Here is a 57,671-nt window from a genome sequence, read left to right as displayed (position 1 = left end):
AGGTTACCACTATCAGGGAAGTAAATTAAAATTGAGGTCTATGTATTAAAAATTACATATGAATCGGTTCGCCCAAAACAGCTTCCGCACAATCCATAATTGCTTCTGTTAAGGTTGGATGTGGGTGAACGGTTAAAGCAATATCTTCAGCATTCATACCCGCTTCGATGGCCATCGTTAATTCTGCTAATAAGTCAGACGCACCTGGTCCAGCAATTTGCGCACCAACGATTACATTGTCTTCCTTCGTTGAAACAATTCTCACAAATCCTTCATAAGAATCCATTGCTACAGCCCGACCATTTCCACCAAATGGGAATTTAGTAACTTTAACATCTAAGCCAGCTTCTTTAGCTGAATCCTTAGTATATCCAGCTTCTGCTAATTCAGGATCTGTATAGCATACCGATGGCATTGCTTTATAGTCAACTTCATCTTTACGACCAGAGATAGCTGCAGCAGCAACCTTTCCTTCAAAGGAAGCCTTATGAGCTAACATCGCACCAGGAACAATATCCCCAATAGCAAAGATATGCGGATTGGATGTCCGGCCTTGTTTATCAACTTTTACTTTACCATGTTCATCTAATTCAATACCTGCAAGGTCAAGATTTGCTTGATCAGTATTAGGGCGACGACCTACTGTAACCATGCAGTAGTCAGCTTCAACTGTTTTTTCTTCGCCCTTATGCTCATAAGTAACAATGACACGGTCGCCTTTAACCTCAGCACCTTTAGCCATAGCCTTAGTGATGATTTCAGCACCCTTTTTCTTGAAGTCTTTCTCAACTAAACGTGCCATATCCTTTTCAAAGGATGGAATAAATTGTTTAGAACCTTCAAGAATCGTTACTTTAGTTCCAAAGCTAGCATAAACAGCTCCTAATTCAGACCCGATAATTCCTCCACCAATAATTACTAAATCTTTAGGAATTTGAGGAAGATTCAATCCACCGGTAGAATCGATAATGCGTTCTCCGAATGGGAATCCCTTAATTTCAATAGGACGTGAACCAGTCGCTAAAATTGCATTATTGAAAGTATAGGTTTGAGCTTCTTCGCCATTAACAACACGAATTGTATCTTTATCAGAGAAGAAAGCCTCACCACGGATGATTTCAACCTTATTCTTTTTCAATAACATTTCAACACCAGAAGTCATTTTTTGTACAACTGAATTTTGCTTCCAGTCCTGAGTCTTTTCCCAGTCAACTTCAACATCTTTCGTTGTAATCCCAAAGGTTTCTGGATGTTTTGCTAATTGATAAGTGTGAGCTGCTTGAATCAATGCTTTTGAAGGAATACATCCTACATTTAAGCACACACCTCCAAAATATTCTTTCTCAACAATTGCTACCTTTTGACCTAATTGTGCTGCACGAATTGCTGCAACATATCCACCAGGACCAGCTCCAATAACAACTGTATCTAATTCTACCGCGAAATCTCCGACTACCATTTAATCACTATCCTTCCATTAATAATAATTCTGGGTCAGCTAAGAAACGTTTCACTTCATTCAGTGCCCGTTGCGCTGTTGCACCGTCTACAATTCGATGGTCAAAACTTAAAGATAACTTACATACCCGACCTACCGCTAATTCACCTTCTTCATTAACGATTGGTTGTTGAACAATCGCTCCAAACCCAAGAATGGCCACTTCTGGATGATTAATGATTGGGCTGAACCATTTGCCACCCGCTGAACCAATATTTGAAATCGTAATACTTCCTTCTGTCATTTCTGACATGACTAAACTTCCTTCATGGGCTTTAGCAGAAAGATCAACGATCTCTTGAGCAATTTGGAACATATTCTTAGTATTGGCATCTTTAATATTTGGTACATATAATCCACGTTCTGTATCCGTTGCAATACCTATATTATAGTAGTTTTTGTAAACTATTTCATTAGTTTCATCATCAATTGATGCATTTATTATTGGATATTTTTTGCAAGCTGCTATTAAAGCCTTAACAACATATGGAAGGAAGGTTAATTTTATGTTGGATTCTGCAGCTATAGCCTTATATTTCTTACGATGTTCCCAAAGTTTTGACACTTCAACTTCGTCAAACAAGGTTACATGGGGTGCTGTATGTTTAGATTGAACCATTGCTTGGGCAATTGCCACACGGTTACCTGATAGAGCCACACGCTCTTGACGATCTGCTTGAGTGGATTGATAAGCACTCGTCGATTTGCTTGTCGAAGAAGCTGACGATCCCCGACTTGTATCCATCGACATTGTTTGACGGAATTCATTATTGCTGACTTCCTCAACTGTGGAATTGGCTGGACTAGCTGATGGATTGAAATTCTCAACATCTTCGGCTGTAATTCGACCATTTTTACCACTACCATTAATCAAGCGAATATCAATTCCTTTGTCACGCGCTAATTTACGTACAGAAGGCATGGCCAAGACACGTCTTTGACTTAATTCTTCCTCAGATAGACTAACTTGTGATGTAGATCCGGTAGTTTGTCCCGCTGGACGAGGGTCTTCAGGTACATGGTTAACCGGTGCATCCGCATCGTCGAAACTAGCAACTAACTCATGTGCTTGAGCTTGAGCAGGTCCGTTATGTTCAGGTGAGTCAATCTCAACGATTACTTGACCCAATTTGGCAACTTGACCAGCTGGTACATGTATTTTTTTAACGGTTCCTGATACTGGCGATGGTAATTCTTCAACTGATTTATCATTTTGAACTTCAACTAAGGTGTCATCTTCTTTGATTTGATCACCTTCTTTAACATCCCAAGCAACAATTTCACCTTCCATAATCCCTTCACCTAAGGCAGGTAATTTAAATTGGAAGTAGGCAGTGGATGCCGATGCTTGGCTTGTTTCTTGATCCGTTGACGCCGTACTTTCATCTTCATTATCATCTGACTCATGCCCTGGAGCATCAATTTCTACAATAACTTGTCCCAGCTTGGCTACTTGACCAGCAGGCACTAAAATTTTAGTTACTTTACCAGAAACAGGTGAAGGTAATTCTTCAACTGATTTATCATTTTGAACCTCTACAAGAGTATCGTCTTCATTAATTGTATCGCCTTCTTTTACGTCCCAGGCAACAATTTCACCTTCCATAATGCCCTCTCCGAGAGCAGGTAACTTAAATTGGAATGCCATTCTCTTTGTCTCCTTTATTCATCTTGACCTATGTGACTAAAATTCATTGAGTTCTTTTACTTTCGCTACGATATCCTTTGCATCAGGAATCCAGTCTTTTTCAGCTAAACCAAATGGAAAAACTGTATCTGGTGCTGCCACAAAACCAATCGGTGCTTTCAATGATAAGATTGCTCGTTCAGAAATTTCAGCAATGACTTTATTGCCAATACCTGCTTGACGTTGAGCCTCTTGAATCATCACCACTTTACCTGTTTTTTCAACAGATGCAATAATAGTTTCGATATCTAGAGGTTGGATCGTACGTAGATCAAGAACTTCTGCTGACACACCCTCACTAGCAAGTTGTTTAGCTGCTTTTTGTGCCTCTTGAACCATTGCACCATAAGCAATTAAAGTAACGTCTGTTCCTTCTTCGACAATTTTAGCTTTACCAATTTCAACGGTATAGGCTTCTTCAGGGACTTCTTCTCTGAACGAACGATAAAGCTTCATGTGCTCCAAGAAATAAACAGGATCATTATCCCGAATAGCAGAGATCAAAAGCCCCTTTGCATCATAAGGATTAGAGGGAATTACAACTTTAAGACCTGGGTTTTGTGCTAAAATTCCCTCTAAAGAATCCGCATGTAATTCTGGAGTGTGCACTCCACCACCAAAAGGCGCTCTAAAGGTGATAGGTAAATGACGTGTTCCGCCCATACGATAGCGCGTCCGAGCAGCTTGCCCGGCCACTGAGTCCATTGCTTCAAACACAAATCCATTAAATTGAATTTCTGGGATAGGACGGAAACCCTCTAAGGCTAACCCAATGGCCAAACCAGCAATTCCTGACTCAGCTAAAGGAGTATCAATGACACGCTCTTCACCAAACTCTTCTTGAAGCCCTTCCGTTGCACGGAAGACCCCACCATTCTTACCAACATCTTCACCAAAAACGAGTGTCCGGTCATCATTTCTTAATTCATGGGCTAAGGCATCAGTGATTGCCTTAATCATTGTCATTTGAGCCATATTATTGATTCTCCTTTGCTTGGAATTCTTCAATCTGTTCTTTCGTCACAAAATCAGGTGTCTCATACATATTCTTGAGATAATCTGAAATCTTTTGTTTTGGAGCTTGATCCGCTTTTTTGATAGCAGTCTTAACTTCTTCCTTGGTCTTTTCAATCACTTCATTTTCTCGTTCTTCTGACCAAAGTCCTTTACCCGTCAAATATTTACGTAAACGAATCAAAGGATCTTTAGCCTGCCATTCTTCTTGAACTCCTTCAGGTTGATAACGTTTAGGATCATCTCCGGATAAGGTATGAGGGCCAAAACGATAACACAATGTTTCGATCAATACTGGACCATTACCAGCAATCGCATATTCACGGGCAGCCTTTGTTAATGCATACACAGCTAGAATATCCATTCCATCCACTTGAACACCTGGAATTCCTGCTGCTACCGCTTTTTGAGCAAGGGTTGGTGCAGCTGTTTGTTTTGAACGCGGTGTTGAAATCGCCCAACCATTATTTTGAATGACAAAAACAGCAGGTGCCTTGAAGGCTCCCGTAAAGTTAACCCCTTCATAGAAATCGCCTTGAGAAGACCCTCCATCACCTGTCCAAGTCATCGCAATCGCCTTACGTTTGTTTTTCTTAATTCCTAAAGCAACCCCAGCGGTTTGAACATATTGAGCGCCGATGATAATTTGAGGGGGCAAAGCCTTTAAATCTTCTGGATAGTTATTTCCTTCAACGTGCCCTTTTGACCATAAAAAGGCTTTTTCAAGTGGTAACCCATGTAAAATTAATTGAGGTACATCCCGATAACCTGGCAAAATAAAATCTTCTTTTTCTGTAGCTAAGATAGTACCAATTTGTGATGCTTCCTGACCAGCCGTTGGTGCATAAAACCCTAATCTGCCTTGGCGATTTAAAGCGGTAGAACGATTAAAAAGCTCACGAGCCCAAACCATTTTTTCCATAAAATCAACCATCTCTTCATCACTAATCGTTGCTGCGACTTCTGGATTGACAATCTCGCCTTCTTCGTTCATTACTTGAAATGTCGAAAAATCAAAGTTATCTGACTTAAGTAAATCTTCGATTTTGACATTTGCTTTTTTTGCTTGTGCCATTTGTCCACAATCCTCTCAAAATTTATTAAACAGCCCGAAAAAACTGTTCCCTATTATACCTCTTAACAATACCACCAATAATTGTCTATAGCAAGTATCAAGCTATGAAAAACAGTCAATTTAACCGATTGGAATATAGTGACTTATCGATATTCTGTTTTAATAACTGTACTAATTTAAATAAACCTGTTACCATTTCAATTCATGATTTATATAAAATTAAGTCAGTCTTCATTACCCGTCTTTAATTTTTGAATCTAAGAGCCAAGATAAAAAGTCTGCTTGACTTTTATCTAACTAGGGTTTACAATGTAGGAGTTATGTTTCATGTGCCAGTAGCTCAGCTGGATAGAGCAACGGTCTTCTAAACCGTAGGTCGTAGGTTCGAATCCTACCTGGCATATTTAAAACCTCAGTGGTGAAAAAGACCTAAAAAGAGGCTGTGACATAAGTCCACCAAAAAACCGGCTGAATCGTTGTAATATCAACGATTCAGCCGGTTTTTATGTTATAATTAAGTTAATCAATAAAAAAACAGAGGACCTCACCCCTCTGTTTCCATTTCAATCCTAGAAAGGACCAAAAAATGCATACTCATTATAACCTAAATCAACTTTATTTGGAAGTCTCTTATCAATACCGCCCTCAAGAAGATCACATCAGCTACTATATTCATCAATTTGTGGACTCTCTAGAGATTCATTATCCCTATCTCTTTGGTCGTCCTCGTAAATATGACTTCTCGATGTTACTCAAGTTATTATTATATGCTTATTCTCGCGGTGTCTTCACCAGTCGCTCGATGGAACAATTGGCTCGCGAAAATCTGCCCGCTATCTGGTTGTGTCAAAATGAAGTACCTTCTTACCGTACAATTTGTCGATTTAGACAGTCCGATGAATTAGCTGACATTCTTAAACAAAGTTATGATGAATTTGTGCGGTATTTAAGACAACAACGACTTATCGATGATCATCTCTTTATTGATGGGACAAAAATCTTAGCGGATGCCAATAAGTACAGCTTTGTCTGGAAAAAGAACACGATCCGCTTTGAAGCAATGAATCGACAAAAGATGACCGAACTCGTCAATGAAATGCGTCAGTATTATCAAATGGGGTTGATTCCAGAAGAGACCCCACTAACGCTTGAAGGGCTTGAAGAAACCATTACCCAGCTTGAAGTTCGCTTAGAAGACTTAGAGGAAACCATCGAAGAGTCTCCTCGGTTGTCACCGAATCCTCACAAAAAGGAGCGGCGAAAAGTCAAGAGTCAATTGAGGCGCATGAAACATTGTCATTCCAAGCATCAACACTATCAAACGCAACGAGCCATCTTAGGTGAACGTCATTCGTATTCAAAAACGGACCCCGATGCGACCTTTATGCGAATGAAAGAAGATCCCATGAAGAATGGTCAGTTGAAACCGGGCTATAATTTACAGATTGCCACCTCTCATCAGTTTGTTTTAGCTTATGAACTTTTTTCAAACCCGACAGATACGCGGACATTAAGGCCTTTCTTTGAGAGTCATCAATCACTGTTTCGCTCCTTTTCAGTGGTGAGTATGGATGCAGGATATGGCTCTGAAAGTAACTATACTTATCTTGAAGAAAGCTTTCCCGAAATCACCGCATTAATTCCTTATGGCACGTATCTTAAAGAACAGAGTCGAAAATGGCGAAGTGACGACTCAAAAGTCATGAATTGGGACTATGATGAAAAAGAAGACTGTTACGTCGATCCTCAAGGGGTACGATTTAATTTCGTCGCTTATCGCACCCGAACGGATAAGTATGGTTTTGAAAGAAATTTTAAAGAGTATCAAGCAGAACGGATCGATGAGAATCAACAAGAAATTGAAGCAGCCCTTACTCAGAAAGGATATGTCCGAAAAATTACGGTTAATCCTTCGTATGACTACTTCAAAGCCAAGCAAAGGGGGCTCTTAAAAGATCCGAAATATCGTCCAATTTATAGCCAGCGGAAGATCGATGTTGAACCAACATTTGGTCATCTGAAGGCTTGTTTGGGATTCACTCGATTTCATGTTCGAGGGAAACAGGCCGTGAATAATGAGATGGGATTAGCTCTAATGGCAGCTAACCTAAGAAAATTGCGATTAAGAAAGACAGAAAAAGAAAGAACCCAGAAATTTTACTCCTATTGGATAAAATTTCTGGGTATTTTTGAGACTTGTGTCACAGCCTCTTTTTAGATATACGATAAACTTTTCCAGACTAATCATCCAGATATCATAATTTAACAAACCTAAAAGTACATATATTAAACTCTCTATTTTTAAGCTATAAAAACTGGCAGGCTCATTGAAATTTCAACGAACCTGCCGGTTTTATTAATCCTATACTTATCGCATATTATTTACTAGCGCGTCCTTTATATGAACCATCCGCTGTTCCAATTTCTAATTTTTCTCCTGCTTCAATAAAATCTGGTACGTTAACAACCAGTCCTGTTTCCATTGTAGCTGGTTTTCCAGATCCAGTTACCGTTGCACCCTTAATCGAAGGCTGTGTCTCTTCTACGGTCAATACAACGGTTGATGGTAATTCAACTCCAATAACTTCACTACCGAAGAATTGAATTTTACAATTCATATTATTCAATAAATAAAGCAACTCGTTGGTAATCGAATCAACTGGAATCTCATATTGTTCATAGGTTTCTAAGTCCATAAAAACTGCGGTTGCATCCATTTGATAGAGATATTGTACTTCCTTTGTTTCAAGGTAAGCTTGCTCAAATTTTTCATCAGGTCTAAAAGTTGTATCGTAAGTAGACCCAGTACGCACATTACGTAACTTCATCCGCATAACCGTATTACCCTTACCAGGTTTGTGGTGGCTTGCTTCAAGGACACGGATTAAATCGTCATTTTGCAAGAAAGTCATTCCTGCTCTTAAATCAGTTGCCGAAATCATCTTATCTACTCCTTCTTTTTTGGCATTACCCAATTAGTATAGCATATTTTTTTTATTTTGACTTATTTTTAATGAAGTTGGTCTAATACCTTTTCAAAATGCACCGCATAGTCAATCGGGTCTTCATCTTCCAAGGTTGCTTGAATGGCTGCTGCAACAAAGTCAACTGCCTTCTTTAAAGCTTGGTCCGGTCGTTTGGAAAGTAACAAGTCACCCACGAATACCGAAGCAAAAACATCTCCAGTGCCTGCGAAATGTTGACGATAAAAGGTCGACTTCTCTAGAAAAAATTGCCCATCCTCAAGCAGAAGACCAGCACCAATCTTATTCTTTTTATGATAGCCCGTAAGCAAGCTATTCTTGGTTCCCAATCCCTGAAGTTCTTTTAATAATACTTGAGTCTCATGTCGATTATATTCTAAATCCATATAAGACTTGCCTAATAAAAAACAGGCTTCCGAATAATTCGGCAACAAATAATCTGACCGCCTGACCAATCGCTTCAAAGCATTCACATAAGAAAAGTCCAAGCCACTATAAAACTGTCCATGATCTGCAAAAGCAGGATCCAAAATAACCTTGGCTCCTGGCTTAAGTAAAGAATCGATCGCTTGCTCAACAATAGCAACATGTTCCACCATTCCCAAATAACCAATATACAAGGCATCAAATCGAATGGCCAATTGCTGCCAATGGGCCATTGTTTTTTTCATATGCTCTCTTAAATCAGTCATGACATAACCTGGAAATTGAGACCCCGTATGGGTAGACAAGATAGCAGTCGGTAGTAAAGTTGCGGTTAATTTAAACTGGCTTAGTATAGGAAGAGCTACCGTTGACGAACATTTGCCAAAACACGAAATATCTTGAATAACGAGAATATTTTTCATAGCTTCATTAAATTAATACTAACCCGTCGACTTGTTTCCAAGGATGGTCGGCATCAATATGATCATAGAACATGATCCCATTTAGATGATCAATTTCATGTTGAGCTACTATTGCTGGATAATCTCTTAATTTGACAGATTTGGCTTGACCATCAAGATCTTGATAATCGATGGTACATGTCTTAGGGCGGGGAACAAATCCAGGGACCTCCCTATCCACTGACAAACAACCTTCCCCAGTTTTTAAAGCTGCTTGCACGATGGAATGACGCCTAATTTTTGGATTGATAAAGATTTCACTGAACTCTTCTCCAATCACTTCCCCTTCATCATTATATCGATACAATAACATAGCAAAAATCTGTTTTGATATATTAATTTGAGGTGCAGCTATCCCTACTCCAGCTCTTAATCCATACTTTTCGGCTAACTCTTCATCTTGACTATTTCTTAGGAACTCCATCATAGCTAGGGCTGTTTCCTTTAATTTGGAATCCATTGGAAATTCAACCCGTTCCGCTTTCATTCTCAATGTTGGGTGTCCCTCTAAAATAATATCTTTCATGGTTAACATAGATCATCCTCCTTAATTTTGTTGTGAATTTAAATGACGTCGATAGCCTCTTACTTGATAAACTTGCTTCTCATCATCAAAGTCGATCGCTTCTACCAATGTATTTTGTTGGTAAAGTGCCAATAAATCAGCTTCTCCTGGAAAAACTTGAACCGAATATGACTCAGCGTGTTGAATGCATTGATCCCAAATTGCTTCCTTCAAACGTTCAATATCGTCAGGATTTTTAGCAGAGAGCGTTATATGAGGGCTCAAAATCGGTTGAAAACTAGATTTAGCTTGATCTGACTTATTGTATACCGTTAGCATCGGTAAATGATCCAAATCCAACTGTTTCATCAAGTTCATAACAGATTCTTCATGCATGTGCCGGGCCGGACTCGAAGCATCCACCACATGAAGTAACAGATCCATATAACGAATTTCCTCCAAAGTTGATTTAAAGGCTTCAATCAATTCTGTCGGTAGAGCCTCAATAAAACCCACTGTATCCGTTATAGTAAATACAGGATATCCTTTGATCGTTAATTTACGTGTTAAAGGATCCAAGGTCGCAAAAAGCTGATCCTGTATATATGTCTCCTGGTGAGTTAACGCTTGTAACAGTGTTGACTTACCTGCATTGGTATACCCAATTAAACCAATATTAAAATCACGTCCTGATTGACGACGTGACCGGGTCCGCTCCCGGTGCTGAGTCACCTCTTTGAGGGATTCTTTAATTTGATTAATGCGCGCGCGAATATGACGCCGATCCGACTCCAACTTACTTTCGCCGGGACCACGAGTCCCAATACCTCCTGCTAGTCGAGATAAGTGCTTATTGGACCCGGTCATCCTAGGTAGTAGATACTCATATTGAGCTAAGGAAACCTGTAACTTCCCTTCACGACTTTTTGCTCGCATAGCAAAAATTGCTAAAATCAGTTGAATCCGATCGATCACCCTCACCGACAATGCTTCTTCTAGATTACGATTCATACTCGGACTAAGCGCATTGAAGAAAATCACTAGATCAATCTCTTCCAGTTCAAGGCAAGCCTTAATCTCTTCCAATTTACCAGTACCAACCGCTGTACGATGATCCAGGTGATCCAATTTTTGCCGAATCACTTGAACAACCTGTCCCTTAGCAGTCTGGGTGAGAGATTGCATTTCTTGCATCAACTCATCAAACTTTTCAGCAGTGTAATCACCTGTTTCTACCCCCACGATTAAAACCCGTTCAGGTCCAGTTTCTATTTCAATCATTCGCTCACCCTAACCTTCCTCAATAAATTGAGCAACTTGTCGAATCGCATTGTCAATGTAATCTGGCTGACTCACATCCAACCAATGCACATTCTTCATTCGGTTCCGATACCAAGTCAACTGTCTTTTAGCATAGCGCCTAGAATTTTGTTGAATTTGTTCAATGACCGTTTGCAAGGACTCCTTTCCTTCAAAGTAAGGGCGCCACTCCTTGTAGCCAATCCCCTTCATAGCAGGTAAGTTCGGGTCCATATTTCTTTGATAAAGGGATCGCACCTCATCCTCCAGGCCCTGATCAATCATCTGTAGGACTCGTTGGTTGATACGATCATAAAGTTGTTGGCGGGGTCGATTCAATACAAAGAGGTATTCTCGGAAGCGCGATTGCTTTTCTTGATGGCTCATTTGATCAGAAAAACGCTGACCCGTTGTTTCAATTACTTCTAATGCACGTAAAATTCGTCTCGGATTCTGCAAGCTAATCTTATCAGCTGCGAATGGATCCAACTGGTTCAAGCGTTGCCACAAAGCTTCGATCCCGCTTTCCTCTAACTCTGCTTTTAATTTTTGTTGAACAAGGGAATCGGTAGAGTTTTTACCACCAAACTCTAAATCATACAACAATCCTTCTAAATAAAGCCCTGTTCCTCCAACAAGGATGGGCAAATGTCCTGATCGATGAATTTTTCGGATAGCCTCCTGGCCAGCTTCCTTAAAACGAGCAGCATCGTAGGTCTGATCAGGGTCTTGAATATCAATCAAATAATGGGGTACGCCTTGCATTTCATGAGGAAGAATCTTTCCGGTTCCAATATCTAAGTTTCGATAGACTTGCATCGAGTCGGCTGAAACCACCTCACCATTAAAAGTCTTTGCTAATTCGATTGATAGATCTGTTTTCCCCACCCCGGTTGGACCGGCTAAAACCACTAAATTAATCGCTCGATCGATCATGATCCCTCCTATTCATTTTGATATGATTGAAGCATTTCCTGAGCCAGATCAAGAGCAGCAGGAGTCTCTTTATTTCCAGCAATCATATGACTAATCACTTCTACCCGTTGATCCAACGACAAAGGCTCTACTTGGGTAATGGTACGTTCTGAAGCAACCAACTTTCTTATCATCAATTGCTGATCACCAGCTGCTGTAACCTGAGCCAAATGACTAATACATAGCACTTGTTTATAACGCGCAATTTCTTTCATTTTATGAGCAATCGCTGCGGCCACTCGACCCGATACACCAGTATCAATTTCGTCAAATACCAAGCTCTCAACTTCTTGTCCCCTAGCGAATATTGCCTTTAAAGCCAACATCAACCGAGAAAGCTCTCCCCCACTTGCAACTTTAATCAAGGGCTTACTTTCTTCGCCTACATTTGTTACAACATAAAATTCCACCTGGTCCATACCTGTATTATTTAAAAGCTGATAAGAAGACGGATACCCTGCTTTAGCCAAGGTTTCATCACTGTCAAGCAGTTTAAACTTCACTTCAAAACGAGCTTGCGGCATATATAGCTCTTTTAATTCTTGCTCAATCGCTGCTTCAAGTAAATGACTAATCTGATGACGCTGGTTCGAAAGTTCTTGGGCCAATTTTAAAGCTTCTTTATAAGCAGCTTCAAACTCAGCCTGAATCCGCACGAGATAAGCCTCACGATGTTTAATCTGATATATTTCTTCAGCAATTTGATCACGATAAGTAATCAGTTCATCGATCGATAATGCGTATTTCTTCTGAACCTGCTCCAATTGACTTAATCGTTCTTGCAGGCGATCAATTTCTTGACTATCATAATCCGGGAAGTCTCCTTTTAAAGCAATCGTTCTTGCCATCTCTTGTAGATCCAATTGGGTGGAGCGCAATTGATCACTCAATCCTTTGAATTCTGGTGTATATTTTTCTAATGATTTTAATGATTGATAGACTTGTTCTAATAGTTGATCCACAGCTCCTTCTTGGTCCGTCATCAATAAATTGATACCACCGACCAATTGACTTATTTCTTGAGCTGCAGCTAGACGGCGAGTTTGCTGGAACAAGTATTCATATTCCCCACCGTGTAAATCTAGCTCCTCAATTTCTTGCAACTGAAATTCTAAAAATTGTAACCGTTGCTGCTGTTGACTTTCATCTTGGTGACTTTCCAATAAGCTTTTTCGATGAACATGGTAACGCTCGAAAGCTGCTTGATATTCTAACAATAAATCAGACTGCGTATCCTTAGCATAGCGATCAAGCAACTTTAAATGACTATTAGAATCGAGTAAAGCTTGATGTTCATTTTGCCCATGGATATCTACTAAATACTGACCTAATTGCTTCAAAGTTGATACATTAACCAGCTGTCGATTAATTCGAACAATATTCTTACCCGTGCTTTGTAATTCCCGTTCAATCAGAAGCAGATCTTCCTCGTTTGTAATCTCGATAGGAATCGTCTTCAAGAACTCTCTTAAAGCCTGCTGATCATCGAGCGAAAACAAGCCCCGTAAGCGCAAGCGGTCAGCTCCTTTTCGAATAAAATCAACCGACCCTCTACCCCCACATAATAAAGCTAAGGCGTCGATAATAATTGATTTACCGGCCCCTGTTTCTCCAGATAAAACCGTCATCCCCGATGAAAAATCAATCGATACCCAATCAATAATCGCAAAATTCTCAATACTCAGTGATTCTAACATGGCACCCTCCTTAGATTGATTCAAATTGTTGATGACTTTGATCGACTATTTTCTCAAGATCAAAAGCTAAGCCACTATCATTATTCATCTGTTTGGCATTCGTTAAATATACTAAATATTCAATATTCCCTTCGCCACCAGTAATCGGAGAATAGGTCAGCCCTTCTATTTGATAACCAATCTCACAAATAAAGCCCAAGACTTCCTCTAACACTTGAAGATGAACTTTTGGATCTTTAATCACACCTTTTTTACCGAGACGTTCGGGCCCGGCCTCAAACTGAGGTTTGATAAGGGCCACCACTGGTCCATGATCCACAAGGATAGACTGTAAAGGAGGAAGTATGAGCGATAGAGAAATAAAGGAAACATCGGTTGTCGCAAAATTCGGCTGCCCCTTGGTAAAATCTTCCAACTTAGAATAACGAAAATTCTGTCTTTCCATTACCTCTACTTGAGGATGAGTCCGTAGACGATAATCCAATTGATTATAACCCACATCTAGAGCATAAACACGTTTAGCCCCCTCTTGAAGAGCCACATCCGTAAATCCCCCAGTTGACGCCCCAATATCTAACGCAATTCGATCCGATAAATCCAAGTTAAAGGCATCGATGGCTTTCTTTAATTTTAACCCCCCGCGACTCACATAGGGCAAGGGTTTGCCCTTGGAATGAAATTCCAAATCAAGACCAACTTTTTCTCCTGATTTATCATAACGTTGATTATTTTGGTCATAAATTTGCCCAGCCATAATGAGTCGTTTGGCTTCTTCACGTGATTTTGCAATACCCCGTTGAACTATTAATTTATCTAAGCGTTCTTTTTTCATAGTCTTCTCCTTACAGCTTAATTCGAAGTTGATCAATCCAGACGGATATTTGATCCAAAGATCTTGGATCCTGACTGGACTGCTTGAGTTGATTCAGACTAGCTTGAGCGCTATCTAAAACTTGGTATAATTCATCAACGGCTGCTTCTAATCCTAAAATAGCAGGATAAGTCGCTTTATGATGCTCTATATCTGACTGAAAACGTGCTTGATCTTCTTGTCCAATCTGCAATCTATTTTTTAAATCATTATGAATTTGAAAGGCCAAACCGAAAAACTGAGCAAAGACTTCTAAATTTTCTCGAACTTTAGAATCAGCATTAGCAATCATCCCAGCAGCCCGGCCCGCAAATAAAAATAGAGCCCCTGTTTTGCGAGAATGAATATCTTGCAATTGGTTCAAAGTTAAGGCCCGATTTTCCCCTTCAATATCAAGTGCTTGCCCTTCGACCATTCCAAAAGCACCACTAGCCCTGCTTAAATCAGCAATCAAATCTAATCTGACAGTTGCTGGCAGTTTGGGATCATCAGCAATTAGCCCAAAGGCTTCCGTCAACAAAGCATCTCCAGAAAGAATCGCTAATGCTTCACCAAATTTAACATGAGAGCTCGCTCTTCCTCTTCGGACCGCATCGTCATCCATAGCCGGTAAATCGTCATGGATCAAAGAATAAGTATGTATAAACTCTAGTGCCATAGCCGTTCGAAGTCCTCGATCTAAGCTTACGCTATCTAACGCCTTGAGGATAGATAATAACAATAAGGGGCGAATCCTCTTGCCGCCCGATTCTAATGCATACCTCATGGCGTCACTTAAGCTACTCTCAGTTTCATAGTTCTTCATTAAAGAAGACAGGGCATGCTCAAAATACTCCTTTAAAGATCCATCCACGTTCATTAAGCCTGATCCCCATCCAATTCTTTTAGACCGGATTGAGTCATCATTAAAGTAACAGTTTCTTCTGCTTGAGTTAGTTCTGCTTGACAAAATTGACTAAGCTCAACCCCTCGCTTAAATGCCGTCAAAGCTTCCTGTAAAGGAAGTGAGCCCTTTTCCAGTTGTTGCACAATTTGTTCCAATTCTTGAATCCCGGTTTCAAATGTTAAATTATCATCTTTTTCCACTTGGGTCATAACTATTCCTCCTCAATTTTCGAATCGACCGATTCAACTCGACTATATACCACACCATGTCGCATTCGAATTTTTAACGGATCTTCCATCTTAAGTAGACGAGCATCATTAATTATTTGATCATCGCGACTTACAATTGCGTAACCTCGATCCATTATCTTCAATGGGCTATACGCATCCAATAGCCCCATTAAGTTTTGAAGCAATTTTTCTTTGTCGCCCTGGACTGAATTAATCGCTTTATTCAATTGCCATTTGTAACTGCTAAGTTGTTCTTTGGCTAATTCGATACGGTGACTTGGCTGCATTTGAATGAGTCGTGCAGTCATGCCTGCTTGTAAATAATGTTTTTCTTTAAAATAAGCGTTAGCTTGTGACGCCAGTTTAGCTTTTAGATAGTCTAAAGTCTGATCGTAAGCCTGATAAATCCGTTGGGGTTGCGACAATGTATAGGAAGACGATAAACGCTGTAAATAATCCCGCTTAGCTTTCAAAGTCTGACTAAAAGCATATAGAAGGCGCTGCCTTGCCTGATCAACCTTAGTATATAAATCCGTTAAAACTGGGACTGCTAATTCAGCAGCTGCAGTGGGTGTAGCTGCTCTCAGGTCCGCTACTAAGTCTGCAATCGTTGTATCCGTTTCATGCCCAATGGATGAGATAACCGGTAATGAACAGTCTAAAATTCGATGAGCAAGCTCCTCATCATTGAAACACCATAAATCCTCAATCGATCCTCCACCTCTAGCTAGAATCACAACATCTATTTCATTTTGATGGGCCTTCACTTGATCAAAAGCTTCCATCAGATCCTTAATAGCTTCTTGCCCTTGTACCCGAGCTGGGAAGACAATAATTTGAGCAAGTGGAAAGCGCCGTTTAACTGTCGTCATTATATCTCGAATCACTGCTCCACTCGGACTTGTAATTACCGCAATTTTTTTGGGAAAAGCGGGTATTGCTTTTTTAGGCCGATCAAAATAACCCGCTTTACGCATTTTTTCCTTTAATTGTTCCAAAGCTAAATATAAAGAGCCGATTCCATCTGGCTCAATAGCATCTACATAGAGTTGATAACGTCCTGCACCAGGATATACACCAACACGTGCGCTGACGATCACTCGCATGCCCTCTTCAAGTTGAAATTTTATTTGGGCAAATTTCTGTTTAAAAACAATCGCATTAATCACATATTTATCTTCTTTTAAAGCAAAATATTGATGACTATTCGCGCGATAGCGGTAATTAGATACTTCCCCCACAACCCTTATTTTTTGTAAATGCGGATCCCTTTCAAACTTTTGATTAATATATTGGGAAAGTGCACTGACAGTCAGTACATTCTCATTTGCCATTGAGTCACCCCCTTAATCCACTTCTAGCATATATTTTAGCATAAGTTAACAACTTAAACTATTTTTGATCGCGTATTTAGTGGTCTAAACTTCTTTCTATACGTAAAAAAGCTGCAGCTAGAAGCTGCAGCTTTTTTACGGGAAGCTCTCAATAGTTAGCGTTTATTCACTGACTTCGTTGTTCGTATTTCCAGCTTCTTCAGGCGTTTGGTTAGCCGTTGGCTGGTCCAAGGAGTTTTCAACCGCTGATTCTTCACTCATTTGTCCTTCATTACTTCCAGCTTGACTCTCATCACCAGCTGCACTTTCAGCTTCTTGACTGCTCTCTTCTTGGAAGCTTTCATCAGACTCTGTTGCATTAGCTAGCTTAAAGTCGGCAGGAACAATCACTTTTGGCGCATAATTATTATCAACTTGGACATTATATAAAGCGCCTAAATCAAATTGACTTAATGGAACATACTCTCCACTAGTAACATCCATAATAGATAGTTCCCCATTTGATACATCATATTGGAAGTGAGCCAAGACGGTGTTTTTATCAGGTGTACTATCTGCAACATCAAAACTAATTATATTATCAACTTGTTGGAAGTTTTGGTAAGCATAGGCTTCAGGTGCATAACCTGTTTTAATCGCTGTTTCTTGAATTATTTCAGCTAAGGCTGGGTTATCCTTACGAATTGAATCAATTGCTTGCAGTTTATTCATCCACTCATCCTTTACATCAGCTTCAAAAATAGCTGCCGTATATTGATACATCAACTCACGCAATTGGTCGAGCGCCGCTTTTGTTTCTACTGAAAGATTTGAATCCATCGCTTCTAAAATAAAGGTATGTGAATAAAGATCGTCGATGCGTTTACCTTCTGCGACATATTCAAAGAATTTATCATACATAGCTGGCAAAATGGCATGATATTTTTGTGTATCTGAAAAATCAGGTTTACCAATACTCTTGATATCTTCTACGGACATGGTTGCTTTCGCATTAGCTAATACTGAAGCCCAGTCCGGATCATTAATAGATTGATCAATTTGATTTTCAGTCTCTTTATTCGCAGCTGCTTGCGTTTTCGCAAAATCATTAGCAAATTGAACTAAGATCTTAAAGGCATCATCACTGACCTGAAGATTCATTGATTCTAACACCGCTTTAACAATAGCTTGCCCATCGACAGTTTCACCCGCTTGAACTTTTTTAGCAACGGCTTTTTTAATTTCAGCCATGATTTTGTTAACCTGATCATCAGTTAATCCACTATTTTGCTTGATCTTATCTACAATAGTTATCTCAGCTTGAGCAACCTTCACATCATTTTGGTTTACTTTAACTCCTTGTTTTTCTAAGAGAGCGTATAGACCAGTCAAGGCTCCTTCACCTGTTACCGAAATCGTTGAAGCAACCCGCACTAGGGCATCCTTGGCTCCAGCGGTAATCGCCGCATTTTGATAGGTGGTGTTCGAAACCAAGGTAATATTTTGAGGAGTTACTATTTGAACTTGAACCCCTGAACCTGGAGCTTGGGGCTCCACATAAACCGAAGAATAGACATCGACAGAACTATCAGCTCCAATTTGAAGGTATTTATTAATCATATTACCATCAACTGTGATCGTATTATTAGCTGCAACCTGACTGGCACCTAATAATTGAATCGTTTCTTGCATTTGTTGTTGGTTAAGACTGGCACCCAAAGCCATTAAGGATTGACCTTGTTCTTGTCCCACAGCATGCAAGACTTGATTTGAATTTAAAACGAGTGGCATCACATTTGGCGATACGGTTAAAGCAGCCAAAGCCGCAAATAAAATTTTTGATTTTTTCATTCTTTATCACTCCTATTTATCCGTTGAACGAGTTCCTACCCTTAAGATAAAACTCCTCCAACTACTTCTATTATATATCAATCCGATAAACACCCTCAAGCAAATGACCAGATTTTCAAATCATTTAGCTAAAAAGCCCCAGAAAAGAAATAGTTTCTTCAAACTTTCTTAACTAGGACTTATCTTTTATTATAATTAACAATTATTCTGAATATAATGAGCCAACACACCAGAAATAAACTTACGCGAACGATCATCTGAGAAGGTCTTAGCAAGTTCGATCGCTTCATCCGCCACAACAGAAGGCACTAAGTCTGGATCTTTCGGGCAAACATCGATTAATTCATAAAAAGCCAAACGCAGAATTGTTAGATCAATCCGAGCAATACGTTCTAACGTCCACTCACCACTAAGGTAATGGGCAATCTCAGAATCCAATTCCTGATAATGTTCAGTTACTCCTGCTACTAACCGGCTTAAATAGGGATCAACTTTCTCGGTACTCCATCCCTCTTCAGGATCATTACCCGCTTCAAGAGCAAACCGAAGCGATTGGTCTAAATCAAAATTTACTTGAGAATCACTTAAAGGATACAAAGTCTGAATGGCTTTTTCACGAATAATTCGTCTACTTAATCTAGCCATCTTAACCCTCAACTTCCTCAATCATCTCATCATCTAACTGGAAAAAGCTAGCTTCACTACTTGAATCGGTCTCAATCGCTGTGACATGAACATTCACTTGATCAATCACTAAGTCGGTCATAAACAAAATTTGTTCTTTAATTCGATCTTGAACCTGCATGGCAACCCGAGGGACCGAATAACCATAATGGAGTTTTATATAAACATCAATCCGCATTTTATCAGCTTCTTGTTTTAACTTGGCATTCAAACTCGATGTCTCAAAACGGAAAAAGTTATTTCCTTCTCCTTTAGCGGTTGGACGAATAACCCCTTCCACCTCAGAAGCAGCCTTAGCGGCAATATCTTCTAAAACACCTGTTGTAATGTTGATTTCTCCCAAGTCAAAACCTTCTTGACGTTCAAAAGCAACAGCTTGATTCTTTGATTTCTTTGGCATACTTGGTTTTCCTCCTAGATAGTAATAAATTCTTTAGGACTTTGATTAATGACATGCACGCCCTCTTTTTGAATGACTAAATCATCCTCAATTCGCACACCGCCGATTCCCGGTAAATAGATACCTGGTTCATCGGTAATCACCATATTTTCAACCATCACATCATTAGACCTGGTTGAAATAGCCGGTGCTTCATGAATGGCTAATCCCACACCATGACCATTAGAATGACCAAAATAATCACCATAACCCTTTTCGCTAATATAATCTCTAGCCAGTGCATCAATCTCGCGTCCAGTCATTCCAGCCTTAGTATGCTCAATTACTCGTAATTGAGCCTCTAGAACAATATCATAAATCTTCCGCAACTGGTCGTCGACGCTTCCAATCGCAAAAGTTCGAGTCATATCTGATGCGTAGCCTTGATAAAAACAGCCAAAATCCAACGTGACTAACTCTCCTTTAGCTAATTGTTTTTCACTCGCCACGCCATGCGGTAATGCACCACGAGCTCCTGAAGCAACAATTGTTGTAAAGGACATGCTTGAAGCGCCCTTGTTTTTTAGAAAGGCTTCTAATTCATTCGCAATTTGAATCTCAGTGAGACCAGGCTTAGCAAAACCTAAAATATGTTGATAAGCTTCATCAGTGATCTCACACGCCTTTTGAATCAGATCCAACTCGGATTGATCTTTTACTTGGCGTAGCTCTTCTACAATTTGACTTGTCGTCTTTACTAAAGCTGATAGGGTCTCTTGGACCATTTGGAATTGAGCGACCGTTAGATTGTCTGCCTCGATCCCGACTTGCTTTATATTACGATCAGCAATAATCGCTTGAACTTCTTGATAAACACCGGATTGATGAATTCGGATTTGGGCATCTTGCACTTGGTTAGCAGCTTGATCTTGATAACGGAAGTCAGTGATAAAAAAAGCTTCATCTTGAGTCACTAGCACTGCTCCCGCTGTCCCAGTAAAGCCAACCAGGTAACGAACATTCAATAAATCAGTTACTAAAAGTGCCGCTAAATTCGATTCAATAAGAACATCTTGTAGACGTTGAATACGGTTCATGAGACCACTCCTTAGCTTTTCTTGTTTTGGCGTTTACGTACTCCTTTATTAATGTCTAACAACACCGGCATTAACATCGGACTTCTTTGTGTTTTTTTATAAATAATGGGCTGCAACTCATCGAATAGAGCATCTCTAACCGCACGTTCATTGATATTCTTACCATTTTGATTCAAAGTCCGATTAATAATAGCACGAGTCTGACTTTGAATCTCGGCGATTAGATCCCCCGATTCACGCATATAAATAAAACCTCGCGACATAATATCTGGACCAGAAACAATGGCTTGATTCTTATAGTCAATACTAGCTGCTATCACAATCAATCCATCTTCCGAAAGGACACGTCGATCCTTAAGAACAATATTTCCAATGTCGCCAATCCCATTTCCATCAACATAAACATCTGAAGCTGGGAAATGACCCGCTAGTCTAGCTGAGTCACTCGTTAAAGCTAACATATCGCCATTTGAAAGAACAAAACAATGATCTTTTGGAATTCCTGTCATTTGAGCTAACTTGGCTTGGATCGATAACATCCGGTACTCTCCGTGAACAGGCATCAAGTACTTTGGTTGCATCAATCGATGCATTAATAATTGTTCTTGTTGGCCCCCGTGTCCTGAAGTATGAACATTATTAACCTTTCCATGAATAACCTTAGCTCCTTGTTCACTCAACTGATTAATCAAATGATTAATCGAAGTCGTGTTTCCAGGGATGGCCGAAGAAGAAAAAATGACAGTATCGTCTGGGTGTAGACTGATTTGACGGTGAGTCCCATTAGCAATTCGGCTTAATGCCGCCAGCGGCTCACCTTGAGACCCTGTACATAAAATGATCACTTTATTGGCAGGATATTTATCCACATCCCGACCATCAATAAACACATCACCGCCATGGTCATCAATATAACCCAATTCAATACCTACTTTAATCGCCGACTCCATGGACCGTCCAAAAACCGCTACTTTACGGCCGGTTTCTTTAGCCGTTAAGACAACTTGCTGCAGACGATAGACATTGGAAGCAAAAGTCGCAAATATAACCCGACCTTCTTCACGTTGAATAATATTACGAATCGACCGTCCTACTAGACGCTCTGAATCAGTAAAAGTAGGCACCTCCGCATTAGTTGAATCCCCTAACATTAATAGAACACCTTCGGCTCCAATCTGAGCCATACGCTGAATGTTGGCTGGTTTACCAACCGGTGTAAAATCAAATTTATAGTCACCAGTGAAAACAATGTTGCCAGGGGGTGTCTTAACCACGATTCCAAATGCCTCTGGAATTGAGTGAGAGGTTAAATAGTAAGATACACTGGTCTTACGGAAACGAATGACCGAATCTTCATTAATTTCATGAATCACTGCATCACGCAAAAGCCCATGTTCTTGTAATTTTCGCCGAATAAGTGCTGCTGCCAAAGGACTAGCATAAATCGGCACATTGATTTGCTTAAGTAAAAAAGGAATGCCTCCAATGTGGTCTTCGTGACCATGTGAAATGAAGAGACCTTTAATTTTACTTTGATTTTGAATTAAATATTGATAATCCGGAATCACATAATCAATTCCCAATAGTTCATCCTCTGGAAACATCACACCAGAGTCTAAAATAATAATTTCATCCTGAAATTGGACACCATACATATTCTTTCCAACTTCATTGAGACCACCCAGTGCAAAAACGCCGACCTCATTATTCTTTAAATTAATCGACATCTTTAAAGTTCCACCACTTGATAGTCAGGATTATGTTCTTGCTCATAAGCCAGATGTTCGCCATCTAACTCTTGAATGAACTCAACATTGTATGGTGTTTTTTGAGTCAACTTTTCAATAACCTCATTACGACTTTCTCCTTCGATATATAACGATTTAGAAAGCTCTCTTTGAGGAACTTGGTCTTTTGTTTCTTGGTAAATAACCTTAAAAATCATCGTTCCATCTCCTTATTTTTAAAAACTGTTGTGGCCTTATAATAGGCCCTTTTCTTTCTTATTCTAGCATACTTTCAAAAGCAAGTATAGTTTAGGACTTGACCTAAAAACTTTTAAAGCGCATCTATCTATTCACGGACTATTTAATTATACAAACGACCAAAAGGAGGTTTATCCATGATTGAAGAGGAAGTCAAGAACATATTACAAATAGCCATTCAACAACAAGCCTCCGATATTCATTTGATGCCAAAGAGTAGTCACTATGAACTCTTATTAAGTGTTCATGGTCAACTAAATTTTTTAAAAGAATTAACAGACAAAGATGCTAAACGTATGATCGCCCAACTTAAATTCTTAGCCGATCTTGATGTCGGAGAAAAAAGACGCCCACAATCGGGCGCTTGTGAATTTGAGATTGAGAAAGAGATGCCTCCCATCGAACTCCGTCTTTCCACGATTACCGATGTCAATCTCAAAGAATCATTAGTCATTCGAGTCATTTATTCTAGAATCCATCAAGCTCAAGCGGTTAATTGTTACTTTCCTTCCGATTTACAACTATTAAAAAGCCTCGTTCAACGCAAAAGTGGCCTTATTCTTATCTCTGGACCAGTAGGCTCTGGCAAAACAACCACCATTTATCAATTATTACGTGAGCGAATGGTCCATGAGAAATTACAAATCATTACTATGGAAGACCCCGTTGAAATACGCGAAGAAAGCTTCCTTCAAACTCAAATTAATGAAAAAGCAGCGATTTCCTATGACCTATTAATTAAATCCGCCCTTAGACACCACCCTGATATTTTATTTATTGGTGAAATTCGAGATGAAGAAACAGCTCGAATGACCATCCGAGGAGCCTTAACCGGTCACTTAATGATCGCTACCCTACACGCCACAAACACCTTAGGAGTCATCGGTCGACTCATGGAACTTCAAATATCCCCACAGCAACTTAGTCAAACATTAATCGGTGTCGTTTCACAACGACTAGTCCCCCGCTACTGTCTATGTTGTCACAAGATAAGTACTAACCATTGTCCTCATATCCCAGCTACTCAAAAAAGAGCCGCACTCTTTGAACTTTTAACTGGACCCACCTTAAAGGAGGTGATTTTACAAGGCCAAAAACAAGTAATCGATCAACCAGTCGGGCCAAAATTAACATTGAACCATCAATTAAGAAAGGCATGGGCATATGGCTATATTCATCAAGAAAGCTACCATCAATTTGAAGTCCTTTAACAGGAATCCGCTGAAACTACCCGCCAAGCAACGTTATTTTTTAATAAAAATACTTGCGGAAATGTATGAACAAGGCTTCTCCATCCATCAAAGTTTACAATTTTTGAAAATTCTTATGCCAAATTATCATCTCAGTCTGGACTACATCCTAGAAGAACTAAATCAGGGTAGGCCTTTTGAATATGCCCTTAAGCAACTAGGTTACTCCAGCAAAGTGGTTGCTCAGTTATTTTTTTCCCAAAAACAAGGACGTTTTCAAACTGCACTTTGGTCGATTGCAAACTATCTTAAACTGCTTAACGACTACCGCAATAAATTAATTAAAGCCCTCATCTATCCAATTATCCTTTTTATCTTTTTGATAGCACTACTTTTTGGTATTCGAGCTTTCATGTTGCCGCAAATTTTAAGTTTTATCTCAGCAGAAACCTTTGAAAAACAAGTATTTGCTCGTTTATTGATTCTATTTTTTACTTATTTACCCCAAATCTTTTTAGGTGGGGTAGGGCTTCTGTTATTAATCTATCTATGTTTTGATTTTTATCTTTTGAAACTTGAACTAATGGATCGGTTACAGCGTTTAATAAAAATACCTCTTCTAAAGAAATTAATCAAAAACTACTATTCCTATCGCATTGCAGAGGAATTAGGTTATTTTCTCAGTGCAGGTTTTTCCATTCAACAGATCTTAGAACTATTAATCCATTTTCCAATCGATCCTTTTCTAAGCGAAATCGCTAAATTACTCCAAAAAAACTATATTCAAGGCATTCCTCTTCCAGAATCTTTGGAAGCCATCGGTTTATTCAATCCTTCCTTACCTCTCGTTATCTACCAAGGAGAAATCACCAGTCAAACAGGATTAAAATGCCAACTCTATGCAAAAAAGACCTTTAACGATCTTTTAGAAAATTTCAATCAAAAGATTCAATTAATTCAACCCTTTTTATTTATCTTAATTGCTTTAGTTGTAATGGCAGTCTATTTAATTTTAATGTTACCTATGTTAAGTATGGAAATTTAGGAGGATAACTATGAAGAAAAAATTACAAATGATTAAACAAGCGCTGATGAATAAAGAGCACAAGAAAGCTTTCACCCTCATCGAAATGCTTGTTGTTCTAGTAGTTGTGGCGCTATTAATGGCCATCATTATTCCAAACATCTCTGGGCAGAGAGACCGAATTAATCAACAGGCCATGTCAAACATGTCTGAAGTCATCCAAACTCAGATGACCACCTATGAATTAGCCGAAGGAGCTGCTCCAACCACCTTAGATGATTTACTAACCAAAGGCTACATTACACAAAAACAAAGTAAAAAGGCAGAAGAGCTATTTAATACAACCAACTTAAGTGCCATTGCCAATAACCAACCCGCATCAGGTCCAGATAATGGTCAATAAGTCTAACGCCTTCACTCTAATTGAAATGCTGATCACCTTAATGGTGGTCAGCTTACTCTTTATTCTATCAAGTCGACTATTCAATCAGCAGTTAATCTCTCGATATCACAGTAAAAGCTTTAAAGATCAGATAAAAAATCAACTTCATCTCGCTCAAGAACAGGCTGTTATCGAGAAAAAATCGATCTTTGTCAATTTTCAAGTAGGAGGGCCCGTTAGCTTCTATTACTATAATAACCATCAAATCATCCATCAAATAAACCTACCCGATCATTTAGATCTTTTAACCCCTTATCAATTTTACTTTCTAGATAATGGACATGTCTCCGGTTTTAAATCCATTACTTTCCAGGACCAATCCGGAGAAAATTTTTATCTTGTTTTTCAATTAGGAAGTGGTCAATTTGAATTTCAACCATAAAAAAGGATTTTCATTCATGGAAGCTTTAATTGGGCTCCTGCTCTTTTCAGCGATGCTTGCTCTTTACGTTCCGGCATTAAGCAAAGAATGGCAACGCCTAGAACAAGCCCGCCGTCAGCTACAATATTGGCAAGTTTTTTATAATTTAAGTAAGTTACATTCTCACGAGCAAAGCCTAGATATGAGCGACGCTCAATTAATCAAACAACTTATTGAAAGAAACGCCAATTGCCCAATCCAATCTATATCGCTAGAATCTGATTTCTACCAAATCACATTTCAAGGAGGTCAGCATTATGAAGTTATTTTGGAAGACTGGGAATTATCCCCTTAAACAGGCTTTTACCTTGCTAGAGTGCTTGATTAGCCTAATGATCTTTTCACTGGTGCTACATGGTCTACTAACAGCGGTGGACTATTATAAAGCCAGTGATCAGCGAATGCGACAAAATCGCCAAAACGACCTCCATCATTTTGAATTATTGTTTGAAGAAGAGCTGAAGCACTACCAAGTTGTCCAAGTACATGATCAGCGATTAATTTTAGCGAATCCAGAAAAAAACTTTCAACGCTCACAAATCATTCTTCATCACCAAAAAATTTATCAAACTCCCGGCCACCAACCTTATCTTTATCAGGTCAATGCCTGGCAGTTAATTCCATTAAATGAACAACAATTATTAATCAACTTACAGCTAGTTAGCGGTGAATCGTATACTTGTATCTTCAAGATTCACCCTTTCAAGGAGACCCTATGAAATCTCATCAAAAAGGCATGGTTTTACCTTGTGTACTGGTTTTTATGGTTATCAGCCATTTAATATACCTCAGTCTCTGCCAACTTAATCAATTGCAGCACCAGCGAATCACACAATTTAAAGCCTATTATCAAAGTCAACTCCAAAATGAACTCTTGAGTGAAAAACTTATCCAAGAACAAGACCAATCATTTCAACAAGGTTTTATTCAAGACCTCACAAAAAACATCCAGAATATACATCAAACCAGTCTAAGACGCTACCAGATCTCTACTCTGGCTAAGTCCCCTTCTGTACAAATTGGCTTTCTCTCTTTGACAGAGCCTGATCAGGTTCTTATCTATTGTATCCAAATCTACCCAGAATGGTTGCCTGATACACTCAATCCCGAATTCCCTTATAACTTTACAGGTATAGTCTCAAACAAAGGATTTATTGATGAAAAACCGCTTGAAGAAGAAAGTGATTATCAATCCCTAAAACACAGCTTACAAGAAGCAGGCTACCAAAGTGTTCAAGAATATGGCTTAAGACGACGCTATCAATACCAAGAAAGTGGATTGCAGGGATATTTTAGCTTTAATACTGGCCAATGTCTCTTAGAAACGAATCCAACCAACAAGCGTCAAATCATCTACTTTCAAGTTAACCATCCTCACTTGACTCGAAAAGAAGAATATCCTTTAAGAACGAACTCCTATATTCTCTATTGGCGAGCAGAAAAAATGAGACTAGACGACATTTCTATCAAAGAATGAACGCCTCCTTTTTCTATGTCAAACGAATATGGCTTGGCAATAATAACAGACTATTTACAAACGCATCGATCACGATACAAACAGAGGGTATATCATACTTGATTCAGACCAACAAACATTAAACCGTCCATCAATTCAATGATGGACGGTTTTTAATAGGATGACATTTAGTGGTCAACAGTGATTAACGATAATTTTTCAAGGCTCGTTCAATATCTCGGTTAGCTTGCTTTTCTTTTAAAGCATGCCGTTTATCGTACAGATTTTTCCCTCGAGCCAAACCAATCAGAATCTTAGCCCGGCCTCTTACAAGATAGACTTTTAAAGGAACTAGGGTCATTCCTCGCTCCTTTATTGCTTGTTGCAAATCATTAATTTGTTTTTTATGAAGTAATAGTTTACGCTCTCTTAAAGGATCATGATTAAATAAATTACCATGATCATAAGGACTGATATGAACATTTTTTAACCAAGCCTGTCCACCATAAATCGAAATAAAACCATCTTGGATATTCATTTTCCCACGGCGGATCGACTTAATCTCCGTTCCTTTTAAGACCATACCGGCTTCATAAGTGTCGATAATTTCATAGTCATGCCGTGCCTTACGGTTTTGAGCCAATGGCTTAGTCATCGCTTTATTTTCTTTCGCCATCAAATCCTCCTTCTTTTTTATGATGATCGGTGTCGCTTCGATGATTTTTTATGTTTGCGACCTTGCTTGATTACAAAAGATTTATTTTGCTTATTTTTATGACCTTTTCTTTCTGAATGTCTAGACCGTCTCGCCTTGGATCCTGTCATTTTAGAGGTCGAAGAAGCATCAGCTTTCCCCTTTGGTTTTCCTTTTTTGCGACTTGCTTTAATCAAAGCAGTTGGATCAAGACCTTCAACAGGTTGAGCATCAAGTAGGATAAAATCAATCTCTCGGTCTTCAACACTAACCGACGCTACCTCTACTTGAACTTTTTGACCAATCCGATAGATCTTATGGGTCCGCTCACCAATCAATAAAAGATGTTGAGGGTTATACTGATAATAATCATCCGTTAAACTGGTCAACTTTACAAGGCCTTCCACCGTATTTTCTAAGGCGACAAAGATACCAAAAGAAGTCACAGATGAAACAGTTCCCCAGTAGGTCTCACCCACCTTGTCCACCATGAATTCCGCTTTTTTCAGGGCGTCGGTCTCCCGCTCCGCCTCAACGGCTCGCCGCTCCATCTGCGAAGAATGAATCGCAATTCCTGGCAACTTATCTTCCCACCGATCCCGCTCCTTTTGGCTTGGCTGATGATCTAAGTAATTAGATACCAAACGATGAACAATTAAATCAGGATAGCGACGAATTGGAGAAGTGAAATGCGTGTAATCTTCCGCTGCCAAACCATAATGCCCCAAAGGCTGTTCAGAGTACTTAGCTTGCTGCATCGAACGCAGCATCATCGTTGAAACGGCTTGTTCATAAGGTTGATCCTTAATCTTATTAAGAGCCGTTTGTAACGCTTTAGGTCGAATCTTAGCCGTATCTCCTCTTAAAACTAATCCAAAGGTTGTCAAAAATTCCGCAAAACGGTCCATTTTACTCGCGTCCGGTTGTTCGTGAATTCGATAAATAAATGGAAATTGTTTCGATAAATAATGACGAGCAACCGTTTCGTTAGCTGCTAGCATAAAGGATTCAATCAAGCGCTCGCCTGTTTGTCTTTGGCGCAGCTCGATATCAAGCGGATGACCTGATTCATCCACAATAACCTGCGCTTCTGGTGCATCAAAATCCAAAGCACCCCGCTCTTGACGCATCTTAACTAAAATATGATGCAAGTCTGTCATTTCCTCTAGCATAGGAACAATTTCCTCGTACTGGGTCCGTAAATGAGTATCCCCTGTTAAGATCTGGTTAACCGCATCATAAGTCATCCGATAAGAAGAATTGATGACTGACTTAAACAGACGATGTTTAACAACGTGTCCCTTTTGATCAATTTCCATCTGACAAGAAAGGCACAAGCGGTCTTCATGTGGATGCAAGGAACAAATTCCATTTGATAAACGTTGAGGCAGCATTGGGACGACCCGATCGGTTAGGTAGACCGAGGTCCCGCGCTCGTAAGCTTCTCGATCTAGTGGAGAATTTTCCCTTACATAGTGCGAGACATCCGCAATATGCACCCCTAGTAAATAGTGACCATTACTTAATTTAGTCAATGAAATCGCATCATCTAAATCCTTAGCATCTGCTCCATCGATGGTCATAATCAATTCTGACCGAAGATCTTCCCGTCCTTTAAGATCCTTTTGATCAATTTCTTGAGAGACTGCAGCGGCCTCCTCCAACACTGATTCAGGGAATACGTGAGGAATATTAAATTGGAACAATATGGATAGGATATCAACTCCCGGTTCATCACGGTGACCAATCTCCTTAGCTACCAAACCAACCATCCGATTTGGTTGGTTTGGGCTAGGATACTCACTTATCTTAACAATACAGATCATATGATCGATAGGTCGAATTCCTTGATCATCAATGAATACTTGAACATGCTCATTAAAAGCTCCTTGGGGTTTAACATAACCTAAATACCCAGTTCTTTTACGCTGGTCTTGATCATAGGCAAAAAACTCGCCTACTACTTGATTGGCTTTTCGTTCAAGGATTTCAATAATTTCCGCTTCCGACCCCTTACCCGTAGTAGGATCCACCGTTCGAAGAATACGGGCAATAACCCGGTCTCCATCCATAGCACCACCATTTTTCCCCTTGGGTACAAAAAGATCGCTCTCTTGCTCATCATAAGAGATAAAACCATAACCCTTATCATTGGCTCGATATAGACCTTCCACCGTGGATTTATTATTAACTAACTTAAAATGGCCCTGTTTAGTTAGTTGTAGCTGATTAATTCTTTCCAAAAAAGCTAGGGCTTTAATCAACTTTTTATAATTTTTGGTTCCTTGATAATTCAGAGCCTGAGCTAATTCTTGACTAGAATAGGCTTTTTCAGGACTCTTTTGTAAAAAATCCAATATCCGTAATTCAATTTTTGATAAATTCATCTAAAAACCTCCTTTCTTTAGGAATATTTCTAAGTCAGAGCTTGAAGAAATGCCAAAACCGATTGATCAAAATCATGCCGTTTGGGATTAGTGGGTATGCTATGCGTATTATAAGGGAAATAGTGGAAATCCACCTCAGCCTGACTTAAATGAGCCTTTAATAAATAAGAATCCTGCGGATCGATCAATTCATCCTGACCCGATTGTCCAATATAAAAAGGCAAGTTTACTTGGGGCAAGCGAGGTTGAATCTCCTGCTTGATCTGTTCTAACTCAGCCATTTGTTGCCAATGACCTGCAAGAATATGATCATACTCTTCCATATAATCTGCTTGCTCTCCACGAATTCGTGCTAATTTTTCACCTAAGTTCATAAAAGCCTGTGAAATATCAATGGGCTCCTTAGTCACTAAGGGGGCATTAAACACCCCGCCTCCTGCCAAAGGATAACGGTGCAGGCTCAAAAGATCCCCCGCTAAAACACCACCCATTGATAAGCCAAAAACAAACACCTGTTTAAAACCCTGTTGCAATAGCCACTCCAGGGCACTGTGGGCTTCTTGTTGCCAGATTCTTGGAGAATAGTTTAAAACGTTACGAATGTCTTGAGTGTCATGACCTGAAAAAAGAGGGATCAATACAGAATAACCTTGGCGATTTAATAAACGTCCCAGTAGATTCATATCCCTAGTAGATCCGGTATAAGCATGTAACAATAAGACCCCCACTTGATGATCAGGACCTGCAAAATATTTTGCCCCCTTAAATGGGAGCTCCTGTTGATTGTCTTGAACCAAGAAAAACCCTCCTGCTTAAACTAACTAATGCACTCCAATTATTATAATGAAAAAACGTACAAGTCGCCAATTATAGGGCTTGTACGTCTATGATTCCAACTATTTGGCTGAGAAATAAGCCAGCGCAATCGCAATTACAAAAAAGGCGATTCCTAAAACCGTTGTTGAACGAATCAAGAATGCCTCGAAACCGCGCGCTTTTTGTTTAACGGTCCCGTCATCGCCACCTCCGGTTAAGGTTGAAGCGGCATTACTTTTTGACGGTTGCATAATAACAAATAGTATAATTAAAATAGACACCACCACTAGGGCGATTGTTAAAGCCTTGATCACTTTTAGTCCTCCTCACACAGTTTGGCTATCTGTCTAATTATAACATAAAAAAAGTCAGATGTTTATCTTTTAATACGATATCTTTCAAAGCAACAGCTTTAATTGTCAGGATACCCCAAATATCTCTATAATGGATAATTTACTGAAAATACGTTATCATAAAACCGACTAATTTTACCATAAAGGAGCGATTCATGTGACTGATTCTTCCTCTAACTGGATCAAAAAATCTGCATGCCTTATAGCAGCTGTCTTATTAGTGATCAGCCTGCTAAACAACAGCCTGCATTGGCAATTATTAGGCTTAAGCAGTCCCACTTTTTCTCTGATTACTATTTTTTTGGCCAGTCTCATTCTTTGGCTCTTCGTGGCTATTGACTGGCCTTCATTACTCTGTTTAATTTGTTTAGGACTATTACCAGGAAGCTCTTTTGCTGAAATCTTCCAACTATCCTTTGGCAATACCACCTTCGTCTTTTTATTCTTTACCTTTATTCTGACTTTTGCCCTCCAGGATACCCCTTGTTTAAAGCGGGTTTTAGCTAAAGCCCTCAATAGTCATTGGGCACAGGCTTCTACCTTTCGTTTTATTTTTGCTTTTCTAACATCTTTACTCTTGTTAGCTTGCTTTATCTCTCCGACAATCCTTTTTATGATCGCCTTTTCGCTCTATGAAGAAATGGTTGAACAATTCCAAGTTAAAAAAGGGGACCCTCAAGCATCCAAACTTCTAGTAGCCCTCTTTAGCACAATTGCTATTGGAACAGCAATGACACCCATCAATCATGTCTTTGCCATCACTGCTATGGGAATTTATCAATCCGCCTTTGGTCAAGCTATTACAAATGCTCAATATATGACTTTTGCTATTCCGAGTGGGCTGATCCTATATGCTTTACTTTGGTTATCCTTAGTCTTTATCTGGCGGCTAGATGTCTCCGATTGGCAAATTCAAAAAATCAAGAGTTTGCAGGCACTTCCTGATAGTGATTCCCATGAAAAGTGGGTCATGGCTATTTTTAGCTTAGTCGTGGCACTATGGCTCCTACCTGAATTGCTAGCACCACTATTCCCAAGTATCGGTACCTTCTTCAAAAATGCTGGGATTGCCTTTCCACCAATGCTAGGCGTGTTCCTATTAGCAACCCTGCGACCAAAAGGAAAATCCTTAATTTCCCTACAAACAGCCATTGCAAAAGGGGTCTATTGGCCGAGCCTTTTAATCGTTGCCGCAACCCTAAGCCTAGGTTCCTTGCTGACTAATCCGCAATTTGCCGTCACTCAACTGATCCAAGATGCCCTAGGTCCAGTACTATCTCAATTAAGTCCTTGGATGGTGGTTGGTGTCTTCATTATTTGGGCAGGGCTTCAAACGAATTTTTCGTCCAATTTAGTGACTACCACCATGGTTACCACGCTCTTAACGACCTTGGTAACGGCCAACCCCGATCTAACCATTAACGCTGCTGTCATCGCTTGCTTGATCGGCTTTATGGCTTCCTTAGCATTGATGACTCCTCCCGCCATGCCCTATGTCGCCATCTCTATTGGATCCGGATGGACCAGCAGTGCCGACACCCTTAAATACGGAGGATGGATCTTGATCCTCAGCATCTTAACAAGTTGCTTCATCGCCTACCCGCTTGGAAGCCAAATTCTCAGTCAAATCCCTTAATGAAAGGAAATTTTTATGTTCGACCAAGAAAGAAAAACCATTGATCACATCGACCGTCAAATCGTCGCTCTCTTCGAACAACGAACCCGAACTGTCGAAAAAGTAGCGGCGATTAAATTCGCCAATCAATTACCAATTCTTGATGCCTCTCGTGAAGACCAAGTCATCAAAAAAGTCCAGTCTTACTTAACAGATCCTTCACTCAAAGAAGACCTGGCTGAATTATACCTAGAACTCATGCGTCTATCCCGTCGCCATCAAGCAGACTGGATCAAGCATCAAAAATAAGGACACAAAAGAGTGCGACAAAAGTGGCAGTAACCACTCTCATCGCACTCTTTTGCATTTATTGACCGATAACCTTTCACACAATAATCGTATTCTAGCTCATTTAAACAAATCTTCTATTATTCATCAGTCAACCGCTTTGCGAATCATATCATGAGGCTTAACCGGGAAGTCCACCTTCATGGTTAAAATCTCCATAGGATGAGGCGCATCAGGTACTGACTCTCCTTGATCATTCCACAAGGGTCCCACTTGACTATAATGATGACGAAATCCCGGACCATAAAATTCGATCTCATCGCCCGTCGCAAACTTATACCGTTGTTGAATTTTAGCTAATTGCGTCGTAGGATCATAATCCAACACCTCGGCAACAAACCGATACTGAGCAATCTGACGAGGAGGACCAAAAATTTGTTCATTCTCCGTAGGACGACCATAGTAAAATCCTGTCGCCAACTCTCGTTGAGCCGTCTTCCATAATTCCTCAATCCATTCAGGATCTACTTGATAATTATCTGGATCCTCAAAATAGGTATCGATCGCCTTACGATAGACATTGACAACTGTTGAAACATAATGAATGGACTTCATTCGACCTTCAATCTTTAAGGAGTCAATCCCGGCATCAATAATATCTGGGATAAAATTAATCATCGATAGATCCACCGCTGACATAGCAAAAGGTACTTCTTGACCTTGACTATCGGAATCTAGCATTTCTTTATCCCCATAAATCGGCAAATCATAAAGCCCATACTTCCAACGGCAAGATTGACAACAGCCCCCTCGGTTAGCGTCCCGATGAGCCATATGATTAGATAATGTACAGCGACCCGAATAAGAGATACACATAGCACCATGAATAAACGCTTCAATCTCAACATCCGTATTGGCTCGGATTTCTTTCACTTCATCCATCGAGACTTCCCGCCCCAATACACAGCGTGTTAAGCCAGCATCCTGCCAGAAGTTTAAGGTCTCATAATTGACGGCTGACTGTTGCGTTGACAAATGCATCTCTAAGCCTGGTGCTTGACTCGCACAAATCTGCATCAAGGCTGGATCTGAAATAATAACAGCATCGATACCAATGTCTCTCAAGCGTTTAAAGAAATCGCCAGCCCCTTGTTCATTCCCCTCATGGGTCACCATATTCGCTGCTACATAGACTTTACGACCACGTTCATGAGCAAAAGCTACGGCCTCTTCCATTTCTTCATAAGTGAAGTTCCCTGCGCGACTACGCAAGCCATATGCTTCGCCTCCAATGTAGCAAGCATCCGCTCCATAATGAATCGCAATTTTTAATTTTTCTAGCGTGCCTGCTGGCGCTAAAAGTTCAGGTTTTTGACCTTTCATTCGACTCACTTCCTTTCAAATGATTATTTCACTAGGCCAGGCTCATGCAAGAAAAAGCCTGTCCCTAAACTACGGTTAGTTGGGTGATGCGCTTGGATACTTGCTTGCCATTGATCTAGCAATGCTTGATCCCATTCACCGGATTCAAGTGCTTGAGCAGCCTCTTGATAGACTTCAACAATCGCCACAAAATCCGATCCTGGACAATACAAACCGTCTAAAAACCAGTGATCAACCGAAGCTTGCTGCAATTTTGGTAAATACTCCAGTAAGTTCAGGTCATCATTGGCAAAAATATGTGTTCCATGATCATCCTGATAGATGGAATAATGGGTTTCTGGCTTATTCGGTTCCGAAAGGAATAGATGTCGCCCTTCATAGGTCGCAGCATCATGACCCACATAGGAAAAATAATTGGTTAGTAATTCACGACGACTTTGGTGAATACAGGCGGATCCATAGACTTGATAAATCAATGGAATCTCAGCCCCTTGGACCATTTCTTGCAATTCAAACAAAGGAACTTCGTGGGCTACCATGGAAGCAACCGCCCCATACTTAGCCCAAAAATTAACCTGCCCAGAGGAAGTCACCAAGACCGCTGCATCATAAATATAAGGCATACGATAGGCGTCTTCTTTTAAAATCTGAATTAAGCCGGTATCTCCCACTAACAACTTGTCAGCTCCCGTTTTTTTAACAGCAGCCAAGAAAGGACGGGCCTTTTTAATTTTTTCATTATGGAGAATCGCATTCGCAGCAACCACTACTTGCGTCCCTTTTTGATGGGCATAGTCACACACTTGCTTCATCTCTTCAAAGGTAAAATGGCCAGGAATCCGAAGGCCAAATTCAGCTTCACCGATAATCACTTGTGAAACACCCAAATCCACTAGGGCATAGGCTTGTTCTAGCGACTCGGCACTGGTAATTAATTCAATCATTAGACTCTTCTTTCTTTCATTGTGATTCTTCATCCACTAAGACAAAACAAAGACATTATATCATGACCGCATTGATATGCAAAACCTTCTTCACGACGTCGACCTATATTAGACTAAGACGCCATGCCCCGGCTCAATTTCTAGCCACTTGGTTCCAAGTTGAATTGGGGCTAATTCACCGTCATCCTCATTCATACGCCGTTCTTTAGCTCGTCTAGGATCAGCAATCGGAATCGCACTCAAAAGTCGCTTGGTATAAGCGTGTTGCGGATTCGAGAAAATAGCTTCAGTAGGTGCTACTTCAACGAGTTGCCCCTGATACATAACAGCCACTCGCTGAGAGATTGACCGTACCATGGCTAAATCATGAGAAATAAATAAATAGGTTAAATGTTTGTCTTTTTGCAATCGCATTAATAAATTAATAATCTGAGCTTGAATTGATACATCTAGCGCTGAAACAGGTTCATCACAGACCACAAACTCGGGATCCAAGGCAATCGCTCGGGCAATCACAATTCGTTGTTTTTGACCTCCAGAGAATTCATTAGGCTTTTTGGAAAGATCAGCAGATCGAAAGCCCATTTCTTGTAAGATGGCTCTTGCGCGCTTTAAAGCCTCCGCTTTAGGATAGACTAACAACAACGGCTCAGCCACAATCGAAAGAGCAGACAAATGGGGATTCATGGCTGACGAAGGATCTTGAAATATTATTTGAAAGGCTCGACGCCGACTCAATTCTTCACGCAACTTATCATTTACTTCTTGCTCTTTATAATAAAGCTTACCGTCAGTTGCTTGCTCCAAGCCTAGAATAACCTTCCCCAAAGTCGACTTACCCGATCCCGACTCGCCCACTAGACCTAGACATTCCCCAGTTTGAATGGTTAAATTAACATCTTTTAGGGCATGAACTTGGGCTTGTAGCTGACCAAAAAGATTCTTTTTTTGATAAGTCTTTGAAATCTTCTCTAATCTTAACATCTTACCCCTCCTTCAATACCCGATGACCGGGCTCAATCTCGATCAGACGACCGGCTTTTTCTGCTTCTGACAGACTAAAAGAAGTCATACTATATAATTCTTCGCCATTCACACCGCGAGGAATCGCCTTAATCAGTTCCTGAGTGTAAGCATGCGCTGGCCGATAGAAGAGATCTTCCACACTACCTTCTTCAACAATGACCCCATCGAATAGAACTTTGACCTCATCACAAACTTCCGCCACCACCGCCAAGTCGTGAGTGACTAAAATGACACTTAGATCTTGTGTCACTTGTTTCTTTTGAATTAAATCCAAAATCTGCTTTTGAATCGTTACATCTAAGGCAGTTGTTGGCTCATCAGCAATTAAGAGCTGCGGATCTTTTAACAGGGCTAAGGCGATCATAACCCGTTGACGCATCCCACCTGATAATTCAAAAGGAAACTGCTTAGCCACCTGTTCAGGATGGTTAATACCTACCGACGCTAATTCCTCAATAACACGATGATAAGCTTGATCTTTTTCCATGGGATGATAGCGATCAATCACTTCTAATAAATGATAATCAATCTTACGAAGTGGATTAAGTGAAGTCATCGAATCCTGAAAAATCATCGAGATTGGCAACTTCAATAAATTTCCCGTCACCGCTTGACTATCAAACTGGTAACTCGAATAATGAGCCTGCAAAGATTCAGGTAACAATCCCATTAGAGACCGCATGGTAATACTCTTGCCCGAGCCAGATTCACCCACCACTCCAGTGATCTTATTTTTTGAAAAATGCGTCGAAATACCATGGACCAACTCACGCTTAGCCATAGCTTTCTTATTTAAATGAATGGTTAAATTTTCAATATCAATAATCTTCGTCATGGATTTCCTCCATTTCATAGACTGTTTGAATCAATTGGCCTAACTGATTAAAGGCATAGATCGTCAACATAATCAGTAGACCCGGAATAATGGCCATATGAGGGGCACTTTGCAGAGAACTCTGAGCATTTTGCAGCAAAGAACCCCAAGATGCGTGCGGAGGTTGTAACCCAACGCCTAGAAAGCTTAAAGAAGATTCTGTCATAATAGCCGATGCAATACTTGCAGTTGCTGCCACCAAAAGCGTTGGAAAAATTCCCGGCACGATATGCTTCATCATAATCTTCCATGCTGGCACCTTAATAAATTGAGCATAGATCACATAATCACGTTCCCGCATGGCCAGCGTCTCTGCCCGCATCAAACGGGCAATGCCCATCCAAGAAAATCCCCCAATCACAATAATGATGGAAGTTAGCCCTGGCTTCATAAATACACTTAATACGATAACCAACACTAACCATGGAATCGATGACAGAATATCAACCAGTCGCATCAGGAACGAATCAATCCAGCCTCCATAATAACCCGAGACTAAACCTACAATCAAACCAATTAAACTCGTCGCGATCATCGACACAAATCCTACAAATAAGGACACACGACCACCATAGAGCACCCGAATAAAATAATCGCGCCCTAACTCATCCGTTCCAAACCAATGATCTGCCGAAGGCCCTTGCATCATTGAGCTAACATCTGTTTGATTCGGATCGATCCCCAGAAAGGGAGCCAAGACCGCCAATAAAATAAGCACAGTTAATAACACTAGAGCCAAGCCATATCTTGGATTCAAACGAATCGCTCGTTTAATTTTTCTCATCATGCAGACTGACCTCCTTGCCGAATACGCGGATCCACAATCGTATAAAGAATATCTGCCAATAGATTTCCGATAATCACCAAGCTTGCCGATAAGAGCATCACAGCCATGATGACAGGATAATCCAACTGCTTAGTCGCACTCATGAAATAAGGTCCCACGCCTGGCCATTGAAAGATCGTTTCGGAAATGATCGCCCCGGTTACTAACATCGGCAGCGCAAAGCCAATTTGAGTCACTAAAGGCAAGAGGACATTTCGACTAATATGTCGCCGAAAAATACCCGACTTTGAAGCACCAAGGGACTTTTGCACTTGAACATAATCTTCATCCAATTGGCCTAAGGCCGACGACCGGATATACCGAGCTAAATCTGGGAAAATAGCCACCACTAAAACCAAGTATGGCATAGTAAAGTGTTGCAAAAAATCAACCCAAGAATCCTCCTGGCCTACCGAGTGCATTCCCACAATCGGAAATAAGTCTAAACGATAACCCAAGAAGTAAATCATCAACATGGCAAACCAGAAAGGCGGCATGGAAATTCCTAAAGTATTAATATTATCTAACAGATGATCCAACCAAGTTCCTCGATGACTTGCTGCCCATAAACCTAATATAATTGCCAGAATAAAAGCTGTCACATAGGCCGGCAAAACCAGTGAAATTGTATTTGGAATACGCTGGGCTAATTCCTGAGCAATGGGCTTTTGACTAATAATTGACACACCAAAATCCCCTTGTAAAATATTCTTAACCCAATACAGATACTGCATCAAAAATGGCTTATCTAATCCATGTTTGGCTTTAAGCAACTCCACCTGATGAGGTGACATATTTGGCGTCGTTATCGCATCAATGGCGTCAAAAGGTGCTAAATAAATCAACGAAAAAACAATAAAGGAAATTACAATCAATAAAGGGATGATCTGTAAAATCCGCTTTAGAATATATCGAAACATAAGATACTCCTTTGAAATGGACAAGCGCATGAGGAATAGAGCCACATGCGCTTATCACTGATTATCATTAATTGAGGGTTAACTTAGACATATCTTCCATGGTATAAATCGGAACAAACTTCGCTGCTTCTACATTACCAATGCGCTTATTGACCGCAAAAATCCGTTGATTATCAACCATTGGGAAGATAACTGCAGAATCAGCCACCTCTTCTTGCAATTGGTGATAGATCTCTTGACGCTTGTTATCGTCTAATTCTTTTGCCCCTTGTTCGAAGAGTTGGTCTACCTTCTCATTGGCTAGATTAAAGGTGTTATAAGAACCATCTGACTTATATAAAGCGGCATAGAAGTCTGGATCGGTCCCCATAATATAGCCTCCGATAAAGAGATCATAATCTGTTTGATCATCTTTAGCCAAGGTTGAATAAAGACTGGCTCCATCCACACCCTTCAATTCTACCGGAATCCCTGCTTGTTGCAGATATTGTTGGATCAAAGTAGCTTGAATGGTTTGATTAGGATCATCTGCGGTATAACCGAGAGTAAGATTAACTTGACCGGCATCCGATTCGTTTAACAAGCTCTTGGCTTTTTCAAGATCTTGTTGATACTGCTCTACCTCATCCGTGTAATAAGGATTATGAGGAGGTAGGAAAGAATATACATTATTGTAGTATTTAGAATCTAAATAGATCGCTTGATTTAATTCATCACGGTTCAACGCGAAGAAAATAGCTTGACGTAATTTTTGATCCTTAACGGTGTTTGCGTTGACCCCAATGTAACCTACTCGGTTTTCTGAATAGGGATAAGTAGCAATTTGGCCAGCGTCAAAATCTGCGATTTCCTTTGGCATAATAATCGCTGCATCAACTTCCCCTTTTTGCAAGGCAACTTTCTTAGTGTCTGCATTAGCAATAATTCGGAAAACAATGTTCTTGATGTTAACAGGTCCTCCGTAATAAGATTCGTTGGCTTCAAAAGAAAGGTATTCGCCACGACGATATTCTTTTAATTGATAAGGGCCTGTTCCCACCGGTGCAGCCTTTAATTCATTCACTGAAAAATCTGCTTCCTGCTCAAAAACATGCTTAGGCATGATGTAAGTCTCTGTGGCGATACTATTAACCGCTGCCGCATTAGCTTCTGGTAAGTGGAAGACCACTGTATGATCGTCCTTGGCTTCAACTTCTATGGCTTGATCACCAATCCAGAGTGAATCGGCATTTCCATTAGCTTTATCTGCCTTTTTCTCATAGGTGAAGACAACATCCTCAGCTGTAAATGCTTGGCCATCTGACCACTTAACATCATCTCTCAAGCTAACCGTAATCGTCTTGCCATCTTCAGACACTTCTAAATCCTTGGCTAACTCATATTTTTGACTCCCATCCCCTTCGACGCGGATTAAGGGTGAATAGATCATATTAACCGTTGTTAAACCCCAACGATCTGAGACGGTAACCGGATTGAGTGACATCGGATCTCCATCAATGGCATATGTAAAAGTGTCTTCCTGAGCACTTATCGGCATCAAAGGTGCCAATACCATTAACAATAGTCCCAATAAAAGTATTAATTTATTTTTCTTCATAATAGCCTCCTTATACTTTTCTATACACTTGAATAATCAATCATTCAAGCAGTGGTTTTATTGTACATAGAATCCATCCATGGGTCAAATAAAAGATCTTAAATTACAGATAAAATTTAAAAAGAGGCAATGACCGATTGGTCATGCCCCTATAACTCTTCCTCTTGAGGTCTAGCCCCTAAGTAGCATACTTTATTGATCGATTACAACATGTGTAAGTAATCCTCCCGTACTATGAATTAAACAGGAGTAATTTCTGTAATACCGCCCATATATGGCACAAGTACCTCTGGAATTTTGACACTGCCGTCTGCTTGTTGATAATTTTCTAAGATAGCTACAACGGTCCGCCCTACAGCAAGCCCTGAACCATTCAAGGTATGCACATAATGCAGCTTATCTTGATGGTCACGGTAACGAATCATGGCGCGACGAGCTTGGAAGGCTTCGGTATTCGAGCAGGAAGAAATCTCTCGGTAAGTCGCTTGACCCGGTACCCAAACTTCTAAGTCATAAGTCTTAGCCGCTGAGAAACCAAGATCCCCAGTACAAAGATTCACCACCCGATAAGGTAGGTTCAATGCTTGTAGAATTCCCTCAGCATTCGCAATCATAGCTTCTAACTCATCATAAGAGTGATCAGGATGTGCGAATTTAACCATCTCAACCTTGTGGAATTGATGCATCCGGATTAATCCTCGAGTATCCCGTCCAGCTGATCCAGCTTCAGAACGGAATGAAGGTGACATAGCAGTGAACTTAATCGGTAAGTCATCCTCACTTAAAATTTCATCGCGGTAGTAATTGGTTAAAGGCACTTCCGCCGTTGGAATTAAGACATAATGACGGTCATCGTTCACCAATTCAAAGGTATCTTCCTTGAACTTCGGATATTGACCTGTTCCAAACATGGAATCCTGATTGACAATATAAGGGGGGATTACTTCGATATATCCCTCTTCTAAGTGCCGGTCTATCATGAAGTTGTATAAGGCCCGCTCCAATCTAGCACCTAAGCCCTTGTAATAAACAAAACGTGCCCCAGTGACCTTACTCGCCCGGTCAAAATCTAAAATACCCAATTTTTCACCAATGTCCCAGTGATTCAAGGGTTCAAAGTCGAACTCAGGTTGTTGACCCCAGCGCCGTACTTCTTGATTGTCTGCCTCATCTGCCCCTTGTGGGACTGACTCATGGGCTATATTTGGTAAGCGATGTTCAATATAGGTCAATTGGTCTTCGACTTCATTTAATTGACCCTCTAAGGCAGAAATTTCTTTGCCTAACGCTTGCATCTGACTGATCTGCTGGTCAGCATCTCCCTTTTGCCGTTTGATCTGGGCAATTTCTTGTGAAACTTGGTTCCGTTCCTGCTTCATCGCTTCCAAATCGACCAGAATCTGACGTCTTTTTTGGTCTAAATCTTTAAACTCAGCTAAAGTTTCTTGCTTGACCCCTCTTAAACTTAACTTCTGACTTACTTCTTCTAGATTAGCTCTTAAATATTTACGATCTAACATCCTACTTCCTCCTTTTTTAATCAAAAAAGAGACCCTCCCAATATTTGGGACGAAAGGTCTCTGATTCCGCGGTGCCACCCTATTTTAAAAGCCTTGCTTTTACACTCTGATCATAACGGCGACGACCGGCTTTACTTAAATTTATTTCGTAAAGCAGTTAAGATTTGTGGATTCCTCAAGGAGCTTGGATGGCTTTCATCAACCGCCAACTTTCTTCAACAAGCACGCTTAAATACTAGTCAAATCACTATTACCGACATTATATTAGAGTTTGATGAAAAAATCAAGCCCTGACCCACTCATTTATCAAGCTACCAAGCCATGCGACGTGATTTTTCCGTATCACGGTAATGATGCAAGGAATCCAAGCCTTGAAAATCCTGTTGGCGCAAGGCTTCATAAATAATGATATTGGCCGTATTGGAAAGATTCAAGGACCGAACATGCTCATCGTTCATGGGTATCCTTAGGCATTGATCCTTATGGGGTTCCATAAACTCTTCCGGTAGACCCGTCGTTTCCTTACCAAAAAGGAAAAATTGTTCAGACACTGAGGGGTCCGCTAAATTTGCTTGAGAATAGACCTGCCTAGCAAACTTAGAAATTAAAAACAAGGGGTGTGAACCCACATAATCCATAAAGGCAGGTAAGCTCTCATGATAAATAATATCCACCTTATCCCAGTAGTCTAGACCTGCCCTTTTTAACATTTTGTCGGACGTGGAAAAACCAAGGGGTTCAATCAAATGCAGACTGGTATTAGTTGCCGCACAAGTCCGAGCAATATTCCCCGTATTGGCTGGCATCAAGGGTTCAAATAATGCGATATGATTCTTCATGATCCATCTCCTTTTTCTTTATCTTGCAGGACGCTTGTCTTGTAAACGTTGAATCGCTTGAGTCATCTCATCGATAATCGCTGGTTGATCTTCTTTAGCTCGTTGATCTTCAATTAATTGTAACAAAGCAGGGTTTTGCTGACCTTCGATAAGACTTAATGCATAGGCTGCCGTTGCCCGAATGACAGGACGCGGATCCTCTTCTAATACTCGCATCAACAAGGGCATACTGGTACGGTCACGATAATTAGCTAAAGCAATAATGGCATTTCGTTGAATCGGCTTCTTACCCCGCCAAGCCCCCGAGAGATGACCATACTTCGCCTTAAATTCCTTATTCGTCAAAAACAAGAGATCCTGGAGCACTGGCCGAACCACTTCAGCATCTGGCTCCATCTCTGGATGCAAATGACTATCCACTCCCCGATTATAGGGACAGGCCATCTGACAGATATCACAGCCATAGATGACATGGGTCATTTTACGGCGAAATTCTAAAGGCATTAAGTCCTTAGTCTGGGTCTGGTAAGACAAACACCGCCGACCATTAATTTGCCCCTCCCCTAGGAGAGCTTGAGTTGGACAAGCCTTAATACAGCGATAACAATCCCCACAACCGTTAGGTATCGGATCATCCGGCTCGATCACCAAGTCTGTCACTATCTCTCCCAGATAAACATAAGAACCAAATTCTGGCGTAATTAAGAGCGTATTACGCCCCACAAAACCGATCCCTGCTCGTTCAGCCACCGCCACATCTGACAATTCACCGGTATCCACCATGGCTTTAAAGCGCGCATCGGGCACTAATTCTTCCAGATAAGCAATTAACTGCGACATCTTATCTCTTAGGATTGTGTGATAGTCAATCCCCCAGGAAGCTCTCGCAAATAAACCTCGTCTTGGCCCTTTTCGATCTTCTTCAATCACCGGTACAGCAGAAGGATAGGCTAAACAAATCGCAATAATCGATCTTGGTTTGTCAAAAATCCGATCAGGATATATTCGCTCCTCTAAGATAGGGTGCTCGAAGCCGGTCGAATATCCTCGATCTATCTGCTCTTGATATTTAGCCTCAATCGACAAAAAAGGAGCGGCATCTGTAAAGCCGATCTTATCGATACCAATAGCCTGAGCCTTGGCTTTAATGGCTTGCTTCAATTGCTTTGACTCCATCCTTTTGCCCCTTCCTTTAAATCTTCTTACTTAACAAAAAAGCCGTGACACAAGTCACAGCTTTAATTTACATTTTGATGATGCTTATTCTTCGTCTTCTTTTTCACCAATTACTTCTGGTTCAGCTGCTTCTGATTCTTCATCTTCAGCTGGTTCTTCCGTTGGTGCAATGACAGAAACAATAGTTTCTTCAGCATCTTCTAAGATTTCAACTCCGGCAGGTAGTTCTAAATCAGAGATTGACTTAGTATCACCAATTTCCATGCCTTTAACATCAATTTCAAACGCATTTGGAATATTTGCTGGTGTTGTTTCAATTTCGATCGTATTGAAGACTTGAGCTACAATACCCACCTTAACCGTTTCTTCGTTAAGAAGAACCAATGGCACTTCAACTTGTAATTTTTGATTCGCTGAGATGGCTTCTAAGTCGATTGAGTAGAAATGATCTTTAAGACTTGCTTTTTCAAAGTCTTTTAAGATTACTTGTTGAGTTTTGCCATCAAATTCCACATCAAACACGGCATTAGATCCTTCAGCTTTTAATAAAGCTTCAAATTCACGTGCAGATACTAATAGAGAAGTGGCTTCTACTTCTTTACCATAAAGCGTTGCCGGAATCTTACCTTCACGACGTGCTTGCTTGGATGCACCTGTACCTGTTTTTGTTCTTAATTCTGCTTTAATTGACATATATAAAACTCCTTTGTCTCTTAGTCTAGTAGAATGCTAATTCTTAATTTTTTGCACACCAGCTATTCTACCAAAAATCACTGAAGAATGCTAGTCTATAATGAAAATAAAGCCTTTTTTCTTGTATAAAAGGGCAAATGGCCGGCTCTGAAGCTATCTGGCACCTCCGCCACCGCCTCCAAAAGAACCACCACCACCGCCCATACTGGAAAATCCACCGCCCCCTGATGACATGGACTGAGTAATGGTATGGCTACTGGTTGCTTGATGGTAAGAATTGTTCATTAAACGACTCATTAAATAATAGTCTGCATAAGTAAATTGACGCCCGTTATAACTATAGGTTGATTCCTTCATATAATCAGGGTTCAACTTAACAAATTCCTGCTCCACTTGGTCAGCAATTCCTAAAGCGCTGGCATAGATTAAAAGCTGATCCCATAATCCGACATCTAAAGCATGTCGTTCATTAATCAAGGAGAAGTCCTTCAGATAGTTGTAGAATTTCACCCATTGATCCCGCATCTCAAAACCAGACTCAGTGAGTTGATAGCCCACTTGTTGACTGGCTCGTTGGAAATCAGCTGACTTATCTGCCTTTAAGCGCAGTCCCTCGAGATAGCCATCAACTTGAAGCCTGGCTTTTGAATCCGTCTGGCATAACTTTAAGAAAGATTCATAGTCTTGGTAATTTTTGCGGATGTAATTCTTTAAGTCTTTCTGTCTGAGACGGCCTTGATCATCACTGGCAGATATTAATAAATTCCAGAACGCTATTAAAGGCTTCGCGGTAAAATTCGTCTGATTGGGATCCAAGACAAAGGCCAATTGCTTCTTATTAAACAAGCCCTCTTCGACTTCTTCCAGGCTTAAAGCTCCAGCCTTCACTAAGGTTAAAATACAGGCTGTTGCGTAATTCTCCTCCAAGTCAGCAACTGAAAGATTATCCAATAATTCATAACCCATAAAGACATCTTCTCCCGGAGCTTGACGTTCATATTGTCCTTCAAGTTCTCTTGAGCGCGTCTCTAGATCTGGATAGTACTTCCTCAGGGCACGACGATTATTAATAGTATTAATAATCGTATAAATAGCCGTGACCCCTGCCAACAAGACCACTCCGCCAATCATCCAAGAAGCTGAGGAATCTTCCTCTGAGGCCTGCATACTTTTAATGTCATCATAAGTTGCATTCGGATCATAGTCCTGATAATTGTAATCCGACCCTTGGAAAGCCTGTTGAACATAATCATCAAAAGTCTCATCTAGAGCTTGTTGAGTGGCATAAGTCTCACTAGGGATTCTCACCAGTAAGATGCAAGCATCGCCTTGCTGCAAGGGCTGATCATTCCTAGCTTCAACTCTGCCTTCTTTAAAGTCAACCCGACCCGAATAGCCAAAGGCCCAGATTCGGTTAGTCTCCAAACTCAAGGGGTGATCGGCACTGGAAATCGTCACCGAAAAATTCTCCGGAGAATCTGCTAGATCTGGACTTACAAACTGCCAGTAGATCATCTGATCCGTCTGAGTCTGCATCACAAAATTCTTAATGCGGTAGCTTAACTGATAAGTCTGATTGCCTTCCTGGCTAATCCCCCAGTTGAGCTCTTGCCCATTTTGACCGCTCTTAAAAGCTTTCTCTTCAAAGGAAGCATCCAGATCCCAATCGTTACCGAGGGAGTCAAAAGTCCGTCCATTGAGACTCACCTGAAAATCTTCTACAGACTGATTGGAAGCTAATTCAATGGCCTTATACAGCTCTGTATAGCCCTCCGTTCGAACTTGCCAAGTCTCTTGAATGTCAGCCGACCCGTCCGCTTGGAGTTCGACTTGAACTTCAATCCGTTTAATATCCAAATCAGCAGCATAAGCAGTCTGAACCGCCCACAGACAAAAACACGTCAGTAACACCAGTGGCCAAACTAACTTAGAACGAACTGACAACGAAGGTCTGGGCCGGCCTACCATTGAGGCATCTCCGTTTTTTCTGGGCTTGCCTTGAAATATTCTTCTGCTTGGAAGCCCGTCATCCCCGCAATAATAGATTGAGGAAAGACCTTAATCATCCGATTAAAACGAGTGACCGTATCATTGAAGATCATCCGTGATTGTCGAACATTATTCTCATATTGATTTACCGAATCCATGGTCGTTTGATAGACTTGAGACGCCTTCAAATCAGGGTATTGTTCAACGACGACATCAATCGACCGTAAAGCCTTTTGGAATGCATAATCATCCTTGACTACATCTTGTACTGAGGAATGACGATCAATTCCTGATCTTGCCTTTACAATTTGAGTTAGCGTTTCTGCTTCGTGACTTTGGTAATTTTTAGTGGCTTGCATCAAGTTGGATAAGGCATCCCAACGCGATTCAACTTGGGCTGCAATTTGAGCCATGGCATTATCGACCATCTCATGTTGCTTGATAAAGCCATTATAAACACCCACACCCCACAAAGCGATCAATACAATAATTCCTAAAACAACAAATAATGCTATCATACAATTCCTCCTCATGTTTTAAGCTATCTTTATTTTACTGGAAATTAATCCCAGGTGCTAGAAAAAAGTCTAATCATCTAGTTGCTTGTTTAAAAATAACCCTTCAAGTCTATTAACTTGAAAGGTTACCTCTGATAAAAAGCTTATTTTTGGGAACTGATCGATACTTTTTGAACAGCTTGATCTCCTCGTGAAGCAGCAGCCATTAAAGCTTGAGCCGACTCCTTATAATCCTTAACGGTTTGGCTAGCCCCTGCAATGGCATCCACTTCCTGATAAGGATTAGCTAAAAAGTCACTATCCAAAGCCTCAATCACTTCCTCGAGATCTATCCCCGTCGCCTGCTTCATTTGAAGATTATATTCTTCACTCTTACTGATTTTATTGTGCTTTTGATTAAAATAATCAAAGTCAGATGCTTGAACTCTGCCGTCCTGGACAACAATCACATGATAAAGCTGATTGCCTTGCTCATTTTCTGGCGATAAGGCCTGATAACGTCCATCCTTCAAGGGGGTATCTTTATCTAGGAATTTTATCGGACTTTGGGTCGTTTCCACGGCCTCTTCGATCCTTGGAAAGTCAGACTGACTGGTAGTTGTTGCTTCGAGTGATTGAGCTTGAGTATCTTTAGATGTCTCAATCGAACTAGTCAGCTCTGTAGAAGCTTTCGGAGACTTAGGCGACTGATCCGACTTAGCCTCTTGGGAACAAGCAGCTAAGACCCACATAGAAGTAAATAACAAGGTATGCTTTAACCAATGACGCTTGCTTTGCATTGAATCATTCTCCCTTCTATACCACGCCTAATTGTAACAAACCTTCCACTACCTTCTCAAAAGAGGCAATATCAGCGCCAAAGGCATAATTCAGTCCGCCACCATAACGCAAACTTGCTTCTTTACATTGACTGAAGATATGAGTCATAATTTCTTGAAGTCGTTGATCTACCTGGTCCGGCTTCATAGGCAGTCGAGCCGCATTTTGGCACATCTCCAATCCTGAAACAGCTACCCCTCCTGCATTACTTGCCTTACCTGGAGCATAAGGAATCTCTGCTTCTTTAACCACTCGACAAGCTTCTGCCGTTAAAGGCATATTCGCTCCTTCAGCTATAAAGCCAAGCCCCTTATTCAATAATCGCTTAACTTGTTTATGATTCATCTCATTTTGAGTCGCACATGGAAGGGCTATATCCGCTTCAATCGCCAAGTCCCAGACTGATTGTGCTCGTACCTGAGCTTGAGGGTGTCGCTTAGAATAATCAGCCAAGTTTGCCTGCGGATCATCCCGCAGCTGAATTACAAGCTCTAAATCAATCCCCTTAGGATCATAGATGGCATAATCAATATCCGATAGGGTGACCACATGTGCCCCTAATTCTTGAGCCTTACGGCACGCATGAGAGGCGACATTTCCTGCACCTGAAATCATTACCGTCTTTCCGGCTAGATCTTGTCCTGTTTCAGCTAACATCTGTTTTAAGAAATAGATTAAGCCATAGCCAGTCGCAGGCGGACGCGATTCATTTCCTCCTAAGATCACTGGCTTACCGGTTAACACTCCTGGTTTAGGTCCCTGTAGCCGTTTGTACTGACCATAAAGGTAGCCGATCTCACGACCTGCCACGCCAATGTCCCCAGCAGGAACATCAAGATCTGGACCAATATGACGGTATAATTCCGTCATAAAGCTTTGACAAAAGCGCATAATCTCCTGATCTGACTTGCCTCGCGGATCAAAATCAGCCCCACCTTTACCGCCTCCCATAGGAAGACCTGTCAAGGCATTCTTAAAGGTCTGTTCAAACCCTAGAAACTTCAATATCGATAGATTTACCGAAGGATCAAAGCGGATTCCTCCTTTATAAGGTCCTAAAACCGAAGAAAATTGGACCCGATAACCGGTGTTCACCTTAACCTTTCCTTGGTCATTAACCCAAGGCACCCGAAAACTAATTGCTCGCTCTGGTTCCACTAGACGCTCCAAAACTGCTTGGTCTTGATACTCAGGATGGAGATCAATCACCGGTTCAATTTCATTAAAAAACAAGTGTACCGCTTGAAGAAATTCCCTTTCATGGGGGTATTTTTGACTTAAGTCTCGATAAGATTTATTAAGATAGGTATTTTTCATTAAAATCCTCTTTCTCTCCAGATTCACTCAATCTACTATTATTATATTTTTTACAATCTTAACAAGCAAGTTATAAATGAAAAAGCCCCCAAATGATGTCCTTAATGGGCAAATCTTTTGGGGGAAATAATCATCAATTGATGATTATTAATTAATCTTTTTCATCGGATGAATCCTTGGAACGAATCAATAAGACAAGACCTACCAAGAAGATCATACCAGCAATCGCTGATAAAGTTCGTGAAACATCTTCCCCAGTTCCAGGTAACCCTTGTTTAGGCTGACCCGGTTTAGGCGGTGTCGGCGTTGATTGAGTCGATTCAAGCGTCGTGGGTGTTGTCGTCCTTTCTTCTGTACTAGTGGTCGATTCACTTGTCGTTGTTGATTCGGTCGTCGAGGTTGACTCCGTCGTCGAAGTCGATTCACTTGTCGTTGTTGACTCGGTTGTCGAAGTTGACTCACTTGTCGTCGTTGACTCGGTTGTCGAAGTTGACTCGGTTGTCGAAGTTGACTCCGTCGTAACTGTTGTTTCTGTGGTTGTTTCTTCTGGAACCTTTACATTTTTAACAGTAATTGGATCGACTGGTTTATACTTAACTCCTACACTTTGATTTGCTGCTAGCATAATCTCAAATGGAGGAATTGGTTGATCATTCATTTGATAACCTGAAGGAGCTTGAATTTCTTCAAAATGATAGATTCCTAGAGGTAAACGATCAAAAATAATTTCACCTTGATCACCTGTTGTACGAATAACAGGTTCCATTAAAGTCACGGTAAAGGAACTAGATAAGTTGCTCTGTTCCATTGAAGTCTCAGTCATCGATTCTTCTTCTACAGACGTCACGCTTGTTGTACTGGATGTTACCGTAGTGACGCTCGTTGTACTTGTGGTTGAAGCGACTTGAAGTTGGGCTAATTGAACTTTCAACTCAGAGATTTGTGCTTCTAATTCCTTCACTCGAGCCTGACTTTGATCCAACTCAGCCTGATTAACAATAATCTCTTCATAGGCTGGAGAGGTTGCTTGATCACCTGCATTAACTTCCATTTCTCCCGTTGGTTCTTGACTCGTTGTCGATATCAGTCGTTGTTCAATAATTGGTTGAACCTGTTTTGCCGCTTCCATTTGAGCTTCTAATTCTTTGATTTCTTGTTCAAGCTGAACAAGTGCTGCATTAGTCTCTGAATCCACTTCGGCCGAGGTGGTCGTTGTAGTAGTTGAACCTGTGCTTGAACTTGTTGTTTCTTCACTCGTTTCTTTTGAATCAGTCATTTTAACTTCAATCATAATACCCGAAACATTTCCTGCTTCATCTTTAAGATAATGAGCGATTAATTCAAAATCTTTTGATTCTTCAATAGTCGATTCTACCTTGGCATTCGTAAGATCCAACTGATACGAACCCGCTCCTAAATACACTTTAGTCCGCATGGATTCATCAAAAGCAATCTGACCATCATTTAAAATAGGATCCACTGTTTGACTTTCGGATCCGATCACTTGAATACCCGAAACTGATTGAACCTGTCCAGTAGGATCATCTAAATAGAATGGGATCGCTGCTTTATCTTGAACCAACTTAAACTGAGCCCCTTTTAAGGCTGCATTGGTGTCCGCATCTACCTTATATAAGGTTACTAAGCCTTTAGGTGAGTCTCCTACCGTATTGACAAAATTAGGTTCTTCTACTGTTTGTCCTTCTTTAGAATAAATAGCGGTTAGTTCCATCTTATCATCGACCGTCACTGTCAATTGATAAACCGATTGATCATAAGACATACCTATTTCCCTACCTGAACGCTCACGAATTGTATAGTGATAAGTTCCTGGTTGGGTATATTCTAATTCCTTGAAGGTCACTTGACCAGCCGCCGTATTTGTTGCGGTATCAATAACTTTGTCATCTTCCAATAATTGGAAAGTAAACTCGCTCTCTTTTAACTCGCGACCACTTAAGGTCTTCATGGCTTGAGGAACAAAATTAGCCTTCACTTGCTCAAATTTATTCTCAAAAGTAGCCTGGTCAGCTGCTTCATTATCCACCATGTAACTAGCTTGCAAATCAAAATTATCCGTTACTTCCACCGTTAAAGTATAAATACGTTCGTCATAGGTCAAGCCCAGCTCTGTCGATTCTTCGGGCTTTACTTCTTTAATCTGATAGCTGTAAGTCCCAGGTTTCGTAAACTTAAGCGTCTTAAAGGATACCTGACCTGAAGCCGTATTAGTGACTGTGTCAATGACTTGACCTTCCTGTAATAATTGGAAAATAAACTCGTTATCCTTCAATTCTCTACCAGTCAACACCTTAGACACTACCGGCGTATAATCCGCGGACTTGATCTTATTCACTAGTTCATATTCTAAACTAGCTTCTGTTAGATTCGCCTCACGCACTTCTAATTTAAATCCAGGAACCTCGTCTTCAACAAATGAAATTTCAGAGTTTTCCAAATATTCTGGATTTGGAAAATCATCAATTGTGGCCGTCCAACCTTCTGATTTCTTAAGAACAACAGTATCCGTATGTCGACCATTAATTAACACTTTAATCGTAATTTGCTCAGGGATCGTGACTCCTTCAGGAAGTTGATTTGGATCGAGAGGGTTGCCATCTTGATCTACCCACTTTTTAGCCAATTTCAATTGGAAGTTTCCTTCTTGACCGAAGATTAACTTTCCATTATTGGTAATTCCGCCACCTGAAATTCCTAGATGACTCGCCTTATTACCCATAATAAATACTTTAGCCAATCTCTCTGCTAGAAACTTCGAGTCTTCTGATGGTACTGACTTATAACCAAGAAATCCTCCCATGGCCTTATTATATTCAAGCGGTTCTCCAGGATTATCCGGATCAAATCGAGGATCTTGTTGACCAACTTCATAATTCACATGGATACCTTGGATCGAACCATCCTTATACCATAAACGATGACCGCCACCTAAGAGTCTAGAAGTAATCTCAAGACTGGGATTTTTAATATCTTTTTGAATATTAACAAAGTCATCTCCAGCCCCTAAGTATTTGCCTTGGTTAGCATTACCAGCCTCATTATCATAGATGGCAACTCCTTTATCAATGTGGGTGATTGTCTGTCCCGTTGGGCAATTCCAAACACCCCCACCTTGCATACTCGCTGGTTTTGATTTACCACCAACGCCGATTCCAATTAAGAAAGGTTTTTCAACTCGGTTATCCTTAATTAAGGTATTATACATTCTTAGCGTCGAAAAAGTATCATTATAGATTGCTCCACCGCCCCAGAATCCCGTTGCTTCATTGCCCTTAAATTCTCCGGCATGAATTTCCGTAATTCCAACGTCTTCTGCAGCATCTTTACTCTTAATTAGCGCTAGAGCTCCACCAGATTTTGATGATTCATTATTGGTATAGCTACCGCCATTGATCTTAGTATAACTATCTGCAATAAAGAGAGCACCACCTGCTCCATTGGCCTTATTATGATTAAATTGACCACCATCGATGGTTAGTTTAGACCGACTTAAAGCGTAGAGTGCACCACCTTGGCCACTATATTCACCATTCGTATTATCCTCAAAGCTTCCATCTTTCATTTGGAATACTCCGTTATCAATCGCCACTGCTCCGCCACGTTCAGCCGAGTTAGCCTTGACGATCCCTTTGTTCATCGAAATGGTTCCACCTCTAGTGTAAACGGCACCACCATAGGCATACCTTGTGGGATGAAGGGCTTGATTATTACTAATCTCGCCATCATTGATGGTAATTATTGAATCCTTATCCCAAGAGCTAATCGCTCCACCAAATTGCAGACTCTTATTCTGACTGACTTTCCCACCATCCATCACCATGGACCCTTTTTTGATGGTCACTACCGAATATTCGGTATTATCACTATCGGCTAAAGCCTGCGCTTCATTTCCAGAGATCTCTCCTCCAGATAAATGCAAGTTTCCGCCCTCCACAGAAATAATCGATCCCGGTAACTTAGTATCCTTAATCCCACCATTAACAATGTTCAATTGTCCTTTAACTTGAACTTGTGCATTGCTGACAGTAGGTCCATCAATCGTCAAAGTCCCTCCTTCTTCTACTACAATCGAATCAAGACCTTTTCCTTTTAAAATTCCTGATCCCACTAAGTGAAGAGTTTGACCCTTTCGAACCACCAATTTATTACTGGCTTGTGAGCCATCGATGCCTTGTGATCCAACAGTTAATGTTAATTCTGAACCTTCAGTACTCTCACTAACTCGCTTGACTAAATCTCCCCAAGAAGATAATTCAGATGTCGTCTCAGCTGCATAAACCCTTGAGATCCCATGAGGGGGTGTGATTTCTGTTACAGCCTGTCCGGGATCAAGCGAACTCGCTCCACTGGATCCTGCTAATAATAGGGTGGCCAATAGCCAACGCCCCATTGTCTTAATATTCATAATAACCTCCTATAACTCTTTCATTCCTACCAATAAGCTATATCCCAAGTATACTCCTAAAAAATATATAATACTAGTTTAAACTAATTGTCATAATAGCCATCAAAAAAACGATTGCTAAGCAATCGCCAATTTTTTTGATACCTAATGCAATAGAATCCCAATCAAAACCCCTAAATAATTACCTACCACATAACCAAGTGTCCCAACCAAAAGAGCAGGTACAATTAGATCTCCCCAGCCCTTAGAAACGGCCATGGCTGCCGCTGTGGTCGGTCCACCAATATTAGCATTGGAAGAAAGCATAATCTCTTCAATACTGAACTTAAACAGCTTACCACAAAGCAACGTCCATAAAAGATTGGTAAAGACCATGATCGCTGCAAATAAGAGCAATAGTGGCGACTCCGAGAGAATCAAAGATACCGATGCAGGAGCTCCAATCACCGCAAAAAAGAGGTAGATTAAAAAGGTTCCTAATTCTTGACTACCATGAATGGACTGCATCCACTTGGGACAAAGAGAAGCTAATAAGATAGTAAAGGTCGTTATTAATAGGTACTTATTCCCAAAGAAACTCTTAAGCACTACTGACCAAAAATCTTGACCGATAAAACATCGCCCAATATAGTTAGCTAAAGTCGAAGATAGTGCCACAATCACTAAGGACAAACTGACTGTTAAGGCAATATCCTTCAGGGAAATATCCTTGGGGCTCCAATATTTAGCGGCCATAGTCTCCTTCGCTGACTGGTCTTGGGCGGTCATATCCCGGATCTTATCGATATGTGGATGAGCATAATGATGCTGAATCCAATTCAATCCTGGTAAGGTAATAAGTACAAAGAAATATAGAGCCATCAAGAGATTATCCGCCACCATGGCAGCTGAGGTAGTGGCAGCCGGAACTTTATAGGCCGTTGATAAAGCCACAAAGTTCACCCCACCCCCAATATAAGTTCCAATAAACATGGGCACAATATCGTTTAATTGTGGGATCAGATCTCGAAGCATAAAATAAGCCAACAAGCCACCTACAATCGTCCCCAGACTTGACAAGAGGAAAATCAACATTAAGCGCCCCGCTCCTTGTTTAATAGACTTCAGGTCAGCGGTGAATAATAACATGGGTAAGGCCAAGGGGACAATATAATCCCATACCGCATCATAGACCGGTGAGCTAGCTGGAATCACCCCCACATTCGATAGTACTAACATCATTAATAAGGCGATGATGGCTCCAGTCACCTTGCTAGCCCAGTCATATTTTTGCTCCAAAATAATCGCGATCGTGGCACAACCTGCAATAATTGCCCACAAAAACCATATATTATCGGCATGAATCAACGAATTCAATACTATCCTCTCCTTCAATTAACAAAATCGAGCCCTCAGTCAATTCGCTTCAGACTCGATCTCTTAATCACTATCAATCATATCAAAGGTTTAGCCATTAAACATATTGCTCAATAGACCATCAATGCACTCCTACCATTCTATAACAAAAGGCTCCTTTAGAAAAGTCCCAAAATAGCATATAAAAAAGCCAGCCGAAAGGCTGGCTGGTCATTCATTATTCAGCTAATTGATAGTCAAAATGATAACCAAAGTCTTCTGCTTGATAGCAATCAAGTGCTTGTCCATCCACTTCGGCATAGGGATAACCAAATTGGTTAACCGGACCAGCTTCTTGTTCTGGATTCAAGGTTAAGTCACGCCCTGTTGAAAAGGCAACCCGCATTGGATCTAAGTTACCATAGTAATAATCATAATAAGTCTTGGCTTCTGGACTCGACTTATCTAATTCTTTATTTAAGACCATCTTAAGCACATCAGCAACATCAATCGCTACCCAACCTGTGCCTGGTTGATAGTATTCTGCCCAACAGTGTTGGCTACCAGTTACATCACCATCCTCATCCTTCATCCGAACACCAAAGACTTCGCGCGAAGGGATTCCTTGAGCCCTTGCCAAGCCAATAAAGACAGAGTGAATATCGGTACATTTACCATCCAAACTAGCAATCGAATCAAGAGCATCTCCTGTACCACAACCGATAACATCATCATTACGGACCATATTGTCAAAGATCCATTTGTAGATAGCTCTTACTTTATCTTCTACCGTTGCATCGTCTTTGGAGATTTCGTCTGATAATTCTTTCATTTCATCGCCAATCGGTACTAATTTAGACCCTGTTAAATACTGAGCAAATTCTTCCTTATCAATCGCTTCTTCTTCTTCCTTAAATTCTGGTTTATCCACACGTTTGCGAGTTACATCAAATGAATAAGTCAACTTGCGATCTTTTTGATCGGCTGGCCATTCAACATAGATCATCTTATTACCTAATTCATCTTCCGTCACTTGATATTCAACTGATTCATCCGATACTTCAATCTTCACATTAGAGATTTCTTGATAATCATTCGATTCTGCATAAGGAATCCAAAGACGTACCTTATCCTTGGCTTCATGATGAGATAAATCAAATTCTTGCACAAAGTGTCCTGAATGCTCTTCAGGGAAATCCACTAAGGAAGCTGTATCCGAATCTGTCGATTCATTCGATATCTCTTGGCTGGATTCTGCTTCATTAGATGATTCTTCTTGCCCATAGATTAGGGGATTCGATACTCCCGTCATCAATAAGCTAGCAATTAAGATCGAGGTCATTAATTTTTTCTTCATAGTCCGCTCCTTTAATAATAATATATATAATTAGTCTAACATTCACTTGATCTTATGACTATGAGTATTAGGGATTGATATAAAATATCTCAACTTATCAAACATTCTGATAATCTCCTTGCAAATCATCGACTTAATTTGAACAAAAAAATGAGCCAAGCAACCATTGTTGCTTAGCTCATTCCTAGAACTATTGTTAGTCCATTTTAATCTAACAATTATTCTTCTTCTTTTTTACGACGTTGAGTTGCGATAAGTCCTAGTCCAGAAAGAATGGATAGGGCAGCCGCTCCAAAGAGATGACCAGATACCTCACCAGTTTGAGGCAATGTCGTTGCTTTTTCAACTTCTCCTGTTGATGGATCATTAGCAGGTTTCGTTGGAGCTTTTGGATCTTCCTCACCTGGTTTTTCTGAATCTTTCGGATCTTCTTCACCTGGTTTACTTGGATCTTTTGGATCTTCTTCACCTGGTTTACTTGGATCTTTTGGATCTTCTTTACCTGGTTT

The 57,671-nt window shown here is 40.5% G+C and carries 53 protein-coding genes, 1 tRNA gene and 1 other annotated feature; of the genes, 11 read left to right on the top strand and 43 right to left on the bottom strand.

Annotation, left to right across the window (positions count from 1 at the left end):
* Window positions 1-52 precede the first annotated feature (52 nt).
* The 4 genes from lpdA to pdhA are packed head-to-tail and all read right to left on the bottom strand — an operon-like array spanning window position 53 to window position 5,274.
* Complete coding sequence (lpdA, locus tag HMPREF9706_RS08680) at window positions 53-1,459, bottom strand: dihydrolipoyl dehydrogenase (protein WP_006909002.1); 1,407 nt, start codon at window positions 1,457-1,459, stop codon at window positions 53-55.
* Window positions 1,460-1,466: 7 nt separating this feature from the next.
* Window positions 1,467-3,146: a 2-oxo acid dehydrogenase subunit E2 gene (locus HMPREF9706_RS08675; protein ID WP_006909001.1), complete on the bottom strand. Its 1,680-nt coding sequence runs from the start codon at window positions 3,144-3,146 to the stop codon at window positions 1,467-1,469.
* 36 nt (window positions 3,147-3,182) lie between these two features.
* Window positions 3,183-4,160 carry an alpha-ketoacid dehydrogenase subunit beta gene (locus HMPREF9706_RS08670; protein WP_006909000.1) on the bottom strand — a complete coding sequence of 326 codons (978 nt, stop codon included), beginning with the start codon at window positions 4,158-4,160 and terminating at the stop codon, window positions 3,183-3,185.
* Window position 4,161: 1 nt separating this feature from the next.
* Window positions 4,162-5,274 (bottom strand): pyruvate dehydrogenase (acetyl-transferring) E1 component subunit alpha, encoded by a 1,113-nt coding sequence (gene pdhA / locus HMPREF9706_RS08665; RefSeq protein WP_006908999.1) that lies wholly within the window; start codon window positions 5,272-5,274, stop codon window positions 4,162-4,164.
* Window positions 5,275-5,603: 329 nt separating this feature from the next.
* Between pdhA and HMPREF9706_RS08660 the strand changes: the two genes are divergently transcribed.
* Window positions 5,604-5,677 (top strand) — tRNA-Arg (locus tag HMPREF9706_RS08660).
* A 183-nt stretch (window positions 5,678-5,860) separates the two neighbouring features.
* Window positions 5,861-7,492 carry an IS1182 family transposase gene (locus HMPREF9706_RS08655; RefSeq protein WP_006908998.1) on the top strand — a complete coding sequence of 544 codons (1,632 nt, stop codon included), beginning with the start codon at window positions 5,861-5,863 and terminating at the stop codon, window positions 7,490-7,492.
* Window positions 7,493-7,652: 160 nt separating this feature from the next.
* Here HMPREF9706_RS08655 and efp read toward each other — a convergent pair whose 3' ends face one another.
* The 16 genes from efp to HMPREF9706_RS08575 all read right to left on the bottom strand — a co-directional run bounded on the left by efp (window position 7,653) and on the right by HMPREF9706_RS08575 (window position 22,877).
* Window positions 7,653-8,216, bottom strand: a complete 564-nt coding sequence (gene efp, locus HMPREF9706_RS08650) for an elongation factor P (protein WP_006908997.1) — start codon at window positions 8,214-8,216, stop codon at window positions 7,653-7,655.
* A 68-nt stretch (window positions 8,217-8,284) separates the two neighbouring features.
* Entirely contained in the window at window positions 8,285-9,106 is an 822-nt protein-coding gene (locus HMPREF9706_RS08645; protein ID WP_006908996.1) for a pyridoxamine kinase, read from the bottom strand.
* A 7-nt stretch (window positions 9,107-9,113) separates the two neighbouring features.
* On the bottom strand, window positions 9,114-9,680 hold the full coding sequence (gene def, locus HMPREF9706_RS08640) for a peptide deformylase (protein ID WP_006908995.1): 567 nt from the start codon (window positions 9,678-9,680) through the stop codon (window positions 9,114-9,116).
* A gap of 12 nt (window positions 9,681-9,692) precedes the next feature.
* A complete protein-coding gene (hflX, locus tag HMPREF9706_RS08635) occupies window positions 9,693-10,931 on the bottom strand; it encodes a GTPase HflX (RefSeq protein ID WP_006908994.1) in 1,239 nt (412 codons plus the stop codon).
* A 9-nt stretch (window positions 10,932-10,940) separates the two neighbouring features.
* Window positions 10,941-11,885, bottom strand: a complete 945-nt coding sequence (miaA, locus tag HMPREF9706_RS08630) for a tRNA (adenosine(37)-N6)-dimethylallyltransferase MiaA (protein ID WP_006908993.1) — start codon at window positions 11,883-11,885, stop codon at window positions 10,941-10,943.
* 8 nt (window positions 11,886-11,893) lie between these two features.
* On the bottom strand, window positions 11,894-13,621 hold the full coding sequence (gene recN / locus HMPREF9706_RS08625; RefSeq protein WP_006908992.1) for a DNA repair protein RecN: 1,728 nt from the start codon (window positions 13,619-13,621) through the stop codon (window positions 11,894-11,896).
* A gap of 10 nt (window positions 13,622-13,631) precedes the next feature.
* Window positions 13,632-14,453, bottom strand: a complete 822-nt coding sequence (locus HMPREF9706_RS08620) for a TlyA family RNA methyltransferase (RefSeq protein WP_006908991.1) — start codon at window positions 14,451-14,453, stop codon at window positions 13,632-13,634.
* A 10-nt stretch (window positions 14,454-14,463) separates the two neighbouring features.
* On the bottom strand, window positions 14,464-15,351 hold the full coding sequence (locus tag HMPREF9706_RS08615; RefSeq protein ID WP_006908990.1) for a polyprenyl synthetase family protein: 888 nt from the start codon (window positions 15,349-15,351) through the stop codon (window positions 14,464-14,466).
* Complete coding sequence (xseB, locus tag HMPREF9706_RS08610) at window positions 15,351-15,587, bottom strand: exodeoxyribonuclease VII small subunit (RefSeq protein WP_006908989.1); 237 nt, start codon at window positions 15,585-15,587, stop codon at window positions 15,351-15,353. Before xseB ends, HMPREF9706_RS08615 begins: the two co-directional genes overlap by 1 nt.
* Before the next feature lie 2 nt (window positions 15,588-15,589).
* Window positions 15,590-16,942, bottom strand: coding sequence for an exodeoxyribonuclease VII large subunit (gene xseA, locus HMPREF9706_RS08605; RefSeq protein ID WP_006908988.1), 1,353 nt, complete (start codon window positions 16,940-16,942; stop codon window positions 15,590-15,592).
* 162 nt (window positions 16,943-17,104) lie between these two features.
* Window positions 17,105-18,772, bottom strand: coding sequence for a DUF1002 domain-containing protein (locus HMPREF9706_RS08600; protein ID WP_006908987.1), 1,668 nt, complete (start codon window positions 18,770-18,772; stop codon window positions 17,105-17,107).
* A gap of 195 nt (window positions 18,773-18,967) precedes the next feature.
* Window positions 18,968-19,417, bottom strand: coding sequence for a transcription antitermination factor NusB (gene nusB, locus HMPREF9706_RS08595; RefSeq protein WP_006908986.1), 450 nt, complete (start codon window positions 19,415-19,417; stop codon window positions 18,968-18,970).
* Window position 19,418: 1 nt separating this feature from the next.
* Complete coding sequence (locus HMPREF9706_RS08590; protein ID WP_006908985.1) at window positions 19,419-19,856, bottom strand: Asp23/Gls24 family envelope stress response protein; 438 nt, start codon at window positions 19,854-19,856, stop codon at window positions 19,419-19,421.
* A 14-nt stretch (window positions 19,857-19,870) separates the two neighbouring features.
* Entirely contained in the window at window positions 19,871-20,932 is a 1,062-nt protein-coding gene (locus HMPREF9706_RS08585; protein ID WP_006908984.1) for a M24 family metallopeptidase, read from the bottom strand.
* 11 nt (window positions 20,933-20,943) lie between these two features.
* Entirely contained in the window at window positions 20,944-22,659 is a 1,716-nt protein-coding gene (rnjA, locus tag HMPREF9706_RS08580) for a ribonuclease J1 (RefSeq protein WP_006908983.1), read from the bottom strand.
* Window positions 22,660-22,661: 2 nt separating this feature from the next.
* On the bottom strand, window positions 22,662-22,877 hold the full coding sequence (locus HMPREF9706_RS08575) for a DNA-directed RNA polymerase subunit epsilon (protein WP_006908982.1): 216 nt from the start codon (window positions 22,875-22,877) through the stop codon (window positions 22,662-22,664).
* A 177-nt stretch (window positions 22,878-23,054) separates the two neighbouring features.
* Here HMPREF9706_RS08575 and comGA point away from each other — a divergent pair, with 177 nt between their 5' ends.
* From comGA to HMPREF9706_RS08540, 7 genes are read left to right on the top strand one after another with little or no spacing between them, the layout of a single operon-like run.
* Complete coding sequence (comGA, locus tag HMPREF9706_RS08570) at window positions 23,055-24,128, top strand: competence type IV pilus ATPase ComGA (protein ID WP_006908981.1); 1,074 nt, start codon at window positions 23,055-23,057, stop codon at window positions 24,126-24,128.
* On the top strand, window positions 24,082-25,152 hold the full coding sequence (comGB, locus tag HMPREF9706_RS08565; RefSeq protein WP_006908980.1) for a competence type IV pilus assembly protein ComGB: 1,071 nt from the start codon (window positions 24,082-24,084) through the stop codon (window positions 25,150-25,152). Before comGA ends, comGB begins: the two co-directional genes overlap by 47 nt.
* Before the next feature lie 10 nt (window positions 25,153-25,162).
* Complete coding sequence (gene comGC, locus HMPREF9706_RS08560; protein ID WP_006908979.1) at window positions 25,163-25,534, top strand: competence type IV pilus major pilin ComGC; 372 nt, start codon at window positions 25,163-25,165, stop codon at window positions 25,532-25,534.
* On the top strand, window positions 25,524-25,955 hold the full coding sequence (comGD, locus tag HMPREF9706_RS08555; RefSeq protein ID WP_006908978.1) for a competence type IV pilus minor pilin ComGD: 432 nt from the start codon (window positions 25,524-25,526) through the stop codon (window positions 25,953-25,955). Before comGC ends, comGD begins: the two co-directional genes overlap by 11 nt.
* A 16-nt stretch (window positions 25,956-25,971) precedes the next feature.
* Complete coding sequence (locus tag HMPREF9706_RS08550) at window positions 25,972-26,289, top strand: hypothetical protein (protein WP_006908977.1); 318 nt, start codon at window positions 25,972-25,974, stop codon at window positions 26,287-26,289.
* On the top strand, window positions 26,252-26,713 hold the full coding sequence (locus HMPREF9706_RS08545; RefSeq protein WP_006908976.1) for a competence type IV pilus minor pilin ComGF: 462 nt from the start codon (window positions 26,252-26,254) through the stop codon (window positions 26,711-26,713). The genes HMPREF9706_RS08550 and HMPREF9706_RS08545 overlap by 38 nt, the downstream gene beginning before the upstream one ends.
* Complete coding sequence (locus HMPREF9706_RS08540) at window positions 26,710-27,471, top strand: hypothetical protein (RefSeq protein ID WP_006908975.1); 762 nt, start codon at window positions 26,710-26,712, stop codon at window positions 27,469-27,471. The genes HMPREF9706_RS08545 and HMPREF9706_RS08540 overlap by 4 nt, the downstream gene beginning before the upstream one ends.
* Before the next feature lie 184 nt (window positions 27,472-27,655).
* On the opposite strand, the gene smpB is transcribed toward HMPREF9706_RS08540, so the two are convergent.
* The 4 genes from smpB to secG all read right to left on the bottom strand — a co-directional run bounded on the left by smpB (window position 27,656) and on the right by secG (window position 31,661).
* Complete coding sequence (gene smpB, locus HMPREF9706_RS08535) at window positions 27,656-28,126, bottom strand: SsrA-binding protein SmpB (RefSeq protein ID WP_006908974.1); 471 nt, start codon at window positions 28,124-28,126, stop codon at window positions 27,656-27,658.
* A 17-nt stretch (window positions 28,127-28,143) separates the two neighbouring features.
* Window positions 28,144-30,531 (bottom strand): ribonuclease R, encoded by a 2,388-nt coding sequence (gene rnr / locus HMPREF9706_RS08530; RefSeq protein WP_006908973.1) that lies wholly within the window; start codon window positions 30,529-30,531, stop codon window positions 28,144-28,146.
* Between the two features lie 29 nt (window positions 30,532-30,560).
* A complete protein-coding gene (locus HMPREF9706_RS08525; protein WP_006908972.1) occupies window positions 30,561-31,328 on the bottom strand; it encodes an alpha/beta hydrolase in 768 nt (255 codons plus the stop codon).
* Between the two features lie 99 nt (window positions 31,329-31,427).
* Window positions 31,428-31,661 (bottom strand): preprotein translocase subunit SecG, encoded by a 234-nt coding sequence (secG, locus tag HMPREF9706_RS08520; protein WP_006908971.1) that lies wholly within the window; start codon window positions 31,659-31,661, stop codon window positions 31,428-31,430.
* Window positions 31,662-31,857: 196 nt separating this feature from the next.
* Between secG and HMPREF9706_RS08515 the strand changes: the two genes are divergently transcribed.
* Both HMPREF9706_RS08515 and HMPREF9706_RS08510 read left to right on the top strand, forming a co-directional pair.
* The gene (locus tag HMPREF9706_RS08515) at window positions 31,858-33,336 is read left to right on the top strand and encodes an SLC13 family permease (RefSeq protein ID WP_006908970.1); all 1,479 of its coding nucleotides are present in this window, start codon (window positions 31,858-31,860) and stop codon (window positions 33,334-33,336) included.
* Between the two features lie 15 nt (window positions 33,337-33,351).
* A complete protein-coding gene (locus HMPREF9706_RS08510) occupies window positions 33,352-33,624 on the top strand; it encodes a chorismate mutase (protein ID WP_006908969.1) in 273 nt (90 codons plus the stop codon).
* 126 nt (window positions 33,625-33,750) lie between these two features.
* Here HMPREF9706_RS08510 and HMPREF9706_RS08505 read toward each other — a convergent pair whose 3' ends face one another.
* The 19 genes from HMPREF9706_RS08505 to HMPREF9706_RS09230 all read right to left on the bottom strand — a co-directional run.
* Window positions 33,751-34,986: a peptidase U32 family protein gene (locus HMPREF9706_RS08505; RefSeq protein ID WP_006908968.1), complete on the bottom strand. Its 1,236-nt coding sequence runs from the start codon at window positions 34,984-34,986 to the stop codon at window positions 33,751-33,753.
* 23 nt (window positions 34,987-35,009) lie between these two features.
* The gene (locus HMPREF9706_RS08500) at window positions 35,010-35,930 is read right to left on the bottom strand and encodes a peptidase U32 family protein (protein ID WP_006908967.1); all 921 of its coding nucleotides are present in this window, start codon (window positions 35,928-35,930) and stop codon (window positions 35,010-35,012) included.
* 108 nt (window positions 35,931-36,038) lie between these two features.
* On the bottom strand, window positions 36,039-36,914 hold the full coding sequence (locus tag HMPREF9706_RS08495; RefSeq protein WP_006908966.1) for an ATP-binding cassette domain-containing protein: 876 nt from the start codon (window positions 36,912-36,914) through the stop codon (window positions 36,039-36,041).
* A gap of 1 nt (window position 36,915) precedes the next feature.
* Window positions 36,916-37,791, bottom strand: coding sequence for an ABC transporter ATP-binding protein (locus HMPREF9706_RS08490; protein ID WP_006908965.1), 876 nt, complete (start codon window positions 37,789-37,791; stop codon window positions 36,916-36,918).
* A complete protein-coding gene (locus HMPREF9706_RS08485) occupies window positions 37,775-38,617 on the bottom strand; it encodes an ABC transporter permease (RefSeq protein WP_006908964.1) in 843 nt (280 codons plus the stop codon). Before HMPREF9706_RS08485 ends, HMPREF9706_RS08490 begins: the two co-directional genes overlap by 17 nt.
* Window positions 38,614-39,576, bottom strand: a complete 963-nt coding sequence (locus tag HMPREF9706_RS08480) for an ABC transporter permease (RefSeq protein ID WP_006908963.1) — start codon at window positions 39,574-39,576, stop codon at window positions 38,614-38,616. The genes HMPREF9706_RS08485 and HMPREF9706_RS08480 overlap by 4 nt, the downstream gene beginning before the upstream one ends.
* Before the next feature lie 67 nt (window positions 39,577-39,643).
* A complete protein-coding gene (locus HMPREF9706_RS08475; protein WP_006908962.1) occupies window positions 39,644-41,173 on the bottom strand; it encodes an ABC transporter substrate-binding protein in 1,530 nt (509 codons plus the stop codon).
* 239 nt (window positions 41,174-41,412) lie between these two features.
* The gene (gene serS, locus HMPREF9706_RS08470) at window positions 41,413-42,693 is read right to left on the bottom strand and encodes a serine--tRNA ligase (protein WP_006908961.1); all 1,281 of its coding nucleotides are present in this window, start codon (window positions 42,691-42,693) and stop codon (window positions 41,413-41,415) included.
* Window positions 42,694-42,735: 42 nt separating this feature from the next.
* Window positions 42,736-42,945, bottom strand: a binding site (T-box leader).
* Window positions 42,946-43,004: 59 nt separating this feature from the next.
* Window positions 43,005-43,532, bottom strand: coding sequence for a tRNA (cytidine(34)-2'-O)-methyltransferase (locus HMPREF9706_RS08465; RefSeq protein WP_006908960.1), 528 nt, complete (start codon window positions 43,530-43,532; stop codon window positions 43,005-43,007).
* Window positions 43,533-43,550: 18 nt separating this feature from the next.
* On the bottom strand, window positions 43,551-44,708 hold the full coding sequence (queG, locus tag HMPREF9706_RS08460) for a tRNA epoxyqueuosine(34) reductase QueG (RefSeq protein ID WP_006908959.1): 1,158 nt from the start codon (window positions 44,706-44,708) through the stop codon (window positions 43,551-43,553).
* 84 nt (window positions 44,709-44,792) lie between these two features.
* Window positions 44,793-45,401 (bottom strand): 50S ribosomal protein L25, encoded by a 609-nt coding sequence (locus tag HMPREF9706_RS08455; RefSeq protein WP_006908958.1) that lies wholly within the window; start codon window positions 45,399-45,401, stop codon window positions 44,793-44,795.
* Between the two features lie 153 nt (window positions 45,402-45,554).
* Window positions 45,555-47,369: a DUF2207 family protein gene (locus tag HMPREF9706_RS08450; protein ID WP_006908957.1), complete on the bottom strand. Its 1,815-nt coding sequence runs from the start codon at window positions 47,367-47,369 to the stop codon at window positions 45,555-45,557.
* Window positions 47,363-47,908, bottom strand: coding sequence for a LemA family protein (locus HMPREF9706_RS08445; protein ID WP_006908956.1), 546 nt, complete (start codon window positions 47,906-47,908; stop codon window positions 47,363-47,365). Before HMPREF9706_RS08445 ends, HMPREF9706_RS08450 begins: the two co-directional genes overlap by 7 nt.
* Before the next feature lie 143 nt (window positions 47,909-48,051).
* Window positions 48,052-48,687 carry a hypothetical protein gene (locus tag HMPREF9706_RS08440; RefSeq protein WP_006908955.1) on the bottom strand — a complete coding sequence of 212 codons (636 nt, stop codon included), beginning with the start codon at window positions 48,685-48,687 and terminating at the stop codon, window positions 48,052-48,054.
* A gap of 16 nt (window positions 48,688-48,703) precedes the next feature.
* Window positions 48,704-50,050, bottom strand: a complete 1,347-nt coding sequence (gdhA, locus tag HMPREF9706_RS08435) for an NADP-specific glutamate dehydrogenase (RefSeq protein WP_407918971.1) — start codon at window positions 50,048-50,050, stop codon at window positions 48,704-48,706.
* Between the two features lie 145 nt (window positions 50,051-50,195).
* Window positions 50,196-54,470: a Spy0128 family protein gene (locus tag HMPREF9706_RS08430; RefSeq protein WP_006908953.1), complete on the bottom strand. Its 4,275-nt coding sequence runs from the start codon at window positions 54,468-54,470 to the stop codon at window positions 50,196-50,198.
* 144 nt (window positions 54,471-54,614) lie between these two features.
* Entirely contained in the window at window positions 54,615-55,826 is a 1,212-nt protein-coding gene (locus HMPREF9706_RS08425; RefSeq protein ID WP_006908952.1) for a DUF819 family protein, read from the bottom strand.
* A gap of 217 nt (window positions 55,827-56,043) precedes the next feature.
* Window positions 56,044-57,162: a transglutaminase-like domain-containing protein gene (locus tag HMPREF9706_RS08420; protein WP_006908951.1), complete on the bottom strand. Its 1,119-nt coding sequence runs from the start codon at window positions 57,160-57,162 to the stop codon at window positions 56,044-56,046.
* A gap of 218 nt (window positions 57,163-57,380) precedes the next feature.
* On the bottom strand, window positions 57,381-57,671 hold a 291-nt coding region (locus tag HMPREF9706_RS09230; RefSeq protein ID WP_006908950.1), incomplete at its 5' end, for an LPXTG cell wall anchor domain-containing protein.

The organism is Facklamia hominis CCUG 36813 (assembly GCF_000301035.1).
Taxonomy (GTDB): Bacteria; Bacillota; Bacilli; order Lactobacillales; family Aerococcaceae; genus Facklamia; species Facklamia hominis.
This window is presented reverse-complemented; position numbering and strand designations above follow the sequence as displayed.

Coding starts and splice junctions, on each gene's coding strand:
- lpdA (WP_006909002.1), bottom strand. CDS start 1,459: ATGGTAGTCGGAGATTTCGCGGTAGAATTAGATACAGTTGTTATTGGA.
- HMPREF9706_RS08675 (WP_006909001.1), bottom strand. CDS start 3,146: ATGGCATTCCAATTTAAGTTACCTGCTCTCGGAGAGGGCATTATGGAA.
- HMPREF9706_RS08670 (WP_006909000.1), bottom strand. CDS start 4,160: ATGGCTCAAATGACAATGATTAAGGCAATCACTGATGCCTTAGCCCAT.
- pdhA (WP_006908999.1), bottom strand. CDS start 5,274: ATGGCACAAGCAAAAAAAGCAAATGTCAAAATCGAAGATTTACTTAAG.
- HMPREF9706_RS08655 (WP_006908998.1), top strand. CDS start 5,861: ATGCATACTCATTATAACCTAAATCAACTTTATTTGGAAGTCTCTTAT.
- efp (WP_006908997.1), bottom strand. CDS start 8,216: ATGATTTCGGCAACTGATTTAAGAGCAGGAATGACTTTCTTGCAAAAT.
- HMPREF9706_RS08645 (WP_006908996.1), bottom strand. CDS start 9,106: ATGAAAAATATTCTCGTTATTCAAGATATTTCGTGTTTTGGCAAATGT.
- def (WP_006908995.1), bottom strand. CDS start 9,680: ATGTTAACCATGAAAGATATTATTTTAGAGGGACACCCAACATTGAGA.
- hflX (WP_006908994.1), bottom strand. CDS start 10,931: ATGATTGAAATAGAAACTGGACCTGAACGGGTTTTAATCGTGGGGGTA.
- miaA (WP_006908993.1), bottom strand. CDS start 11,885: ATGATCGATCGAGCGATTAATTTAGTGGTTTTAGCCGGTCCAACCGGG.
- recN (WP_006908992.1), bottom strand. CDS start 13,621: ATGTTAGAATCACTGAGTATTGAGAATTTTGCGATTATTGATTGGGTA.
- HMPREF9706_RS08620 (WP_006908991.1), bottom strand. CDS start 14,453: ATGAAAAAAGAACGCTTAGATAAATTAATAGTTCAACGGGGTATTGCA.
- HMPREF9706_RS08615 (WP_006908990.1), bottom strand. CDS start 15,351: ATGAACGTGGATGGATCTTTAAAGGAGTATTTTGAGCATGCCCTGTCT.
- xseB (WP_006908989.1), bottom strand. CDS start 15,587: ATGACCCAAGTGGAAAAAGATGATAATTTAACATTTGAAACCGGGATT.
- xseA (WP_006908988.1), bottom strand. CDS start 16,942: ATGGCAAATGAGAATGTACTGACTGTCAGTGCACTTTCCCAATATATT.
- HMPREF9706_RS08600 (WP_006908987.1), bottom strand. CDS start 18,772: ATGAAAAAATCAAAAATTTTATTTGCGGCTTTGGCTGCTTTAACCGTA.
- nusB (WP_006908986.1), bottom strand. CDS start 19,417: ATGGCTAGATTAAGTAGACGAATTATTCGTGAAAAAGCCATTCAGACT.
- HMPREF9706_RS08590 (WP_006908985.1), bottom strand. CDS start 19,856: ATGCCAAAGAAATCAAAGAATCAAGCTGTTGCTTTTGAACGTCAAGAA.
- HMPREF9706_RS08585 (WP_006908984.1), bottom strand. CDS start 20,932: ATGAACCGTATTCAACGTCTACAAGATGTTCTTATTGAATCGAATTTA.
- rnjA (WP_006908983.1), bottom strand. CDS start 22,659: ATGTCGATTAATTTAAAGAATAATGAGGTCGGCGTTTTTGCACTGGGT.
- HMPREF9706_RS08575 (WP_006908982.1), bottom strand. CDS start 22,877: ATGATTTTTAAGGTTATTTACCAAGAAACAAAAGACCAAGTTCCTCAA.
- comGA (WP_006908981.1), top strand. CDS start 23,055: ATGATTGAAGAGGAAGTCAAGAACATATTACAAATAGCCATTCAACAA.
- comGB (WP_006908980.1), top strand. CDS start 24,082: ATGGCTATATTCATCAAGAAAGCTACCATCAATTTGAAGTCCTTTAAC.
- comGC (WP_006908979.1), top strand. CDS start 25,163: ATGAAGAAAAAATTACAAATGATTAAACAAGCGCTGATGAATAAAGAG.
- comGD (WP_006908978.1), top strand. CDS start 25,524: ATGGTCAATAAGTCTAACGCCTTCACTCTAATTGAAATGCTGATCACC.
- HMPREF9706_RS08550 (WP_006908977.1), top strand. CDS start 25,972: ATGGAAGCTTTAATTGGGCTCCTGCTCTTTTCAGCGATGCTTGCTCTT.
- HMPREF9706_RS08545 (WP_006908976.1), top strand. CDS start 26,252: ATGAAGTTATTTTGGAAGACTGGGAATTATCCCCTTAAACAGGCTTTT.
- HMPREF9706_RS08540 (WP_006908975.1), top strand. CDS start 26,710: ATGAAATCTCATCAAAAAGGCATGGTTTTACCTTGTGTACTGGTTTTT.
- smpB (WP_006908974.1), bottom strand. CDS start 28,126: ATGGCGAAAGAAAATAAAGCGATGACTAAGCCATTGGCTCAAAACCGT.
- rnr (WP_006908973.1), bottom strand. CDS start 30,531: ATGAATTTATCAAAAATTGAATTACGGATATTGGATTTTTTACAAAAG.
- HMPREF9706_RS08510 (WP_006908969.1), top strand. CDS start 33,352: ATGTTCGACCAAGAAAGAAAAACCATTGATCACATCGACCGTCAAATC.
- HMPREF9706_RS08505 (WP_006908968.1), bottom strand. CDS start 34,986: ATGAAAGGTCAAAAACCTGAACTTTTAGCGCCAGCAGGCACGCTAGAA.
- HMPREF9706_RS08500 (WP_006908967.1), bottom strand. CDS start 35,930: ATGATTGAATTAATTACCAGTGCCGAGTCGCTAGAACAAGCCTATGCC.
- HMPREF9706_RS08495 (WP_006908966.1), bottom strand. CDS start 36,914: ATGTTAAGATTAGAGAAGATTTCAAAGACTTATCAAAAAAAGAATCTT.
- HMPREF9706_RS08490 (WP_006908965.1), bottom strand. CDS start 37,791: ATGACGAAGATTATTGATATTGAAAATTTAACCATTCATTTAAATAAG.
- HMPREF9706_RS08485 (WP_006908964.1), bottom strand. CDS start 38,617: ATGATGAGAAAAATTAAACGAGCGATTCGTTTGAATCCAAGATATGGC.
- HMPREF9706_RS08480 (WP_006908963.1), bottom strand. CDS start 39,576: ATGTTTCGATATATTCTAAAGCGGATTTTACAGATCATCCCTTTATTG.
- HMPREF9706_RS08475 (WP_006908962.1), bottom strand. CDS start 41,173: ATGAAGAAAAATAAATTAATACTTTTATTGGGACTATTGTTAATGGTA.
- serS (WP_006908961.1), bottom strand. CDS start 42,693: ATGTTAGATCGTAAATATTTAAGAGCTAATCTAGAAGAAGTAAGTCAG.
- HMPREF9706_RS08465 (WP_006908960.1), bottom strand. CDS start 43,532: ATGAAGAATCATATCGCATTATTTGAACCCTTGATGCCAGCCAATACG.
- queG (WP_006908959.1), bottom strand. CDS start 44,708: ATGGAGTCAAAGCAATTGAAGCAAGCCATTAAAGCCAAGGCTCAGGCT.
- HMPREF9706_RS08455 (WP_006908958.1), bottom strand. CDS start 45,401: ATGTCAATTAAAGCAGAATTAAGAACAAAAACAGGTACAGGTGCATCC.
- HMPREF9706_RS08450 (WP_006908957.1), bottom strand. CDS start 47,369: ATGGTAGGCCGGCCCAGACCTTCGTTGTCAGTTCGTTCTAAGTTAGTT.
- HMPREF9706_RS08445 (WP_006908956.1), bottom strand. CDS start 47,908: ATGATAGCATTATTTGTTGTTTTAGGAATTATTGTATTGATCGCTTTG.
- HMPREF9706_RS08440 (WP_006908955.1), bottom strand. CDS start 48,687: ATGCAAAGCAAGCGTCATTGGTTAAAGCATACCTTGTTATTTACTTCT.
- HMPREF9706_RS08430 (WP_006908953.1), bottom strand. CDS start 54,470: ATGAATATTAAGACAATGGGGCGTTGGCTATTGGCCACCCTATTATTA.
- HMPREF9706_RS08420 (WP_006908951.1), bottom strand. CDS start 57,162: ATGAAGAAAAAATTAATGACCTCGATCTTAATTGCTAGCTTATTGATG.